The following is a 57,671-nucleotide window of genomic DNA, read 5'->3' as shown; positions in this document are numbered from 1 at the left end:
TGAGCGGCAGCTACCAGAAGCGCAAGGGCGGCTCAGTGCAGGCCACCGAGAATTACTGGAACATCCAGCCGTGGACGGGCACGATGCCGGGCAACCCGCAGGTGACCAACGCCCCGGGCGTGGGCGACCTGTACGCACGCCCCAACGACCTGCGCTATGCGTTCTCCGAGTTCGACCGCGAGCGCATCAACGGCCAGGCCGTGCTGCAGTTCGCGCCCACCGACAGCCTGACCCTGACGCTGGACTACACCTACTCCACCAACGAGATCACCGAAAATCGCGGCGAACAGGGCATGTGGTTGCAGAACAGCGACTACACCCACGTCGAATTCGATACCTCCGGTGCGGTGGCCACGCCGATCTATCTGCGTGAGATCGCCGGCACCAAGGACTTCGGCCTCGAGCAGCAACGCAGCATGCAGAAGTATCGGCTGGGTTCGCTGGGCTTCAACGCGGTCTGGGACGTCAACAGCGATTTCCGGCTGAGTTTCGATGCGCACAACTCCAAGACCGAGAGTCTGCCCAATGATCCGCTCACCGGTGGCGGCTCGATCTTCATGAGCGTGGCGGGCACCAACAACTGCACCACCGGCCCCCATTGCGGCGGCTCCTGGGTGCAGGAGCTGTTCTTCAACAACGGCCTGCCGGTCGGCACCCAGACCTGGTATCCCACCACAGCCGACGCGATCGCCGGAACCAACGGGGTCGTCAATCCCGGCTTTGTCGCTGGCGAGATCGGCTCCCAGGTGCTGCGCGTCAATGCGCAGACCCAGGTCAGCGAGATCGAGCAGGCCCGACTCGACGGCGAATGGGTGTTCGATCAGGGCCGCTTCCAGTTCGGCGTGGATTCGAGCACCGCGAAGACCCATCGCCTGCAAGCGGCCGAGGCGTACTCGACGCTGGGCGACTGGGGCGTGGCCAATGTCGATGGGGATGTGGCAGGCGGCTTGATGGATCTGTTGCAGCCGCTCGATCTCGTGGGTCTGTTCCACGGCCGCAGCATCAGCAGCTGGCCGGCCTGGCGGGGCGATGCCGGCGCGCTCGCCCAATGGCACGGGGGCAGTACGGCGTCGGCCTGGGCGTGAGTCCGCAGAACGCGGCCGACAACCGGGTTGAAGAAAAGACCCGCTCGGCCTATATGCAGGTCTCGCTGGACGGCGAACTGGGCGGCTTCACGACCAATACCCGCATCGGCGTGCGCTACGAGACCACCGATGTCGTCTCCACGTCGATCATCGCCACCCCCGAGGCGATCGAGTGGCAGTCCAACAACGATTTCCGGATCGTGCTGTCCGACCAACTCGAACCCTTCAGCGAATCGAGCAGCTACAGCTACATCCTGCCGAATCTGGATTTCAGCATCGACTTCACCGACCAGCTCAAGGGCCGGGCCTCGTTCGGAAAGAGCATCGCGCGCGCGCCTTACGGCAATCTCTATGCAGGCCCCGGCGCGCAGCAGCCCTTCGGCTCGGTCTTGCTGGACCCGTCCAGCCGGGCCAGCGGTAACGCGCAGAATCCGTCGCTCAAGCCGCTGGAGTCGGACAACCTCGACTTCGCGCTGGAATGGTACTTCGCCGAATCGAGCTACGTCTCGCTGACCTACTGGCACAAGTCGGTGAGCAATTTCGTCGGTAATACGGTGAGCCAGGAATCGCTCTACGGCCTGACCGACCCGACCTCCGGGCCCGACGCCCAGGCCGCGCTGGCGTTCCTGCAGAGTGCGCAGTGCCGCGAGCAGGTGGGGCCGGCCAACGCGGCGGCGTGTTCGGGCAACGACACCTCGCTGTTCACCGCCCTGGCGCTGTTGCGCAACGATCCGGCGGGGCTGGGCGCGTTCAACGGCACCGGCGCCCAGGCGCTGGCGACCGAGGCCGCCTACGATCTGTACGGCACGCCGGACGATCCGCTGTACCTGTTCAACGTCAACCGGCCGATCAACCAGAACCAGTCCAAGCTGCACGGGTGGGAGCTCGGCGGCCAGTACTTCTTCGGCGACAGCGGGTTCGGGATCCTGGCCAACTACACCGTCGTGCAGGGCGATGTCGGCTACGACGATGGCGGTGATCCGGGCATCGACCAGTTCTCGCTGACCGGGCTGAGCGATACCGCCAACGTCATGTTCATGTACGAGAAGTACGGCTGGTCGGTCCGCCTGGCCTGGAACTGGCGCGACGAGTACCTGATCCTCGCCAACCAGGGCGCCAGCCGGAATCCCTATTACGTGGAGGCCTACCAGCAGTGGGATCTGAGCGTGAACTACGCGCTCGACGCGCACTGGTCGTTCGGGCTGGAAGCGATCAATCTGACCAGCGAGGAGGTGCGTTGGCACGCGCGTACCGATCAGCAGATCATGAAGCTGGCCGACCAGCGTCCGCGCTACATGCTGGGGGTGCGCTACAAGTTCTAGAGGCGCGGCGTGGCGTCGCAGGTTTCGATCCCGCACGATGGAGAGGTGATGGCGCGTTACGAACTGCTCAACAACGTGGCGCACAAGGATCTGCGTGTCGCGACCGGCTTCGGCGCGCAGTTCGGCGACGACGTGGGCATGGTGCCGGCGTTCCCCAGCGAGTACGCCGAACTGCAGCGCGAGTACCCGATTTTCTTCCGCAAGGATGCGGACGGGCAGTGGGGCTCGGTGGCGTTGCTGGGATTCGAACAGCGGGAGAACCTGTACCTGCGTGACGGCCGATGGAACGCCGCCTACCTGCCCGGCGCCGCGGCGAAGGGGCCGTTCCTCATCGGTTTCCAGGAGCAGCGCATCGATGGCGAACTGCGCCGCGAGCCGGTGATCCATGTCGACCTCGATCACCCGCGTGTGAGCACGGACGAGGGCGAGCCGGTGTTTCTGCCGCAGGGGGGCAACAGCCCGTACCTCGATCATGTCGCCGGCGTGCTGCGCGGCATCCGCGATGGCGTCGCGTTCGGCGCGGCGATGCTCGCGGCCTTCGATGCGCTGGGGCTGATCCAGCCGGTGACGCTGGCGGTCGACCTGGACGACCGGCATCGGGTGGATGTCGGGGGGCTGTACAGCATCGACCGCGAGGTCCTGTCGGCGCTGGACGGTCCGGCGCTGGCACGGTTGAACCAGGCCGGCTATCTGGAAGGGGCGTATCTGGTGCTGGCGTCGCTGCACAACGTGCGCCGGTTGATGGCCGAGAAGCAGCGCCGCCTGCGCGAGCAGGATGCCGCGACGCCACGCGCGGGCGCCTGAGCGCATGCCGGCGGCCATGCGCGCAATCGAGGTTCGCGACGCGGCCGCGCTGCCGCTCGATACGCTGGTGTCCGAGGGGCAGCCGGTGTTGCTCAAGGGCGTGGCGCGCGACTGGGGGCTGGTGCGTGCGGGCGAGGCGTCCACCACCTCGGCCATGGCGTATCTGCGCGGCTTCGACACCGGCCGGCCGGTCCCCTATTCGTTCGGCGCTCCCGCGATACAGGGGCGCCCGTTCTATACCGAGGACTTCGGCGCTCTGAATATCGAGGTCCGTCGCGGCGGGCTGGGCGAGGTCCTGGATGCGATTGCGACCCATCTCGACGATCCGCAGCCGCCGGCCTACTACGTCGCCTCGTTGTCGGTGGCGGGCGCCTTGCCGGGGTTCAGTCAGGAGAACGACCTGCGTCTGGCCGACCGCGGTGTTCCTGCGGCGCCCGGTATCTGGATCGGCAACCGGGTCGTGGCCTCCTGCCATTACGACGTGCCGGACAACCTGGCCGTCTGCGCGGTGGGGCAGCGGGCGTTCACCGTGTTCCCGCCCGAGCAGATCGACAACCTCTACCCAGGACCGCTCGATCCCACGCCTGGCGGGCAGGTCGTGAGCCTGGTCGACTTCGACCGGCCCGACCCTGCGCGCCATCCGCGCTTTCGTCAGGCATTGGCCCATGCGCAGACCGCGCTGCTGTCGCCGGGCGATGCGATCTTCATTCCCGGCATGTGGTGGCACCACGTGCGCAGCCTCGCGCCGTTCAACGTGCTGGTCAATTACTGGTGGCGCAATGCGCCGGCGTTCCTGCCGCCGCCGGTGTCGGCGCTCTACCACGCGCTGTGGGCAATCCGCGACCTGCCCGAGCGGGACAAGGCGGCCTGGCGACAGGTGTTCGACTACTACGTGTTCGGGCCGAGCGCGCGCGCGGGCGCGCACATCCCCGAACCGGCGCGCGATGTGCTGGGGCCGATCGACGAGACGCGGGCGCGACGCATCCGCGCCTTGTTGCTCGGCCAGTTGAACCGGTGAGCGGATAGAGAGGCGAGGCAATGAACGAGCACCAGGGGCCGCCTGGCCGGATACGCAAGGTGGTGATCGCCGGAGGCGGTACCGCGGGTTGGCTGGCCGCGTGTGCGCTCGCCCACCAGTTCCGGGACCGGTTGGACATCACGCTGGTGGAATCCGAGCAGATCGGCACGGTGGGCGTGGGGGAATCCACTGTGCCGCCGATCCGCACCTTCCACCGCTTCCTGCAGATCGATGAGCAGGCGTTCCTGCGCGCAGTGTCGGGCACGTTCAAGCTCTCGATTTCGTTCGAGCACTGGCGGCGGCCCGGCGATCGCTACATCCACCCCTTTGGTGCCACAGGACAGGGGACGTGGGCCGCGGCCTTCCATCATTTCTGGCTCGACAGCCTGCGCCGGAGGATGCCGTCGGAACTGGGCGACTTCTGCCTGGAGACGCTTGCCTCGCGCGCCGACCGGTTCTCGCTCGACACCGATCCGCAGGTCAACTACGCCTACCATCTCGACGCCGGCCTCTATGCGAAGTTCCTGCGCGCGCAGGCCGAGCGCCATGGCCTGGTGCGCGTCGAGGGCCGGATCGAAACGGTCGTGCGCCATGCGATCAGCGGCCATGTCGAGGCCCTGGTGCTGGATGGGGACCGGCGGGTCGATGGCGACCTGTTCATCGATTGCACCGGCTTTCGCGGTCTGCTGATCGAGCAGACCCTGCAGACCGGGTACGAGGACTGGAGCCAGTGGCTGCCCTGCGACCGGGCGGTCGCGGTCCAGACCGAGCCGATGGGTCCGCCCGTGCCGTACACGCGCGCGATCGCGCATGAGGCGGGCTGGCGATGGCATATCCCGTTGCAGCATCGGGTCGGCTGCGGTCTGGTGTTTTCCAGTCGGTACATGTCCGACGATCAGGCGCAGGCCAAGCTGCTGCGCGATGTCGGCGCGCGGCCGCTGCGCGATCCCTGGGTGGTGCCGTTTCGGACCGGACGTCGGCGCCGGGCCTGGAACGGCAACGTGGTCTCGCTGGGCCTGGCCAGCGGTTTCATCGAACCTCTGGAATCGACCAGCCTGCACTTGACCATCAGTGCGGTCGTGCGGCTGATCCAGCTGTTCCCGTTCGAGGGCATCTCACCGACGCTGGTCGAGCTGTTCAACGCAGTCAGTCGCGCGGAGATGGAACACGTGCGGGATTTCATCATCCTGCATTACCACGCCACCCAGCGCGACGAGCCCCTGTGGGCGGCGTGCCGGGACATGGCGCTGCCGCCATCGCTGGAGGCCCGGCTGCAGGCCTGGCGCGAGCGCGCGCATGCCTGGCAGGGCGCCGATGAGCTCTTCCGGGTCGATTCGTGGACGCATGTGCTGCTGGGGCAGGGCATCGTGCCCCGGCAGCATCATCCTCTGGCGCGTGCGCTGCGCGACGAGGACCTGCGTCATTTGCTGCGCGCGATCCGCGAGCCGGTCGAACGTGCAGTCGAGCAGATGCCCTCCCAGCAGGCCTTCATCGATCGCTACTGTAAGGCGGATGCGGCGGTGTGGGGCACGCGACCCGTGGTGCGGTAGGCGGATCGGCAGAAGAACAGAAAGAACGAAGCCGCGGCTGAGCCGCGGCTTCGTCTTTCATCCATTGCCGGCGTGTCGGCTCAGAAGCGGAAGGTCACACCCGCCATCGGGCCGTGGACCTTCAGGTCGCCGGTCAGCTTGCCTTCGTACGGGTAGGGGCCGGCGGCGACGCCGTCGGGGGCGCGCGCCGTTCCCTTGTACTCGTCGGAAAGCTTCAGGCGGAACCAGTCGTAACCGGCATGGATACCGAAGCGCTCGGTGACCATGTACTCGACGATCAGGCCGCCGCGCTCGAAGTGGCCGCGCTCATCCAGGAAATCACCCCAGCGGGTATCGAGGTACTGGGCTTCCAGGCCGACGGTCCAGCGCTCGGCCGGGATCCAGGTCAGACGGGTGTGCAGGCCCGGCGAAAAGCCGTCGCGCTTCCAGCGGACGGTCTCGAACTGCGGGTCCACAAGGTCGGTGCCTTCGGACGCGCCGTTGGCGAATGCCTCGAGCTCGGCGTAGGTGACGCCCAGACCCAGGCCCCACTGGAAGCTGTCGTTCTTGACCACGCTGTACTCGTAATTGAGGCTGGCAAGGCTGAACGACAGGCGGCCGTCGATGCGGGCCGCGGGGATGTCGATCTGTTCGCCGCTGCCGCCGATCGTGCCGGTGTCGAGTACGGTGCCGCCGTAGTTCCAGGTCTCGTCGCGGCGATAGTCGTAATAGTTGCCGACCAGCGCCTGGCGGTCGCTGATGCGGAAACCGAACGCGCCGCGCGGGCGCCATTCGCGGCCGGTGCTGAAGGTCTCGTTGAAGCCGAAGGTCGCCTCGTCGGTGCCGTCGGTGACGGTGCCGTTGCCCGAGAACCCCAGCTTGGCCTCAGGATTGAATGCGCTCACGCGCAGGACAAAGCGATCATCGCGGCTCTGGGCCTGGGCGGGCATCGCGAGCGTGGCCAGAACCACGGCGGCAGGCAGGGCGGCCAGAGCGAGGGTGCGGAAGGGCGTGGGGGACATCGGCATGCCAAGGTCGTGGAAGAGGAGGCGATGGTCGGTAAGTGAAGGTCTTGCCGGCGTGAAGTGATGACGCGAATAACGAATGGTCCGTTCATCGATGTCCCAGCCCGACGGCGGGGTGTGACCTTGGACTGGCGTCCGGCGCGCTGCGCCGGGCCGGGCCGATTCGTCGATCGGAGCGAGTGCGCGTCCGGGTCAGGGCCCGGTGAGCAGCGATGGCGTGCGCGGCACTACCGCCCATCCATGCGAACGCCACGCGTGCTTCGCGTGGCCGGACCCAAAGCAGCCGTGTTGCGGGAGAGCGGCCGCCGGCCGGCAGGCCGTGGCCCCTTCCAAGCAAAGGCGAAGGCCAAAAAAAGAGCCCCGGCGGCGGGCCAGGGCTCGGGTGGCGATCTGCGGACACGACCGACGAGGAAAGTACGGCAGATCGGGCACGGTAGGTCGGACCCGGCCGACCGGCACAAGTTCCGCGCGGTTGCCAAGAAAATTATGAATGGGGCCGGGCATTTGCCGGCGTTGGTCCCCGGCCGGGAGCGGGACCTTCGCCGGTTGTGGGTCAAATGGCTCCGCTGCTATACTTTTGCGGCTCGACGGGGCCGTTTCGACGCGTTCCGTGTCCCTCAGATGCCCAGGATCCTGATGTGTTGACATCCGTCGCTGTCGGTCGGCGGCTGGCACAGCGCGCACTCGTCTGGCAGGCGGTGGCGGTCGCGGTGACGGCCCTGGCCTTCCTTGCAAAGGGTGGCGCCTGGGCGCTGGCGGCTGTACTGGGCGGCGCGGCGATCGCGATCGGCGGCTGGCTGTCGAGCGTGATTGCGCTGGGGGGCGGGGTCAATCCTTCGGCAGGCGCGCTTGCGCGGCTGCTGGCGGGAATGGCGCTGAAGTGGGTCGTGGTGGTGGCCGTGTTGCTGCTGGGCACAGGGATGGTGGGCTTGCCGCCGGTTCCGATGCTCGCCGGGGTCATCGTCGCGCTCTTCGCGCAATTGCTGGCGATGGCCCGGCCTCCGGCCGGTTCCTGACACTTGGGCACTGAATTTCAAACACAGGCAGGTCTTCGATCTTATGGCGGCTGATTCGGAACTGACCCCAACCAGCTACATCCAGCATCACCTGCAGAACCTCACGGTCTCGACCGGCGAGGGTGGCTTCTGGACGTTGCACCTGGACACGCTGATCACCGCGCTGCTGATGGGCGGCCTGATGGTGCTGATGTTCTGGATGGCCACGCGCAAGGCCACGTCCGGCGTGCCGGGCAAGTGGCAGGCGTTCGTCGAGATCTGCCTGGAGTTCGTCGACAAGCAGGCGCGCGACACGTATCACGGCACCAGCAAGCTGGTGACGCCGATCGCGATCACGCTGTTCTTCTGGATCCTGCTGATGAATCTGCTGAAGATGATTCCGGCAGACTTCATCGCCAAGCCCCTCGAACTGGCTGGCGTGCACTACTGGAAGCCGGTACCGACCGCCGACGTCAATGCGACGCTGGGCCTGTCGATCAGCGTGTTCTTCCTGACGGTCTTCTTCGCGCTGCGGTCCAAGGGCCTGGGCGGGCTGACCAAGGAGTTCCTGACTGCGCCGTTCGGCAAGTGGATGGTGCCGTTCAACCTGATCCTCAACATCGTCGAGTGGCTGAGCAAGCCGATCTCGCTGGCGATGCGACTGTTCGGCAACATGTTCGGCGGCGAGATCGTGTTCCTGCTGATCTGGGTGCTGGGCGGCGCTGGCCTGCTGGGCATGCTCGGTGGCGGCGTGCTGGGCCTGGGCTGGATGCTGTTCCACCTGCTGGTCATCCCGCTGCAGGCCTTCATCTTCATGATGCTGTCGATCGTCTACCTCAGCCTCGCCGAGGACAGCCACTGATCGGCGGGCGGCACCCGGTTTCGTTCCACCATTTGTCTCAATCCCAGTTCCACCCTTAACAAGCAATCCGTTCCGGAGAAAACAATGGAAATCGCACTGACCTCGTTTGCCCAGATCCAGGCTTCGACCGTTCTGGCCGTCGGCATCATGATCGGCCTGGCCGCGCTGGGCGCAGGTCTGGGCCTGGCCATCATGGCCGGCAAGTTCCTCGAGTCGGCCGCGCGTCAGCCCGAGCTGATCCCGGTGCTGCAGGTCCGCATGTTCATCACCGCCGGCCTGATCGACGCCGCGTTCATCATCTCGGTCGCCGTCGGCCTGCTGTTCGCGTTCGCCTCGCCGTTCGTCGGCCCGATCGCCGCCCAGATCGCCGGCTGATCCGGACGAGCGCAGGCGCTTTCCGATGCGGCCGGCCTACGGCCGCATCGGCGATGACAGCGGGCATGCATGCATGCCCGACCCTTCACGACAGGCAGCCACAAGCCCATGAATATCGGTCTGACCCTAATTGCACAGGCGATTGCGTTCGCCGCCCTGATCTGGCTGATCGCGACCAAGATCTGGCCGCCGTTGCTCAATGCCATCGAAGAGCGCCAGAAGAAGATCGCCGAAGGCCTGGCCGCCGCCGACAACAGCCAGCGCGCGCTCGCGCAGGCGCAGGCAACCGCCAACGAGGAACTCAAGGCCGCGCGTGCGAAGGCCAATGAGATCATCGAACAGGCGCACCAGCGCGCCAACCAGATCGTCGATGCCGCCAAGGCCGAAGCCGTGACCGAGGGTCTGCGTCAGAAGGCACTGTTCGACGCCGAGCTCCAGGCATCGGCCACCCGGGCCCGTGAGGATCTGCGTCGCCAGGTATCGCTGCTGGCGGTGACCGGCGCCGAGCGCCTGCTCAAGCGCGAGATCGATGCCGACGCCCACAAGGCGCTGCTCGACGAACTCGCTGCCGAGATCTGAGGCCGACACGATGACGCTGACGATCGCCCGTCCCTATGCCCGCGCCGCGTTCGCGATCGCGCGCGACGCCGGCCGGTTTGCACCGTGGTCGGACGCGCTGGCGTTCTCGGCGCGCATCGCCGCCGATCCGCAGGCCGCCACGGTGCTGGGTCACCCGGCGCTGGCGCATGCCGATGCCGTCGCGCTGCTCGCCCCCGAGGGTGCGGACGAGGCGTTCGCCTCGTTCCTGGCGTTGCTGGCCGAGAACGGCCGGCTGCCGCAGCTGCCCGAGATCGCCGGACTCTACGAGCAACTGCGCGCCGAGGCCGAACACGTGGTGCTGGCCAAGATCACCTCGGCGACCGCGCTGCCCGACACCGAGATCGAGCAGATCCGCAGCGCGCTCAAGCGTCGCTTCGGTCGCGAGGTCCAGGTCGAGACCGCGGTCGACGACACGCTGATCGGCGGCGCGGTGATCGCGGCGGGCGATGTGGTGATCGACGGCTCGCTGAAGGGCAAGCTGGCACGCCTGCAGTCCGCGCTGGCGCACTGACACGAATTTCAATTGCAACGCCGGCGGCGACGCCGACACAAGGGAATCCCCGATGGCTACCACGCACCTCAATCCCTCCGAGATCAGCGAGCTGATCAAGTCCCGCATCGAGAAGGTCAAGCTGTCCGCCGAGTCGCGCAACGAAGGCACGGTCACCAGCGTGTCCGACGGCATCGTGCGTCTGCACGGCCTGGCCGACGTGATGCAGGGCGAGATGATCGAACTGCCCAACGACACCTTCGCGCTGGCGCTCAACCTCGAGCGCGATTCGGTCGGCGCGGTGGTGCTGGGCGACTACGAGCACCTGCGCGAAGGCGACGTGGCCAAGACCACCGGTCGCATCCTCGAAGTGCCGGTCGGTCCGGAGCTGCTGGGCCGCGTGGTCAATGCGCTCGGCGAGCCGATCGACGGCAAGGGCCCGATCGACGCCAAGCTCAGTGCGCCGGTCGAGCGCGTGGCGCCGGGCGTGATCTGGCGCAAGTCGGTCGACCAGCCGGTGCAGACCGGCTACAAGTCGGTCGACGCGATGATCCCGATCGGCCGCGGCCAGCGCGAGCTGGTCATCGGCGACCGTCAGACCGGCAAGACCGCGATGGCGATCGACGCGGTGATCAACCAGAAGAATACCGGCATCAAGTGCGTGTACGTGGCGATCGGCCAGAAGGCCTCGACCGTCGCCAACATCGTGCGTCGCCTCGAAGAGAACGGCGCGCTGGCGCACACCATCGTCGTTGCTGCGACCGCGTCCGAGTCGGCCGCGATGCAGTACATCAGCGCCTATTCGGGCTGCACGATGGGCGAGTACTTCATGGATCGCGGTCAGGACGCGCTGATCGTCTATGACGACCTGTCCAAGCAGGCGGTGGCCTACCGTCAGATTTCGCTGCTGCTCAAGCGTCCGCCGGGCCGTGAAGCGTATCCGGGCGACGTGTTCTACCTGCATTCGCGTCTGCTCGAGCGCGCCGCGCGCGTGTCCGAGGAGTACGTCGAGAAGTTCACCAATGGCGAGGTCAAGGGCCAGACCGGTTCGCTGACCGCGCTGCCGATCATCGAGACCCAGGCCGGCGACGTGTCCGCATTCGTGCCGACCAACGTGATCTCGATCACCGACGGCCAGATCTTCCTGGAAACCGATCTGTTCAACGCCGGCATCCGCCCGGCCGTGAACGCTGGTATTTCGGTCTCGCGCGTCGGCGGCTCGGCGCAGACCAAGATCATCAAGAAGCTTTCGGGCGGCATCCGTATCTCGCTGGCGCAGTACCGCGAGCTGGCGGCATTCGCACAGTTCGCCTCCGATCTCGACGAAGCGACCCGCAAGCAGCTCGAGCGCGGCCAGCGCGTCACCGAGCTGATGAAGCAGAAGCAGTATCGGCCGATGTCGATCGCCCATCAGGCGCTGTCGATCTATGCGGTCAACGAGGGCTACCTCGACGACGTGCCGGTCTCCAAGATCCTCGCGTTCGAAGAAGGCCTGCATGCCCACTTCGACAACACCGACGGCGCGCTGATCGAGAAGATCAACGCCTCGGGCGGCTGGAACGACGAGATCGAGGCGGCGTTCAAGAAGGGCATCAGCGAGTTCAAGGCCACCGGCTCCTTCTGAGCCGGCGGTGGTGATGCGTGATGGGTGATGCGTAACAGCAACAACAGGTGCGTGACGGCGCGCGATTCGCTTCTTCGAATCGCGATGTCCCGATCACGAGTTGCCGCAAGCGGAGCGAGCTAAATGGCTGGTGGACGGGAAATCAAGACCAAGATCAAGAGCGTGCAGAACACCCGCAAGGTGACGCGCGCGCTGGAGATGGTCTCCGCATCGAAGATCCGCAAGGCGCAGGACCGCATGCGGTCCTCGCGCCCGTACGCCAATGCCATGCGACAGCTGATTGGGCATCTGGCACAGGCCAGCTCCGAGTTCCAGCATCCCTACCTGGTCGAGCGCGAGATCAAGCGGGTCGGCTACATCGTCGTCTCTTCGGACCGCGGCCTGGCCGGCGGCCTGAACAACAACCTGTTCCGCAAGCTGCTCGGCGAGATCCGTCAGTGGCAGGACAAGGGGGTGCAGGTCGATGTGGTGACGATCGGCCAGAAGGCGACGGTGTTCTTCCGCCGTCTGAAGGTCGACATGCTCGCCAGCGTGACCCACATCGGTGACACCCCGGAAGTCGAACAACTGGTCGGCATCATCAAGGTGATGCTGGACGGCTACACCGACGGCCGCCTGGATCGGGTGTTCCTGGCCTACAACCATTTCGTCAACACGATGACCCAGAAGGCCAGCTTCGATCAGCTGCTGCCGCTGCCGGCCTCGGAAACGAAGGTCGTCAAGCACGACTGGGATTACATCTACGAGCCGGACGCCGAATCGGTGCTCGGCCACGTCCTTACCCGCTACATCGAATCGCTGGTCTATCAGGCAGTGATGGAGAACGTGGCCTCCGAGCACGCGGCGCGCATGGTGGCGATGAAGGCCGCCAGCGACAACGCGACCAAGCTGATCGACACCCTGAACCTGGTCTACAACAAGGCCCGCCAGGCGGCGATCACGCAGGAAATCTCCGAGATCGTCGGCGGTGCGGCAGCGGTGTAACGCGAGTCCCTTCGCAACAGCCCGCACATCGATGTGCGGACTTTCCAAACAAGCAGCGACGCGTTCGCTCAGAAAATTTCAGAGCTAGAGGTTCTCACCATGAGTCAGGGCAAGATCGTTCAGATCATCGGCGCCGTCGTCGACGTCGAGTTCGCGCGCAACGAGGTACCGAAGGTCTACGACGCACTGAAGGTCGACGGGACCCAGATCACGCTGGAAGTGCAGCAGCAGCTCGGCGACGGCATCGTGCGCGCGATCGCGCTCGGTTCCACCGACGGCCTAAAGCGCAACCTGGTGGCCGTCAACACCGGCCGCGGCATCGCGGTGCCGGTCGGCACCGGCACCCTGGGCCGGATCATGGACGTGCTGGGTCGCCCGATCGACGAAGCCGGCGACGTGCAGGCCTCCGACCACTGGGAAATCCACCGCGCGGCGCCGTCGTACGAAGATCAGGCTTCGACCACCGAGCTGCTCGAGACCGGCATCAAGGTCATCGACCTGATGTGTCCGTTCGCCAAGGGCGGCAAGGTCGGCCTGTTCGGCGGCGCCGGCGTGGGCAAGACCGTCAACATGATGGAACTGATCAACAACATCGCCAAGGCGCACGAAGGCCTGTCGGTGTTCGCCGGCGTCGGCGAGCGGACCCGTGAGGGCAACGACTTCTACCACGAGATGAAGGACTCCAACGTCCTCGACAAGGTGGCGATGGTCTACGGCCAGATGAACGAGCCGCCGGGCAACCGCCTGCGCGTCGCGCTGACCGGCCTGACGATGGCCGAGTACTTCCGCGACGAGAAGGACGAGAGCGGCAAGGGCAAGGACGTGCTGCTGTTCGTCGACAACATCTACCGCTACACGCTGGCCGGTACCGAAGTGTCGGCGCTGCTGGGCCGCATGCCGTCGGCCGTGGGCTACCAGCCCACGCTCGCCGAGGAAATGGGCGTGCTGCAGGAGCGCATCACCTCGACCAAGTCCGGTTCGATCACCTCGATCCAGGCTGTCTACGTGCCCGCGGACGACCTGACCGACCCGTCACCGGCGACGACGTTCGCCCACCTCGACTCGACGGTGACGCTGAGCCGCAACATCGCCTCGCTGGGCATCTACCCGGCGGTCGATCCGCTGGACTCGACCAGCCGTCAGATGGACCCCAACGTCATCGGCAACGAGCACTACGAGACCGCGCAGCGCGTGCAGTCCACGCTGCAGAAGTACAAGGAGCTCAAGGACATCATCGCGATTCTGGGCATGGACGAGCTGTCGGAAGAAGACAAGCAGGCCGTGTCGCGCGCGCGCAAGATCGAGCGCTTCTTCTCGCAGCCGTTCCACGTCGCCGAAGTGTTCACCGGCTCGCCGGGCAAGTACGTTCCGCTCAAGGAAACGATCCGCGGCTTCAAGGGCATCGTCGACGGCGAATACGACCACCTGCCCGAGCAGGCGTTCTACATGGTCGGCAGCATCGACGAGGCCGTCGAGAAGGCGAAGAAGATCGCCGCCTAAGCGGCGATCTTCGGTGAATCGGGGTGGGTGCGCGGCGAGCATTGTTCGCCTTCACCGATCCCGCATCACGAACGTAAGTTGAGCGAGCAAAGCGAGCCAAGCCCATGAGCACCATCCGTTGCGACATCGTCAGTGCAGAGGCCGAGATCTTCCACGGCGAGGCGACCCTGGTCGTCGCGACCGGGGAGCTGGGCGAGCTCGGCATCGCGCCGCGCCACGCGCCGCTGATCACCCGCCTCAAGCCCGGCAAGGTCGTGGTCACCCAGCCCAATGGCGAAGTGCTCGATTTCGCGATCGGCGGCGGCATCCTCGAGGTGCAGCCCCAGGTCGTGACGATCCTGGCCGATACCGCGATCCGCGCCGATGACATCGACGAGGCGGCGGTCAAGGCGGCCAAGGACGAAGCCGAGCGTGTGCTTGCCGGCCGTGGCGAGGCGATGGACGTGGCCGAGGCGCAGCAGAAGCTCGCCGAAGCGGTCGTCCAGCTGCAGGCACTCGAGCGCCTGCGCAAGACGCTCAAGCACTGAGCCGCTTCGCGGGTCATTCGTTCGAAGACGCCGGCCCTCGTGCCGGCGTTTTTCTTTGCGGGCGTGCTTGGGATCCGACGCGCAGCTAGCGCTTGTACACCCACTGCCGGGAGACCACGAAGCCGAGTGCGCCCAGTGCGGCCTCGACCAGCGGCTTGGCCAGCCACGCCCAGTGCCGACCGAGATAGTCGTCGATGTGGCCGATCGCCCAGGTGCTGAGCACCGTCATCACCCCCCACATCACCACGAAGCGCAGCAACTGCGCCCGATTGGGGCCACGGCCATCGGCGCCGAAAGTGAAGCGCCCGTTCAACCAGAACCCCATCAAGGCGCCGCAGATCCGGCCGACCACGTTGGCCTGGCGGACCGGAAGTCCGGCGTGGCTGAGCGCGACCATCACCGCCCAGTCGAGCAACCATTGCAAGCCACCGATCAACAGGTAACTGCCGCCCTGTCGCTTCAAGCCCATCGCATGATCACTCCTGTTCGCGCCGCCACAGCGCGATGCCGTTGAGGCTGCGGACATGGACCGCACCGCTTGCGGCCAGACCGGCGCGCAGTGCCGGGGACGCGTCGGCCTCGGTGACCAGAATCCAGCGCGCATCGGTGTCGGTGAGCAGCCGGCGCCACGCGCCGCCGGATGGATCGGCATCGGCGGCCGGCCGCGCGGCAGCGAGTGTCGGTGCGTGCAGCGACATCAGCCGTCCGCGACCGGCGAGTTCGGCGATGTAGCCGCGCTGGGGATCGGTGGCCAGCACGATGCCGTCGTCGTCGGGGAGCCCGGCAATCAGCGTCCGCTCGGCGACGTAGTGCGGCAGCACCGCCGAGGCATCCCCCGGTGCGCGCAGCGTGCGCTTGAGTGCGGCGCTGTGGTGGGTCCATCCCGCGTTGGCCTGGAACGCGAGGTTCAGCGCGCACAGCGCAACGATGCCCCAGCGCCAGGCCCGGTCGCCGACCTGGGCGCGACTGCCGGGCAGGCAGGCGACGATCAGCAGCGCGATGCCTGGATAGGCATAGCGCGCGTACTGCATCGGCAGCAAAGGCAGCAAGGCGACGCCAGCGACCGCCAGCGCGAACCCCCGCGTCGCACGCCGTCCAAGTGCGAGCAGCCAGGCGCCGGCCAGTCCGATCAGCAGAAAGCCGGCGCCGCCATCCCAGGCTTCGACGTAGCGGCTGCTGGCGAATGTGAGCTGCCAGGGCAGGCCGAGGCCCAGCCCTGCGTGCCAGCGGTCGTCGCCCATGTTCTCCGGGGGATGGAATGGCGATTGGAACACCGCATTGAACAGCGGCAGCACCGGATTGCCGGTATGCCACCAAGCGTTGGCGTAACTCGAGCCGGCGATCAACAGGCCGGCCGCCAGCGCCACCAGCCAGTGCTGCGCGCTGGCGCGCGGCAGGCCACGCATGCTCGCCCACACTAGCAGCGGCAATGCCGAGAGCGCATGGATCGGCTTGAGCGCAGTGAGCGCCGCCAGCAGCAGCGCGGCCGCCATCAGCCGCGGCCCGTCGTCGTCGCGATGGGCAAGCACCGCGCCTAACGCGAACAGCACCGCCATCGCCGGCAGTTCGGTCTGCATGCCGGCGGTCAGCCAGACCAAGGGCGGGAAGCTCGCGAACAGCGCGATTGCCGCGTTGCGCTCCAGTGGCGTTGCGTCCAATGCGCGCGCGCAGCCGCCCAAGGCCACGGCCGCGGCAATGAGCCAGAATGCGTTGAGCGCGCCGCGCGCTTCCTGGCCGGCAATCAGCCACACAATGCCCTGGCCGATATCGCCCAACCACGGTGCGAACGCCCAGACACCATGCTGGGGCGCGGCTTGGTAGTGCGCATGCAAGGCCAACTGCGCGGGCAGGTTGAGATGGTAGGTGAGGTCATCCATCTGCATCGTCGGCAACCATGTGCCTGTCGATGCCAGCCCCAGCAGCATCACGCTCCATGCCAAGGCGCGGGGGGACTCGGCGGCAGCGTCGCGCCACGCGCTCGCGGATGCGCGCAGCTCGGCGACCAAGGCCTTGCGGCCGAGCACGACGAGCGCCGCCAGTGCGACCAGCCACACCGGCGCGTGGTGGATCGGCAGCGCGAGCAGCCAGCCCGTGACGCCGGCGATCGCTGTATAGCCGAGGATCGCCGCGATGGCCGCACGTGCGGGAAGCCGGGCCGGCACCCAGCGCAGCCCGGTCGCCATCGCCGCAAGCGCGAGCAATGCGACTGCGAACACCGGCCTGGGCCCCGCGAACAGGAGCAATGCGCCGCTCCAGACTGCGACCAGGGCCGATGCCCAACGCCAGCGAAGCCAGCGCACGGCCGGCCAAGCCAGGGCGGTGGCCACCAACGCCAGCGCCAGGGCGAGTGCGAAGCGTTCCCAGGGCAGCTGCGCCCACAGCCGGTGGGCCGTGATGCCGATCACGACCAGGACGGGGCCGGCGGCCCAGACCAGGGCCGCCCAACGTTGCGGCCCACCCGCGGTGGCGGGGGCTCGGGAACGGAACATCGCAGGTCCTGGAGGCACGGGCGTCGATTATCATCGAACCCCCGCCAGGTTTCGAACGCCATGACCGCTCCGCTGCACGTCGTCATCCTCGCCGCAGGCGAGGGCAAGCGCATGAAGTCCTCGCTGCCCAAGGTGCTGCAGAAGATCGCCGGCAGGCCGATGCTCTGGCACGTGGTCGCGGCGGCGCGCGAACTTGAGCCCGCGGGCATCCACATCGTGTACGGTCACCGCGGCGATCAGGTGCAGGCGGCCTTCGCCGATCAGGCCGATCTGCAGTGGGCTGAGCAGCGCGAGCAACTGGGCACCGGGCATGCGGTCCGCCAGGCGATGGACGCGGTGCCCGACGGGGCTCAGGTGCTCGTGCTCTACGGCGACGTGCCGCTGCTGCGCGCGCAGACCCTGCGCGGGTTGGTGGCGGTCGAGGGCCGGCTGGCGGTGCTGGCGGCCGAACTCGAGAATCCGACCGGCTACGGCCGCATCGTGCGCGATCCCGAAGGCCACGTTGGCGCGATCGTCGAGCACAAGGACGCCGATGAAGAGCAGCGCCGGATCAGCCTGGTCAATACCGGCATCCTCGCGGCTGAGGCGACCGCACTCAAGTCCTGGCTCGCGCGACTGTCGTCGGACAATGCGCAGGGCGAGTACTACCTCACCGATGTGTTCGCGATGGCCGCCGACGAGTACAGTGCCGCGCAGATCGTGATGGTCGAAGACCCGCTCGAGGCCGAAGGCGCCAATGATCCCTGGCAGCTGGCCCAGCTCGAGCGCGCGTGGCAGCTGCGTGCGGTGCGGGCGCTGTGCCAGCAAGGCGCCCGGTTTGCCGATCCTGCACGCGTGGATATCCGCGGCGAGGTGATCGTCGCGCCCGATGTCGAGATCGATGTCGACGTGGTGTTCGAGGGCCGCGTCGAACTGGGCGAGGGGGTGCGTATCGGGCCGTTCTGCCGGCTGCGCGACGTTGGCCTGGCCGAAGGCACCGAGGTCCGCGCGCATTGCGACCTGGACGGTGTGCGTGCCGAGGGCGCCGTTACGATCGGTCCATTCGCACGGCTCCGCCCGGGCACCGTGCTCGCCGACGGCGTGCACGTGGGCAACTTCGTCGAGACCAAGAACGCGACCCTTGGCGTCGGCAGCAAGGCCAATCATCTGACCTACCTGGGCGACGCCGAGGTCGGGGCCGGCAGCAACATCGGGGCCGGCACGATCACCTGCAACTACGACGGCGCGAACAAGTCCAAGACCGTCATCGGCGACCGTGCGTTCATTGGCTCCAACGCCGCGCTGGTCGCGCCGGTGCGCATCGGCCATGACGCCACGACCGCCGCCGGCTCGGTGATCACCGCCGATGTACCCGACGGCAAGCTCGCTGTTGCGCGGGCACGGCAAAGCCTGATCGAAGGCTGGGCGCGCCCGGTCAAGCGCCCACGCTGATCCGGTGCACGGCCGCCCGCGTGGCGCGGCGGCCGCGCGGGCGCGATCGGCGCCGCCATTTGCAGTGCTGCAACGGTGCTGCGATCGATATCGTTCGAGCGTCGGAGCCCGCCGATCGAGGCCGCATGGCCGCTTGCCGCGGCTCCCTGCTCAGCGATGTGAGTTTTCCGTGAAATAAATGGTGAGCAAGCGTGCGTGTATCCCCGCGCGCCTTGCCGTCTAATGCCGGCCGTTGTCCAGGGGTGCGCCGCGTGCGGCGCCAAACAACCGTGCGATCTGCCGCCGACATCGCGGCGGAAGGCCTGCGCCTTCCGTTCGTGCATGTCGGCGCATCAGCGCGCGCCTGGCAGCGACGAGACCGCGGGTTGCGGTCGCGGACCGAACGAAGAGCGAAGGGGCAGGGCATGAGCCAGCAAGATGGGCAGACGAACAACCGGATCGTGGCGGGGATCCGCCGCGTGTTGACGGGGCGGGCACGATGGCTGATGGCCATCTGCGTCCTGCTGCTCGCGCAAGGCGTGGCACAGGCGCAGCTCAACGAGCGGCACAGCTTCAATGCGCGCGGCGACGTCGAGATGATCGGCAACGCGCTGTTGACCTGCGCCAGCTGCGACCAGTCCAACAGCGGCCTCAACAACGGCTCCAACATGGCGATGCAGTTCGTCAACGTTGAGGGCAATCGGTTGCCCGCCGGCGTGCCGCAGAACTCCTCGACCGCGACCCTGAGCCTGCCCAGCGGCGCGCGCGTGCTTTCGGCCGGCCTCTACTGGGGCGGCCGATCGGCCGAGAACAACACGGCCCGCGGCACGCTGCAGTTCCGGACTCCTTCCGGCAACTATCAGGCGATCACGGCCAGCGACCTCAACACCTTCCCCAGCCAGGGCGACGCGGGTAGCCGTCCTTACACGGCCTACCGCGATGTCACCGCGCTGGTCGCGTCCGCGGGCGCCGGCACCTATGCTGCGGGCGGACTGACCTCGGACATCGGCCGCATCGGGAACGTCAACAACGGCGGGAGCCTGGGCCAATACGGTGGTTGGGCGCTGATCGTGCTCTACGAGCACGACAGCAAGCCCTATCGGCGCCTGATGGTGTTCGACGGCGATGCTGGCTACGTCAATGGCAGCAACTCGCAGTCGGTCACGGTCACCGGCCTGTTGACTCCGCAAAGCGGCGAGTTCACCGCCTACATGGGCGCGCTTGTGTGGGAAGGCGACGGCGGCATCGTCGGCGACCAATTCAGGCTCACTGGCACGGACGTGCTCAATGGCGGCGCGCTCAGCGATGCGCAGAGCGAGGCCAATAACTTCTGGAACAGTGGCATCAGCCGCCTGGGCCAGCGCTTCACTGCCAAGAATCCCGACTACGTCAATCAGTTCGCAGTCGACCTGAAACTGGTCGATATCTCCAATAACGCCGCCAATGCCAACCGCCCGCGTCTGCGCAACGGCGCCACCGGCGCGACGCTGCAGTTCACCAGCACCGGAGACGCCTACTTCCCGCATGCGCTGGTTTTTGCGACCGACATCTTCTTTCCTGACCTCGTCACCTCGCTGACCAAGCAGGCCCGTCGCGTGCCTTCGGGCGAGGTGCTCGGGCCGACCAGCGAAGTCCGCCAGGGCGAAGAGGTCGAGTACATCGTCTCGTTCACCAACAACGGCCAGGACGGCGCGACCAACGTGGTCGTCACTGACCCGATTCCGGCCAACACCACTTATGTGCCGGGTTCGTTGCGGGTGCTCACCAATGCGGCCGATGCGACCACCGGCAGCATGTCCGATGCGGTGGGCGACGACATCGCCGAGTTCGATGCCGTCAACAATCGCGTCGTGTTCCGGATCGGTACCGGCGCCACCGGCTCGGCGGGCGGCATGCTCTCGCCTGCCCAATCGGCACAGATGTCGTTCCGCGTGCGCGTCAATACCGCGGCGCCGACTGGCGAGTCCATCCGCAACGTCGTTTCGGTGCGCCACAACGCCCAGACCGTGCCCTTGCCGCAGGATGTCGAGGGCGAGGCAGACGCCAATGTGATCGGTCCGGTCGTCCCGTCAGCCGAGGAGATCGGGTTCTGCCCGACAGATGGCGGTTTCTTCAACATCGTCAACGGCGTCGGCATCTATCAGTACTCGCCGGGATCGGCCGCCGACACCCGTGTTGCTGGTCTGGACTTCGCGGTCTCCGGTGACCTCAATGCGCTGATGGTCGATCCGACCGGTCGGACCCGTCTGCTGTTCCACCAGGCGGGCGGCAACACGATCTGGGCCTATGACCCGACGCATCCCACCAGCCCCGGCTGGTATCGCACTGGTGTGACGATCAACGCCAATCTGCCGCGTGCGGGCATGACCCAGGCCGGCGTGGGCTATCTGATTACGGCCGCGACCCGCGCAGGCGCTGGGGCGACGGCGCAGATGTACCGTATCGAGCGCGACGGCGACTACGGCTATCGGCTCGGCGGGCAGAGCACCCTGACCTACGACGTGGCGCCGAGCGACTTCGGCTCGGGCGACATCGCGTTCGACAATGCGGGCGTGGGCTGGCTGGTGGCCGGCAACGACCTGTATCGCGTCGATGTCGACGCGGGCACCGCGACCCGCCAGCAGACCTTCACCGGCGCACCGTCGGGTGTGAACTACGCAGGCGCGGCGTTCGGCGCAGACGGTCTGCTCTACGTGGTCGTCAACACCACCGGCGCCTACTACGCAATGGATCTGACCAACGGCACGATGTCGCAAGTCGGCGCATCGGCCAGCGGGGCAGGTCGCGACCTTGCCTCGTGCAGCTTCCCGACCATCGCGCCTGCACAGCTGCAGGTCACCAAGACGCTGGCCTCGATCACCCGCAACGGCCTGCCCGTGGCTGCGGGCGAATCGGCCGCGCCGGGCGACCTGCTGGGCTATGCGATCGAGGTCCGCCACGTCGGCGGCACCCAGGCCGCGACCGTGTTCGCGGGCGACGTCGTCGAGACCGTGCCGGCCGACACCCTGCATGGCGCGACGGCGGACGACTTCACCTGCACCGGCGCCAACTGCGTCAACACCGAGTCGCGCAATGTGCTGCCGGGTCAAAGCACCGTGTTCTCGTTCGTGGTGCAGATCGATGTCGGCACGCCGGCCACGGTCAACCAGATCGTCAACTCGGTCACGGTCAATGGCATCGACTGCGCCGCGGCCGGTAACGACTGCGACGAAACCACGCTGATCGACGTCGAGCCGGCGGTCACCTCGACCAAGGCATTGACGGCAGTCAATGGTGCGACGCCGGCCGGCCCGGTGGCCGTGGGCGATGTGCTGACCTACACCGTGACGGTCACCAACAGTGGCAACGTCACGCTGCCCACCGTGACGGTGGCCGACGCGCGCATCACGCCGGACAGCATCACCTGCGCACCGCTGACGGTGGGTGACAGCTGCGCCCTGGTGGGCACCTACACGGTGACCCAGGCCGATGCGGATGCAGGCACGATCCGCAATACCGCGATCGTCACCACGCCCGACACGCCCCAGGTCTGTCCGGCCGGTTCGACCGCCGCCGCCTGCCAGCCGACGATCGAGATTCCTACCGAGACGCCCGATCCGTCGCTGACGGTGGTCAAGACCGCGAGCACGCCGAGCGGCAACACCGCCGGCAGCACGATTGCGTACGCGTTCCTGGTGACCAACACCGGCAACGTGACGATTGCCAATATCGCGATCGACGACGACAAGCTCGACGCCGCGGCCGTGTGCCCGGTGACGACGCTGGCGCCGGGTGCGAGCACGACCTGCACCGGCACGCACACGATCACGCAGGCGGAAGTCGATGCGGGCGAAGTGCTCAACACCGCGACCGCGACCGGCACGACGCCGGGCGGCGGCACGACGACGAGCCCGCCGGACGAAGAGGACGTGACGCTCGAGACCACGCCGTCGCTGACGGTGGTCAAGACCGCGAGCACGCCGAGCGGCAACACCGCCGGCAGCACGATTGCGTACGCGTTCCTGGTGACCAACACCGGCAACGTGACCATCGCCAACATCGCGATCGATGACGCGCAGCTCGACGCCGCGGCCGTGTGCCCGGTGACGACGCTGGCGCCGGGTGCGAGCACGACCTGCACCGGCACGCACACGATCACGCAGGCGGAAGTCGACGCTGGCGAAGTGCTCAACACCGCGACCGCGACCGGCACGACGCCGGGTGGCGGCACGACGACGAGCCCGCCGGACGAAGAGGACGTGACGCTCGAGACCACGCCGTCGCTGACGGTGGTCAAGACCGCGAGCACGCCGAGCGGCAACACCGCCGGCAGCACGATTGCGTACGCGTTCCTGGTGACCAACACCGGCAACGTGACGATTGCCAATATCGCGATCGACGATGACAAGCTCGACGCCGCGGCCGTGTGCCCGGTGACGACGCTGGCCCCGGGTGCGAGCACGACCTGCACCGGCACGCACACGATCACGCAGGCGGAAGTCGACGCGGGCGAAGTGCTCAACACCGCGACCGCGACCGGCACGACGCCGGGCGGCGGCACGACGACGAGCCCGCCGGACGAAGAGGACGTGACGCTCGAGACCACGCCGTCGCTGACGGTGGTCAAGACCGCGAGCACGCCGAGCGGCAACACCGCCGGCAGCACGATTGCGTACGCGTTCCTGGTGACCAACACCGGCAACGTGACCATCGCCAACATCGCGATCGATGACGCGCAGCTCGACGCCGCGGCCGTGTGCCCGGTGACGACGCTGGCCCCGGGTGCGAACACGACCTGCACCGGCACGCACACGATCACGCAGGCGGAAGTCGACGCGGGCGAAGTGCTCAACACCGCGACCGCGACCGGCACGACGCCGGGTGGCGGCACGACGACGAGCCCGCCGGACGAAGAAGACGTGACGCTCGAGACCACGCCGTCGCTGACGGTGGTCAAGACCGCAGGTACGCCGAGCGGCAACACCGCCGGCAGCACGATTGCGTATTCGTTCCTGGTGACCAACACCGGCAACGTGACCATCGCCAACATCGCGATCGATGACGACAAGCTCGACGCCGCGGCCGTGTGCCCGGTGACGACGCTGGCCCCGGGTGCGAGCACGACCTGCACCGGCACGCACACGATCACTCAGGCGGAAGTCGACGCGGGCGAAGTGCTCAACACCGCGACCGCGACCGGCACGACGCCGGGCGGCGGCACGACGACGAGCCCGCCGGACGAAGAGGACGTGACGCTCGAGACCACGCCGTCGCTGGCGGTGGTCAAGACCGCGAGCACGCCGAGCGGCAACACCGCCGGCAGCACGATTGCGTACGCGTTCCTGGTGACCAACACCGGCAACGTGACGATTGCCAATATCGCGATCGACGATGACAAGCTCGACGCCGCGGCCGTGTGCCCGGTGACGACGCTGGCGCCGGGTGCGAGCACGACCTGCACCGGCACGCACACGATCACGCAGGCGGAAGTCGACGCGGGCGAAGTGCTCAACACCGCGACCGCGACCGGCACGACGCCGGGCGGCGGCACGACGACGAGCCCGCCGGACGAGGAAGACGTCACCATCGAGCGCAACCCCGGCATGGCGACCAACAAGGCGCTGGCCGGCAACGCCGACGAGGATGGCAGCGGCACCGTCACCCTCGGCGACACGCTGACCTACACCATCACCGCGACCAATACCGGCACGGTGAGCCTGGGTAATGTGGAGGTGCGGGACGACCGCATCACGCCGTCGAGCCTGGTCTGCGCCAGCCTGGCCCCAGGTGCGAGCTGCGTGCTGACGGGCACCTACGTGGTGACCCAGGCCGACGTGAATGCCGGCCAGGTGGTCAACACCGCCGTCATCACCACCGATGAGCCGGCGGTCTGCCCGGCCGGCGATACGTCCGCCGCCTGTCAGCCGTCGGTCACCATCGACGTGACGCCGTACGAGATCGTGGCCAACGACGACAGCTATGGCCCGGTCAACGGCGCCACCGGCAACCCGTCGGTCGGCACCATTCTGGACAACGACACGCTCAATGGCGTGCCGGCAACACCGGACACGGTGACGATCACGCTTGGCACGCTGCCCACGGGCATCGTGGTAGATCCGTCGACGGGTGTGGTCGGCGTTGCGCCGGGCACCCCGGCAGGCAGCTACACCTTCGACTACACGATCTGCGAGGTGCTCAACCCGGCCAACTGCGACACCGCGACGGTGACGGTGGTGGTCGAGGCGGCCGAGATCGTGGCCAACGACGACAGCTATGGCCCGGTCAACGGTGCGACGGGTGACCCGTCGGTGGGCAACCTCCTGGACAACGACACGCTCAACGGCGTGCCGGCGACCATCGACACGGTGACGATCACGGTCGGCACGCTGCCCACGGGCATCGTGGTGGATCCGTCGACGGGTGTGGTCGGCGTTTCGCCGGGCACCCCGGCGGGTAGCTACACCTTCGACTACACGATCTGCGAAGTGCTCAATCCGTCCAACTGCGACACCGCGACGGTGACGGTGGTGGTCGAGGCGGCCGAGATCGTGGCCAACGACGACAGCTACGGCCCGGTCAACGGTGCCACCGGCAATCCGTCGGTCGGCACCATCCTGGACAACGACACGCTCAACGGCGTGCCGGCGACCATCGACACGGTGAAGATCACGGTCGGCGAGCTGCGTGTGGGCGTCGTGGTGGATCCGTCGACGGGTGTGGTCGGCGTTTCGCCGGGCACCCCGGCAGGCACGTACACCTTCGAGTACACCATCTGCGAGTTGCTCAACCCCGACAACTGCGACACCGCGACGGTGACCGTGGTGGTCGAAGCGGCCGAGATCGTGGCCACCGACGACAACTTCGGCCCGGTCAACGGTGCCACCGGCAATCCGTCGGTCGGCAACGTGCTGGACAACGACACGCTCAACGGCGTGCCCGCGACGCCGGACACGGTGACGATTACGGTCGGCACGTTGCCCCCGGGCATCGTGGTGGATCCGTCGACGGGTGTGGTCGGCGTTTCGCCGGGCACCCCGGCGGGCAGCTACACCTTTGAATACACGATCTGTGAGGTCCTCAACCCCGACAACTGCGACACCGCGACGGTGACGGTGGAAGTCGAGGCGGCCGAGATCGTGGCCAACGACGACAACTACGGCCCGGTCAACGGTGCCACGGGCGATCCGTCGGTCGGCAACCTGCTGGACAACGACACGCTCAACGGCGTGCCCGCGACGCCGGACACGGTGACGATCACGGTCGGCACGTTGCCCACGGGCATCGTGGTGGATCCGTCGACGGGTGTGGTCGGCGTCGCGCCGGGCACCCCGGCGGGCAGCTACACCTTTGAATACACGATCTGTGAGGTCCTCAACCCCGACAACTGCGACACCGCGACGGTGACGGTGGAAGTCGAGGCGGCCGAGATCGTGGCCACCGACGACAACTACGGCCCGGTCAACGGTGCCACGGGCGATCCGTCGGTCGGCAACGTGCTGGACAACGACACGCTCAACGGCGTGCCCGCGACGCCGGACACGGTGACGATCACGGTCGGCACGTTGCCCCCGGGCATCGTGGTGGATCCGTCGACGGGTGTGGTCGGCGTTTCGCCGGGCACCCCGGCGGGCAGCTACACCTTTGAATACACGATCTGTGAGGTCCTCAACCCCGACAACTGCGACACCGCGACGGTGACGGTGGAAGTCGAGGCGGCCGAGATCGTGGCCAACGACGACAACTACGGCCCGGTCAACGGTGCCACGGGCGATCCGTCGGTCGGCAACCTGCTGGACAACGACACGCTCAACGGCGTGCCCGCGACGCCGGACACGGTGACGATCACGGTCGGCACGCTGCCCCCGGGCATCGTGGTGGATCCGTCGACGGGTGTGGTCGGTGTCACGCCGGGGACCCCGGCAGGCAGCTACAGCTTCGAGTACACGATCTGTGAGGTGCTCAATCCCGAAAACTGCGATACCGCCAGCGTCACGGTGGTGATCGAGGCGCCGGAGATCACGGCTGCCGACGACAGCACGACGACCGATCAGAACACGCCGGTCACGATCCCGGTGCTCGACAACGACACCCTCAACGGGGTGCCGGTCGATGCCGACGACGTCACGGTCGTGGAGCTCACGCCGCCTGCGAACGGCAGCATCGTGATCCAGCCCGACGGGACAGTGGTCTACACGCCCAACCCCGGCTTCTCGGGCGACGACAGCTTCGAGTACCGGATCTGCGAGATCACCAACCCGGAGAACTGCGCGACGGCCACGGTGACGGTCACGGTGCGTCCGAACATCGTCGAGGCGATCGATGACGATGCCGGGACTGCGGAGCCGGGTGTGCCGACGCCGGTGGTGGTGGTCGACAACGACACCAGCACGGGGGCGCCGCTCGATCCGGGCTCGGTGACCATCCTGACCCCGCCGCAGCACGGCCAGGTGAGCTGTGCGAACGGCACCTGCAGCTACACGCCGGCATTCGGCTACAACGGTGAGGACAGCTTCGTGTACCGCGTCTGCGACACCTCCTACCCGGCGCCGGTGTGCGACACCGCGACGGTGACGGTGAAGGTCCAGGGCGAGGCCCCGCTGCGCATCACCAAGTCGGTGGCCGTGCGCGAGGTCAAGGTCGGCGATCTGGTGCGTTACACGCTGACGGTGGAGAACGTGAGCAACGCGATGGTGACCGGGGCGCATGTCCTCGATACGCCGCCGCAGGGCTTCAGCTACGTCGACGGTTCGCTGTCGAGTGGCGACGGCCGGGCGCTGGCGGTGTCGGGTCACAACCCGATCCGCATCTCCAGCCTCGACCTTGCGCCGGGCGACACCATGAGCATCAGCTACCTGCTGCGTGTGGGCGCAGGCATCCGTGCCGGTTCCCACATCAACCAGGCCGTGGCGCAGAGCGAGAGCGGCGTGCCGCTGTCGAACATCGCCACCGCCCAGGTCGGGACCGCGTTCGATCCGCTGCTCGACGACAGCCTGGTGTTCGGCACGGTGTTCGACGATCGCAATGGCGATGGCTGGCAGGCGAGTGCCGTGCTAACCGATGTTCGGGTGCAAGGCGGGTTCGCGCCGGAGGCCTATGTTGCCGGCTCGACCACGATCGACCGCGGCGAAGGACCGCAGCCGGTCGCCGACGCCAGCGCGCCGCTGCTGCACGGGATGGCGCTGGGCACGATCACGGGCCGGCAGTCGGTCGGTGATCCGGTCGAGGCGCACCAGGTGGTCATTCGTCAGCGTTTGCGCTCGGCGACGTTCGCCGGGGACTTCGTGCTCACCAGCGCCCAGGGCGTGACCGTGCGCATGGCGGCCGACGGCAGCACGCAGGTGGAACGCGAGGGCGAGGCGGCCAAGGGCCTGTCCGCGGCCGAGCCGACCGTTACGCGACGTGTGATGCAGGAGGCAGATGGCTTGGTGGTCGAGTACGTGATCGCCAACAGCGGGATCGATGAGCGCGGCATCCCGGGCGTGCGGATTGCGTCGGTGGAAGGTCTGCTGATCGAGACCGACCAGTACGGCCGCTATCACCTGGTGGACGTGCCGGGCGGCAACGCGATGCACGGGCGCAACTTCATCCTGAAGGTGGATCCGTCCACGCTGCCGCCGGGCGCCGAGTTCACGACCGCCAATCCGCTGGTGCGGCGCGTGACGCCGGGTCTGCCGGTGCGCTTCGACTTCGGCGTCAAGTTGCCGGTGATCGAGTTGCAGGGTGGCCGCGAGGCGGTGGAGCTGGAACTGGGCGAAGTGTTCTTCGCCCCGGACAGCAGCGAACTGCGCGAGGCGTATCTGCCGGCGATCGAGGCGATGGCCGGGCAGATCGACCGCTACCGCGGTGGCCGGGTGGTCGTCACCGGTGAGGGCGAGCACGAAGCGCTCGCCTTCGCCCGGGCGGCGGCGGTCCGCGACGCACTGCAGTCGCGGGTCGCACCGGACGCGGCAGCTGCGCTGACCGTCGAAATGCGGACGCGGGTCGAAGATCCGCACGCGATGGTGGCCGGCGTCGGTAACGGCGGTGTGTTGCTGGGCACCGTGTTGTTCGACACCGACAAGGCGGCCATCCGGCCGGAGTTCGAAGCGCTGCTCGACGCAGTCGCCCAGCGCCTCGAAGCGCTGGGTGGCGGGACGGTCGGCATCGTGGGCCATACCGACGTGCGCGGTTCGCACGCCTACAACGTCGACCTGGGCCTGCGCCGCGCGCAGTCGGTGTTCGATGCGCTCTCGGGACGTCTGAGCCCGCAGGTCCGGGCCAAGACCCGGGTGGAAGCAAGCAGGGATCCGGCCGCTCCTGTCGGGGAGGCGCGGAAGTGAAAGGGGACCGGATCATGAAGAGGAAGCTGCTCGACGCAGCGCTGCTGGCCGCACTGGCCGGCATGGCATCGACGACCGCAGCGGCGCAGAGCGCCCCCGCGGCGCCGACCGCCGATGACGGCGCCGCTGGCGCCGCGACCATGGACTGCGACGCCGACGGCTGCCGCAGCGACGGCGACCTGCTGTTCCGGCTGCGCACACGCAGCTACGACCAGCCGGTCACCCGCGGCACCAGCGAGGCGTCCTCGTCTCAGGCGCTGCAGCCCGATCGCCGCGTCAGCGTCGCGCTGGAGCAGCCGGGTCGCGCGACCGCGGTGGGGCAGTTCTCGGTGCAGTTGCCCGGTGGCGGCGCCATCTGGGCGACCGAGGACCCCAATCTCGGCCAGCCGGAGCTGTCGGTGTCGGCGCCGACGATGGTGCCGTTCGAGAATGGCCGCATCATCAAGCCGGTGCGCTTCTTCGCGCGCAGCAACTACATCGACTTCGTCGAGCGGCTGGAGCTGACGCTCTACCGCGCCGCCGATGCCGATCTGATCGAGCCGATCGCGCAGTTCGAACTGCCGCGCTCGGCGGTCGCCGATGCCGAGTGGGACGGCACACTGCCCGCAGGCCGCCAGTACCGGACCGGCGACGAGCTGGTGTACGTGCTGCGCGCCTATGACGCGGCCGGCAACTTCGACGAGACCTTCGTCCAGCGCCTGCAACTGGTGACACCGGCCGAAGCCGAACGCGGCGCACAGATCCTGCGCCAGAGCACCGAGCGCGGCCTGGGCATGTCGCTGGGCGCCGATCAGGCGGCCGCGCAGGCGCTGGTCGACAACGTGTTCTCGGGCAATGGCCTGCGCCAGCAGAACATCCCGGTCTACGGCTCGCGCGTGCGCATCACCGGCCGCAATCTGCCCGAAGGGCAGACGCTGCTGATAAATGGCGAGAACTACCCGGTCGATCTGGAGCGCAAGTTCGTCGCCGAGTATCTGATGCCGGTCGGCCAGCACCGCTTCGATATCGGGCTGCGTGGCCGCGATGGCGAAGTGTCGGAGCACGCGCTCGATGTCGACGTCAGCGGACGCTACTTCTTCGGCGTCGGTATCGCCGACGTCACCGTCTACCAGAACAAGGCCAGCGGTCCCGGTCGCGAGTTGGCGATGGCGGGCCGCGAAGACGACATCCTCAGCGACGGGCGTCTGGCGTTCTACGGCAAGGGCAAGATCGGCGGCAAGTATCTGATCACCGCCCAGGCCGACACCCAGAACCGGCCGCTGAGCGATCTGTTCGATGGCTTCACCTCGGCCGACCCGCAGGACGTGTTCCGGCGCGTCGATCCCGACCTGTACTACCCGACCTACGGCGACGACTCGACGACCTATCGCGACGTCGACACCATGGGCCGCTTCTACGTGCGCATGGATTGGGACAAGAACCAGGCGCTGTGGGGCAATTTCTCAACCGGCTTCACCGGCACCGAGTACGGGCAGTACCAGCGTGCGCTCTATGGCGCCGCGCTGGCCTGGCGCTCGCGCATGGCCAATGCCTGGGGCGATCCGGGGACCGAACTGCGTGCGTTCGTGTCCGAGGCGCAGACCGCGCCGGGTCACAGCGAGTTCTCCGGCACCGGCGGCAGCCTGTACTACCTGCGCCACACCGACGTGCTGCCCGGCTCGGAGCAGGTCGTGGTCGAGGTCCGTGATCCGACCACGGGCCGTGTCGAGGCACGGACGGTGCTGCTGCGCGGCGCCGACTACGAGATCAACGAGTTGCAGGGCCGCATCATGCTGACTCGCCCGCTCTCGCAGGTCAGCCGCGAAAACCTGCCCACGATCATCCGCGACCAGCCGCTCGACGGTTTCGATGTGCGCATGCTCGTCGACTACGAGTGGGTGCCCAGCGGCTTCGACCCCGACGAGATCACCGCCGGCCTGCGCGGCAAGCACTGGTTCGGCAATCACGTCGGCGTCGGTGCGACCTGGGTCGATGAGAGCCGGGCGGGCGAAGACTACACGCTGATGTCGGCCGACCTCACGCTGCAGGCCGGCAAGGGCACCTACCTCAAGATCGAGCACAGCCGCACCGAGGCGACCAGTGCCCCGGTGTTCTTCTCCAGCGACGGCGGCCTGACGTTCGGGCAGCTCAATCCGGTCGGCCCGCGCGAAGGCGAAGCCACCGCGGTCGAAGCCCGCGCGAACTTCCGCGAGCTCGGCTGGACCACCAGCGATTGGAGCACCGGTGCGTGGTGGCGTCGCGTGGATGCAGGCTTCTCGGTCGCGCGCTTCGACATCGGCGCCGATGTCGAAGAGTACGGCGCCGAGGTGCTGGGCGAGTTCGGTCGCGACGTCGGCTTCTACGCGCGCTACAGCCGTGCCGAGCGCGGCGCCGAGACCCTGACCCAGGCCCAGGCGGTCACCGAGTGGCGCTTGTCGGATGTCAACGCGCTTGCCGCCGAGATCCGCCGTGTCGAGGAAGGCCGCCTTGGCGGCGATGCGACCGGTGTGCTCGGTGCGCTGCGCTACACGCACCGCTTCGGCACCGCGCTGGATGTCTACGGCACCGCGCAGCTGACGCTCGACGACGACGGCGGCTACGCCGACAACGATGCCTACACCCTGGGCGGCCGCTACAACTTCGCCAACCTGTCGAACGTGGGCGCCGAAGTCACGACCGGCGATCGCGGCGACGCGGCGCAGATCAACGGCGAGTACCGTCTGACCCCGCAGCACAGCTTCTACGGCGCGTATACCTACTCGACCGATACCACCGAGTACGACCCGTTGTTCAACCGTTCGCAGCAGAACGGCTGGACGCTGGGCCAGCGCTGGCGGCTGTCGAACCAGGTCAATCTGTTCAACGAGAGTCAGTTCCTCAAATCCCGCTACGAGTCCGGCCTGGCGCATACCTACGGCATGGATTTCTACCCGGCGATCGGCTGGAACCTCGGCCTGACGTTGTCGGACGGCGATCTGACCAACCGCGATGGCGGCCAGATCGATCGGCGCGCGATCAGCGTGTCGGGCGGGCGGACCTCGTCGAGGACCGATTGGCAGAGCAAGATCGAGTGGCGCGAGGACAGCGGCGTGGAGCGGCGGACCCAGTGGATCACGACCAACCGTGTGCAGCATCGCCTCAACGAAAGCTGGCGCGTGGCCGCCCGCTTCAACTACGCCGATACCCAGGACGATCTGAACCCGGCGGCCAGCGCAAAGTTCATCGAGAGCAATCTCGGCTTCGCCTATCGCCCGTGGGACAGCTCGCGCTGGGGTCTGTTCGGCCGTTACACCTACCTGTACGACCTGGCGACGCTGGGTCAGATCGGCGGTGCGCAGGTCGACCAGAAGTCGCAGGTGCTGTCGCTCGAAGGCGTCTACCGCCTGGACGACCACTGGGAAGTGGCCGGCAAGCTGGCGCGGCGCGAAGGCGAGGCACGGTACGGTCGCGGCACCGGCGCGTGGTTCGACTCGGCCACGACGTTCGCGGCCACCCAGGTGCGCTACGAGTTGCTGCAGCGTTGGCACGCACTGGCCGAGTACCGCTGGCTCGACGTCGACGATGGCGGTACGCGTCAGGGCTGGATGGTCGGTGTGGACCGCGATATCGGTCGCAACTTCCGGATCGGTGTGGGCTACAACTTCACCGATTTCAGCGACGACCTGACCGACTTCGACTACGACCACCGCGGGGTCTACATCAACTTCGTCGGCAGCTACTGAGCCCCGGGGAACCGGCGACCGGCGCCAGTCGCCGGTCGTCGTGGGGCATCAGCGGGGCGTCTTCGCGGCGGGCAGCGATCAGGTCCCGGGCAGCAGCAGGTTCTCGAACGGGCGCGTGTCCTTCCAGCGATAGCCTGCGAAGTCGCGCAGGTCGGTGGACAGGATGCGCCCTTCCTGCAGTTGCTCGGCAAGGATCACCAGCGACGCGTCGGCGAGGTCCATGGGGAGGTCGTGATACCGGCGCATCAGGTGCGCAGCACGGCCCAGGGCGTCCTCGGGCGGTGGCGGCACGACGCAGGCGCCTTGTGAAACGGAATCGACGAAGGCCAGCGCCTGTTGCACCCCGACACGGGCAACCAGCAGGTGCGTCACTTCGGTCAGGACTGGCCAGGTGGTGGCGAAGCCTTCGCCTGCCCATCGCTCGACCGCTGTGCGCGCGACGGCATGGTGGCGGTCGCGGCGATTGCCCAGCGCGATCCAGAAGCCGCTGTCAGTCAGGATCATGTCTGTCCTGCACGCGCAGCGGCAGCTTCTCCTCCAAAGCGTCCGCCAAGTAGGTCTTGTATCCGGCCGACAGGTCCTCAGGCCCGTCCCCGGCACCGATGTAGCCGGCCAGCAGATCGAGCGGGTCGCGTCGCGGCTGGACGTGCGTGGCGTGGTACTCGCGCAACGCATCGCGCAGCAAGTCGGATGCGGACCTGCCGCTACGATCGAGCAACTCGCGGAACCGGGCGGCATCCGGCCCGCTCAGGCGGGCGTTGATGCGGACGTCGGAAGAGGGGGCGGTCATGGCTGGTCTCCAAGAAATTTTCGGAGCTCCGGAAATCGTCATAAACGTATGACAGCCAGTGTGGCGTGTCAACCCGGCTCAGGCCGGCGGCTCCGGCAGCTGCAGCGTCACTCGCAGTCCGCCCGCATCTCGGTTCTGCAAGGCGATCCGCCCGCCATGGGCTTCGGCGATCTCGCGTGCCAGCGCCAGCCCAAGGCCAGTGCCGTTGCGCTTGGTGGAGTAGAACGGCAGCAGCGCGTTGGCGAGCACCGCCTCATTCATGCCGTCACCGCGATCGAGAACATCGATACGCCAGCCATCGGGCAGCCGTCGCAGCCGCAGGCGCACCTGGTCGGCCGGCGAGCCGGATTCGTGCGCGTTGCGCAGCAGGTTGATCAGGCATTGCGCCATCTGCGCGACGTCGACACGCACCTGGCCGCCGTCGTCGCCTTCCAGCGTGAACGGCACCTGGTCGCGCAGGCGCGCGAGGAATGTGCGCCAGGGTACCGTTTCGGTGCGCGGCGCCGGGAGTTTCGCAAAGCGCGCGTAGTCGCGGATGAAGCCCTCGAGATGGCGCGCGCGTTCTTCGATGGTCGCCAGGGCGTCGGGCAGGCGCTCGAGTTGGCCGCGTCGCAGCAGTTCGGCGCCCGAATGCGCGAGCGAGGCGATCGGCGCCAGCGAGTTGTTGAGCTCGTGGCTGATGACACGGATGACCTTCTTCCAGGTCTGCACTTCCTGCCGACGCAGCTCGGTCGTCAGCCTGCGCAGCAGCACCAGTTCGTGGCGGCGGCCGTTGAGGCGAAACGAGCGCCGCGACAGATGATAGATGTCCTCCTGATCCTCCTCGCCGACGCTCAGCAGGCCGTCGCCGCCGCGCAGCAAGGCCTCGCGCAGCGCCGGCGGGGCTTGCGCCGCCAGTGCCTCGAAACCCTGGCCCTCCAGCCGGCGCCCGTCGCCGAGCAGCTGGCGTGCGGCAACATTGCCGAGCACCACGCGCTGCTGCGGATCGAATAGCACCATCGCCACCGGCGTGTTCTGCACCATCGTGTCGAGCAGCAGCTCGCGTTGCACCAGCGCATGGCGTTGCTCGCGCAGCACGTCGCCGAGACGGTTGTGCGCGGCGACCAGTTCGCCGAGTTCGCCACCGCCGTCCCAGCGGATGCCGAAGCCATAGTCGCCATCGCGATAGGAGGTGACCGCGCCGGCCAGCGCGCGGAACAGCGCACGGACCGGGCCGAGCATCCGCTGCGCCGCCCACAGTAGGGCGGGCAGGCACAGTGCGGACGCGGTCAGGACCGCCGACCAGGCCGGCAGCCAGCGTGTGAGCCAGGCGGCCAGCAGTGCGACGGCGATTGCGAACAGCGACGCCAGGGCGCCCAGACGGATCGTCAGTGGCAACTGGCGTGCGGGCATCAGTCGCGCCGCAGACCCAGGCGGTCCATGCGCCGGTACAGCGCCTGTCGCGAGAGCCCGAGGTCGGTGGCCGCCTGGGCCAGCACGCCGCCGGCCCGCGCCAGGGCGGCCTCGATCGCCGCGCGGTCCGGCTCGGACGCAGCGGACGCCGGCATGGCGGCTTGCGGCAGGCCCAGCGCGTCGGCGGCGATCGCCGCCTCTTGCGACAACAGTGCGGCACGCTGCACCGCATTGCGTAGCTCGCGCACGTTGCCCGGCCAGCGGTGCGCGAGCAGGGCGCGCTCGGCGGGGCGCGACAGCGACCGGCCGGCGGGCAGGAAGTGCCGTGCCAGCGGCAGGATGTCATCCGGACGATCGGCCAGCGCCGGCACTTTGAGTTCGATTGCGTTGAGCCGGTAGTAGAGATCTTCGCGGAAGCGGCCGTCGGCGATCGCGGCAGGCAGATCGGCATTGGTCGCGCTGACCACGCGCACGCGCACCTGGCGTTCGCGATTGGAGCCCAGTCGCTCGAATCGCCCGGTCTCGAGCACCCGCAGCAGCTTCATCTGCCCGGCCAGCGGCAGGTTGCCGATCTCGTCGAGGAACAGCGTGCCGCCATCGGCGGCCTCGAACTTGCCTTCGCGCGCTCGGTTGGCGCCGGTGTAGGCGCCGGCATCGGCGCCGAACAGCTCGGCCTCGATCAGGTCGGCCGGCAGCGCACCGCAGTTGAGCGCGACGAACGGACCGTCGCGGACCGCAGAGTTGGCGTGGATGATCTCGGCGATCTTCTCCTTGCCTGCGCCGTTGGGCCCGGTGACCAGCACCGGCAGTTCCGAGCGCGCGACCTGAACGGCCAGACTGAGCACGCGCTCGCTCGCGGCGTCGTCGAAGACCGTGCCGCGCAGATCGTACGCGTCCTCGAGCGCGTGCCGGTCACGCTGCTCGCGGCTGCGGCGGCGCTCGAGTTCGCGCCGGCTGGCCGACAGTTCCAGCAGATTGGCGACCGTCGCCATCAGCTTGTGGTCGTCCCAGGGTTTGGCCAGGTAGTCGGCCGCGCCGGCCTTCACCAGTCCGACCGCGGACTCGAGGTGCGTCCACGCGGTCAGCAGCACCACCGGCAGGTCGGGGTGGCGTGCGTGGATGGCCTCGAACAGCGTTGCGCCTTCGTCGCCGGACGTGGTGTCGGCGCGGAAGTTCATGTCCTGGATCACCAGGTCGACCGGCTCGCGCGCGAGCGCGGCCAGGCCGGCTTCGGGCGACTCGGCATACACCGTGTCGACGTCGTGCAGCGAGAACAGCACGTCGAGCGCGGTGGCGACCGCGGGATTGTCGTCGATGATCAGGACGGTGGGCATGGAGGAGCGTTGGGGCCTGTTCGCGAGGGATGCGTCCGGGGGGCCATTCTGGCACCGCCCGGCGCGGTGGAGGTCGGTTCGGGCATTGCCTCACGCACTGCGCGTGGCGACCGCCGGCGGCACCGCCGCCGCTCGCCGCGCCGGGCCGAGGACGGCGAGCTGGCCCAGCAGCCACAGCAGCGCCGCGCCGATCGGCAGGTAGGCCAGCGGCAGACGCGCCATCGCGTAGTGCTGCATCAGCCACTGATTGATCGCGTATGCGGCGAGCATGCCCGGGACCAGGCCGGCCGCGACGATGAGTGCGTTCTCGGCCAGGAAGTGCCGCAGCACATCGCCGCGGGTCGCGCCAAGTGCGCGGCGAATGCCGATCTGACGGATCCGCTGCTCGATCCAGTAGCCGGTCAGGCTGGCGATGCCGATCAACGTGATCAGTGTGACGACCAGGCAGACGGTGCCCAGCAGCCACACCGCCGCGCGCCGGGTCTTGAACGCATCCGAGCGCTGGGACTCGTAGTCGACGATGATCGGTGCGATGCCGGTCATCAGCTGGGGGCCATCCTGGCGCGCGAAAACCGCCTGGATCTGCGCCCGCACCGCCTCGCGCGCGTCCGGTTCGGTGCGGACTGCGAACGCCAGAATCGGCAGGTCTTCGAAGACCCGGTTGGGAATCAGCATCGAGTACTCGGCCTGACCATCGTCGAGCTCGGAGAGTTGGTAGCGCAGCAGGCGGCGGACGGTGCCGACCACGACATAGCGCGGCTTGCCGGCATCGCTGAGCACGCCGCCGATCGCGTCGCCATCCGGGAACAGCGTGCGTGCCAGCGCCTCGGTCAGGATCACCGGCACGATGCCGCGGCGCGCGTCGTCACCGAACAGGGGGCCGTTGCTGGTGTAGTCGCCATCCTCGAAATCGCGGCCACGCACCAGCTCCAACCCGAGCGCGGGCACCAGACCCTCGCCGGCGAACCCGGTCGCGGTGACGCTGACGTCGGCCGGGCTGTCGAGCGTGAGAGTGAACGTCATTGTCTGGCGCATCGGGATGCCGAGGGTCGGTGCCACCGCACGCACGCCGGGAATCGCCTGCAGCGCCTGCTGCAGCGACTGGACCTCCGCGGTGGTCCAGCGCCCCTGCGCCTGGATCAACTGATCGACCAGCAGCAGCTGCCCGCGCACAATGCCGTCGGGAATCAGCATCGGGGCCAGCTGGCGCTGCAGCAGGAACAGCGCATTGGTCAGGATCGCGCAGGCCAGGGCGATCTGCGCGATGACCAGCAGCGGCATCAGCCGTTGGCGGTGCAGCACGGAGAGAATCGGCCGCAAGGGCGGCAGCGTTGCCGATCGGATCATCGAGGGCTCCATCAAAGGCTCTTGACCTGCAGCGCGGGTTCGATCCGCGCCGCGCGCCAGGCGGGGAGCAGCCCGACCAGCAGGCCCACCGCAACGGCGAGGCTGAGCAGCACGGCGAACAGCTCCGGGTGCAGCACGGCCTGCTCGGTGTAGCCACGGTCCTGCAAGCGCACCACCCACAGCCCGAACAGGGTCAGTGGCAGCGCCAGCAGGCCGCCGGCCAGGCCCGCCGCCCCCGCTTCGACCAGGCATTGGACGACGACCGTCCGGCGGCTCGCGCCCAGCACCCGGCGCACGCCCAATTCGCCGCCGCGGCGCAGGAAACGTGCAGCCAGCAAGCCGGCGACGTTGACCATGCACAGGCTGAGCAGCCCGAGCGACAGCCAGAGGTTCAATCGCACGCTGTCGGGCACCACGCGGTTGGCCGTCAGCCATGCCCGCACGCTGTACAGCTGCGCCTGCGGTGGGCGCTCGAACGCGCCGGTGTCGTGGCGCTGCCGGGCGTACCGCTCGAGGGCGGCGCGGAACCCGTCGACCGCCTGCGGTGTCGGCAACTCAGCCCAGAGTTGCAGGAAGCGGCAGGCGCCGATATCGAGCTCGTTGAAGCGGAAGCCCCCGGTCCCGCCGCGATCGCACTCCTGCTCGCTGATCGGCGTCACGCCGACTGCGAGCGCGCTGTCCAGCGGCAGGAACGCGCGGATCGCCAGCGCCTCACCCCAACCCGAATCCGACTCCTGCAGCGCGTAGAAGCCCGGCTGCGGGTTCCATTCGGCGCTGATGCCCACGACCCGCACCTGCCCCTGGCCGATGCGGAGCAACTGGCCGGTGCCATCGGTGCGGCCGAACAGCCGCAGGCTGGTGCGTGCGTCGATGATCGCAACCGGCGCACGATCGCGCGCTTCCTGCTCGGTCCAACCGCGGCCATGCAGGAGCGGCACGCCGAACATCGAGGGCAGGGGACCGGTCGCGAGCAACGCACGCACCGATTCGCGTCGCGCGTTCTCGCCTTCCAGGGTCAGCGAGGTCGGCACCAGCGCGGTCTGCCGGACGCCGGGCTGGGCGTTGGCGATGGCCTGGACGTCGGCAAGCTTCAACAGCCGGGGCGGGGCGCCGACGTCGTCGGACGCACGCGCGCCCGCGGCCGGGGCCTGGCGCGAATCGACCCAACCCAGGTACAGGTGCTGACTCAGGCCGGGCAGGGGATCGGCCGACAGCATCGACAGCAGGGTCAGCATCGTCATCGTGGCCGCCAGCCCCATCGCCAGCGTCGCGACCGCCAGTCCCATCGTGCGCGGATGCCGCAGCAGGCCACGCAGTCCCAGCTCGAACGCATACAGCATCCCCATCCTCCTTGATGACCTCAAGTGCTGCGGGTGGCGACCGCCGGCGGCACCGAAGCGGCGCGCCGTGCCGGCCAGTACACGGCGATCTGCCCGAGTGCCCACAACACCACGGCGCCGGCCGGCAGATACATCAGCGGCAGCCGGCCCAGTTCGTAGCGCGCCATCAGCAACTGGTTGAGGCCGTAGGCCAGCAGCATGCCCAGCGCGATGCCCATCGTCGCCAGCAGGAAGTTCTCCACCTGGAAATAGCGCAGGATCTGGCCGCGGGTCGCGCCGAGCGCGCGACGGATACCGATCTGCTTGGCGCGCTGCTGCACCCAGAAGCTGGCCAGGCCGATGATGCCCAGCGCGGTGACCACGAGCAGAGCGATGCACACCACGACCAGCAGCGTCGCCATCGCCCGGTCCTGCCGGTAGTACTTTTCCCGCAGTTCGCTGATGAGGTGCTTATTGACCGTCACCCGGTTGGGATCGATCCGCTTGAGCGCGGCCTCGGCCGCTTCCAGTACCTCGCGGCGCTGCGCGGGATCGGTCCGGATCAGGTAGTTGAGATTGGGCGAGGCCACGCGGACTGGCAGCAGCATCGTCGCATCGCCGGGGCCGCTGTTGTCGTTCGGACGCGCCAGCGTCTCGACGACCCCTACGATCGGCATCGGCGCGCTGCCCCAGCTGTAGATGTGCTTGCCGACCGCGTCTTCGCCCGGGAACAGCGCCTGCGCCATCGCGCGGTTGACGATCACCGCGGGCACCTTCGCGTCCTCGCCGCCGGCATCGATGCGCGCCATGTCGACGTACTCCTCGGCATTGAAGCCGCGGCCGGCGATCAGGCGCAGCCCGAGCGTCTCGAGCAGATCCTCGCTGCCCAGGTACGGCGAGGCGATCAGCGTGTTGTTCACCTGGTCGTCGCTGAGCCGTACGCCGCTGCTCGAGCTGCTGTTGCCGTATGGGATCTGGGTGGCGGCCGCCACGTGCCGCACCCCCGGCACTGCGCGCAGCGCAGCGAGGTCGCGCGCGACGTAGGCATTGAGATCGAGTGTGTCGTCGCGACTCACGCGCGGCATCTGCAACTGGACCAGCTCGTTCTCCACCGCCCCGCTGGGGCGCGCCATGCGGTCGATGCGACGGTCGATCAGGTAGATGGCGTTGCAGATGATCGCGCAGGCGAGCGCGATCTCCATCACGATCAGGGCGGCCGCGGTCTTGTGGCGGCGCAAGGTGGAGAAGATGGGGCGGATGTCCATGCGGGTGTCCGTCGGTTGGGCCGGGGTCAATTGGATTTGAGCTGGATCGCGGGCATGACCTGGGTCGCCCGCCAGGCGGGGAGCAGGCCGGCCAGCAGGGTCGCGACGATCGACAGCACGAACGTGGTCAGCAGCATGGTCGGGTCGAGCCGGGCGAGCTCGGCGTAGGTGCTTGGCGCCTGACGCACAGCCCACAGGCCGCAGAGCGCGACCGCGAGCCCGGCGATGCCGCCGGCGACCCCGATCGTGCCGGCCTCGACCAGGAACTGCGCGAAGATCGCCTTGCGCGAGGCGCCCAGCGAGCGTCGCACCCCGATCTCCGACGCGCGGCGCAGGCTCTTGGCCAGCAGCAGGCCCACCGTGTTGACCAGGCACACCAGCAGGAAGCCGAACGCCAGCCAGACCTGCAGGCGCACGTCGCCGGGCACGATCTGGGCATGGTCGAGATGCGCGCGCACATCGCGCAGGCGCACGTTCGCAGGCCGCACGAAGCGCCCGGCCTGACGTTGCTGTTCGGAGTACGCGAGCAGGTAGTCGCGATACGCCGCGGCATCGCCCGGCGTATCGAGCTCCACCCAGTACTGCAGCCAGGCGCACGGCGCGTTGCGGGCGTTGGAATCGATGCCGCTCGAATCGCCCCAGCAGCTCATGCTGCCCATGCGCGAGAGCTTGGCGTCCATCGCGGCCGAGAACGGTACGAACACCGATTCCAAGGGCTCGAACCCGTCGAGATTGAGGTCCCAGAACCGCGGCGTCGGCCGCCAGGGTGCCAGCACGCCGATGACCTGGAATGCGTTGCCGTCGATGCGCAGCGTCTTGCCGGTGCTGTCGCCGCCGCCGAACACCTTCTGGTTGGTCTCGGCCGAGATCACCGCCACGCGCGCAGCGTCCGCATCGTCCTGTGCGCTCCAGCCACGCCCGAACGCCATCGGCGCATCGAACATCGGGAAGAACTCGCCGGTGGTGTAGCGCGCGTCGGTGAAGTAGGGCGACGCGCCTTCGGGCTCCAGCGCCACGAACCCGCCGGTCATGAAGGCCTGGCGTTTGCCCCGGGCTTCGTGCAGCAGCGTCTCGGAGTCGAAACGGGTCATATTCCGCGACGGTTCGCCGCCGGCCATGTAGCCGGTCATCGGTTCGGGATCGAGCTGGACATGGAACAGCCGGTCGCTCTTGTCCGGGATCGGGTCGCCCGACAGCACGTGGAACACGGTCAGCGTGGTCATGCTGGCGCCGATGCCCAGCGCGATCGCCAGCACCATCAGCGCGGTCAACATGCGATTGCGCCGGAAGCTGCGCACCGCGAGATTGCAGTAGTAACCCAACATGTCGGAAGTCCTCAGGCGGCGCGGGTGGCGATGGCGGGGGAAATGGCGGCGGCACGGAGCGCCGGCCACAGCACGGCGGCCTGTCCGAGCGCCCACAGCAGCAGCGCGCTGATCGGCAGGTAGGCCAGCGGCAGGCGCGGCAGTTCGTAGCGGCCCATCATCAGCTGGTTGAGCGCATAGGCCAGGGCCATGCCCAAGACGATGCCGATGCTGGTGAGCAGGAAGTTCTCGGCCTGGAAGTGGCGCAGGATCTGCGCTCGGGTCGCCCCCAGCGCGCGGCGCACGCCGATCTGGCGCGTGCGCTGTTGCACCCAGAAGCTCGCCAGACCGACGATGCCGAATGCGGTCACCACCAGCAGCACGATCGAGACAGTCGACAACAGGCCGATCATCTCGCGATCGTTGCGGAAGTAGTCTGCGCGGATGGCCTCGTAGGAACTGCGGGCAAGGATCAGCCGATTGGGATCGACCGCCTCGAGGGCAGCGACCGCGGCCGCGAGCACCGCGTCGCGGCGTGCCGGATCGGCCACGCGGATGAGATACGAGCCGCCGTTGTTGTAGTGCAGGCGGATCGGCACGAGAAACGAGAACGTGCCCTCACCGTCGCTCGGCGAGGGCCGGGCCAGGGATTTGACAACGCCCACAATGACCAGGGGCATCGGCCCGAGGTACATCGTGCGTCCAACCGCCTGTTCGCCGGGAAACAGCCGCTCGGCCATCGAGGCGGTGACGATGGTTGCGCCGCGCACACCTTCGCTGCCATCGAGCGCTTCCACCTCGGCAACGTCCATGTATTCGTCAGGCAGGAAGTCGCGACCCGCAACCAGGCGGATGCCCAGCGTCGCGATGGTGGTCTCGTCGGCGTGGTAGCGCGCTGCGTGCAGTGTCGGCTGCGCTTGGTCGGCGGTCAGCGATACCCCGGAGTTGCTGGACGAAAACCGGTAGAACGGCAACTGGTTGGTGACCGTCGCACCGGCAACGCCGGGCACGGCGCGCAGCGCTGCCAGATCCTCACGCGTCCGCGCGCCGGCGTCGGCCTGCGGCCCGATGCCGCTGAGCCGGATCTGTAGCAGTTCGTGTTCGGCGATGCCGCTGGGGCGGCGGACCGCATCGATGCGCTCGCCGATCAGGAACAAGGCGTTGCAGACGATCGCGCAGGTCAGCGCGATCTCCAGCACGATCAGCAGCGCTGCGGTCCGGTGGCGGCGCAGTGACGAGATGATGGGGGGACGTGCATGGTGGCGACCTGTGGATGCGCGATAGGGGGAGCGGGCAAGCGCGTGTCACTGCGACTTGAGCTGGATCGCCGGTGCGATCTGCATCGCTCGCCAGGCCGGCAGCAGGCCGGCGGCGATGCTGGCGCCGAGCGCGAGCACGAAGGTGAGCAGCAGCATCGCGCCATCGAGATGGGCGAGCGCGGCGTAGTCGGTCGGGCGCTGGCGCACCGCCCACAGCCCGGCCTGCGCGAGCCCCAGCCCAAGCAGGCCGCCAGCGATCCCGACCGCGCCACTTTCGACGATCGCCTGCACGAACACGTCGCGGCGCGAGGCGCCGAGCGCGCGACGCACGCCGATCTCGCCGCCGCGACGCAGGAACTTGGCCAGCAGCAGGCCCACGGTGTTGACCAGGCAGACCAGCAGAAAGCCCAGCGCCAGCCACAGCTGCAGGCGCACGTCGCCGGGCACGACCTTGCGGTGGTCGAGCCAGTCCATCACGCTGCGCAGCCGCACGTTGGCCGGCCGCTCGAACCGCCCCGCCGCCTTTTGTTGCGCGGAATAGTTGGCCAGGTACGCCCTGAAGCCATCGGCCTGCGCCGGGTCCTCGAGTTCCACCCAGTACTGGATCCACGTGCAGGGCGCGTTGACCGCCCGGCTGTCGTTGGTCGGCGCGTTGCCGAAACAGTTGCTGCTGCCCGAGGTGCCCATCTCGAGTTCGACCGCCGTCGAGAACGGCAGGAACAGATGCTCCTGGCCATCGAAGCGGCCAGTGTTGAGGTCGTAGAACTTGGGCCGCGGCAACCAGTCGTCGATCACGCCGACGATCCGCAGCGCATTGCCGTCGACGCGGATCTGCCGACCGACGCTGTCGGCGCCGCCGAACAGCTTGTCGTTGAGCGTGCGGCCGATCACCGCGACGCGGCCGCGTCCGGCATCGTCCTGCGCGGTCCACCCCTGGCCGTAGAGGAAGGGCACATCGAACATCGCGAAGAAGTCGGCCGAGGTGTAGCGCATAGACTCGAGGAACGGCCGCACTGCGCTGTCCTCGGCCTCGATGATGCCACCACCCCCGGTCATCATCGCCTGCCGCGTGGCGTGCTGGTCGGCCAGCAAGGCCTCGGCATCGAAGCGGGTCAACTGGCTATCGGGTTCGGCGCCCGGCACGTAGGTCGCCAGCGGCTCGGGATCGAGCTGGACGTGGAACAGCCGATCGCTCTTGCCCGGAATCGGGTCGCCCGACAGCACGTGGAACACCGTCAGCGTGGTCATGCACGCACCGATGCCCAGTGCGAGCGTGATCACCATCAGGGCGGTCAGCACGCGGTTGCGGCGGAAGCTGCGCAGGGCGAGGGTCAGGTAGTAACCGAGCATGGTGGGTCCGTACGTCAGGCGCTGCGGGTGGCGATGGCGGGAGAGATGGCGGCGGCGCGCAGGGCCGGACCCAGAACGGCCAGCTGACCGAGCAGCCACAACAGCGCAGCGCCCAGCGGCAGGTACGCCAGCGGCAGGCGCGCAAGCTCGAAATGACGCATCAGCAGCAGGTTGCCGCCGTAGGCCAGCCCCATGCCCAATGCGATGCCCAGACCAGCGAGCAGGAAGTTCTCGAGCTGGAAGTAGCGCAGGATGTCGCCGCGAGTCGCACCGAGCGCGCGACGAATGCCGATCTGCCGGGTGCGCTGCTGGACCCAGAAGCTCGCCAGTCCGACGATTCCCAAGGCCGTCACCAGCAACATCGCGGCGATCACGCCGAGCAGCAGCCAGGCCATCGCACGATCGCGTTCGAAGTAGCGCTCGCGCAGGTCCGACAGCGGGCGGCTCTGGTCGAGGTCGATCACCGCCTCGGGCACGGCCGCGGCCACCGCGTCGCGTGCGGCGATCGCCAAGCGCGGGAGGTCGAGCGGATCGGCACGCAGTGCGTAGATGCCCGACTGCGCCTCGTCGAGAACTGGCACGATCACCGACCACTGTGCGCCGGCGACGCCGTTCTCGCTGCGCCCCGGGTTCGGACGCGCGAACTGCGGCACCAGCCCGGCGACACGGAAGTGGTACTCGCCCATCCAGAACTCGCGACCGACCGCGGGCTCGCCGGGCCACAGATGGGCGGCGAAGGCCTCGGTGATCCAGACCTCGGCGTCGAGCGGCAGGAAGTTGTCGATCGGCTGGAAATCGGTCGGCTGGAAGCTGCGCCCCTGCGACGGCCGCAGGCCGAGCGTGTCGATCGCGGCGGGTCCGAAGGCGTAGAAATGCGGCACGCCGCCGAAGTGCCGGCCCTCGGCGTCCAGCGTCACCCCGGCGTCGCCGGCGCGGATGCCGAACGGCGTGGCGTTGACCACGCCGGCCGCCTGCACACCCGGCAGGCCGCGGATCGCCGCCAGCGCGCGGGCGTTGACGTCGGCATCGACGCAGCCGTCGCAGCCACGCAGCGCCACGACCGCCAGCGACGACGCATCGATGCCGCTGTCGATGCGCATCAGCGCCAGGCGCCCGGCGATCAGGAAGCAGGCATTGCACAGCACCGCGCAGGCGAGTGCGATCTCGAGCACGATCAGGCTCGTGGCGATGCGGTGCCGGCGCAGGGCGGCGACGATCGGTCGGATGTCCATCACCGGGGTCCTCACAGCGACTTGAGTTGCATGGCCGGTGCGATCCGGCTGGCGCGCAGGGCGGGGAACAGGCCGGCGAGCAGGCTTGCGACGAGCGCCAGCGCGAAGGTCGCCGCAAACATCGGCAGGTCCAGGCGCGCCAGGTCGGCGTATTCGACCGGCTGGCGGCGGATCGCCCACAGCCCGAGCATCGTCAGTCCCCAACCCAGTCCGCCGCCGGCCAGTCCGACCATGCCGGCTTCGACCAGGCACTGCACAAAGATCGCCCGGCGCGAGGCGCCAAGCGCCCGGCGTACGCCGATCTCGCCGCCGCGGCGCAGGAACTTGGCCAGCAGCAGGCCGACCGTGTTGAACAGGCAGATCGCCAGGAACGCCAGCGCCAGCCAGGTTTGCAGCCTCACGTCGCGCGGAACGACGTGGTTGTAGTCCAGCCAGTCCATCAGCCCGAGCACGCGCGCGTTGTCCGCGTGCTGGATCCGGCCCTGCGCCTGCTGCTGCCGTGCGTAGGTAGTGACGAAGTCGCGATAGCCGGCGACCTTGTCCGGGCTGTCGAGCTGCACCCACAACTGCAGCCACACGCAGTCGCTCCCCTGCAGGTGACCCGGGACTTCGGGCAGCCGCCAGCAGGTGAACTGCCGGAAGTGACCGTCGTTGATCTCCAGGCCCGTGGGAAACGGCACGAAGACGTCCTGTGGCGCGCCGTAGAAGCTCGCGGTGTCGCCCTGCGCGAAGTTGCCGCCGGCAACGCGATAGAACAGCGGCGACGGCCGCCAGGGCGCAAGCACGCCGACGATGCGCACATCGGTGTCGCGGATGCGCAGCGTCCGGCCGACGCTGTCGCCCCCGCCGAACAGCGTGCGGTTGAGGTCGGCCGAGATCACCGCCACGCGGGCGTGGCCGGTGTCGTCGGCGGTGCTCCAGCCGGCGCCGTAGGCGAACGGGACGTCGAACATCGGGAAGAAATCGGCATGCGTGGACAGCATCTGGGTCATCAGCGGCGGTCGCCCGACCTCGGGCGCCTGCAGCCGGATCTCGCTCTCGACCACCAGGGCCTGCCGGTCCGCACGGCCGGCGCGCCACAGGTCCATCGCCGTGGTGTGGTCGAGCATGTCCGGTGGGTTGGGACGCATGCGTTCGCCGGGCCTCGGGTCGACCTGCGGGTAGAAGAGCGTGCCGCTGCGGCCGGGCAGCGGATCGCCCGACAGCAGGTGCATCACGGTCATCGTGGTCATTGCCGCGCCGATGCCGACCGCGATCGACAGCACCATCAACGCCGTCAAGACCTGGTTGCGGCCGAAGCTGCGCAGCGCGAGCCGGGCGTAGTAGGCGAACATCGGGCGCGCGTTCCTCAGGCCGCGGCGGTCGCGGATTCGCGGCGCAGATCGGTCGCCAGGCCGTCGACGATGTGCACATTGCGCTGGGCGCGCGCGGCGAGCTCGGGATCATGGGTGACCATGACGATCGTCGTGCCCTGCGCATGGATCTCTTCGAGCAGTTCCAACACGCTGCGCGCCATCTGCGAGTCGAGGTTGCCGGTCGGTTCGTCGGCCAGCAGCAGGCGCGGACTGCCGGCCAGCGCGCGGGCGATCGCCACGCGCTGCTGCTGGCCGCCCGACAGCTCGGCCGGGTAATGCTTCATGCGCGAGGCCAGGCCGACCAGGCCCAGCGCTTCCTCGATCCGCAGGCGGCGTTCGGAGGCCGGCATGCCGCGATAGCGCAACGGCACGTCGACGTTGTCGAACAGGTTGAGGTCGGGGATCAGGTTGAAGCCCTGGAAGATGAAGCCGATCTTCTCGTTGCGCAGGCGCGAGCGCTGGTTGTCGTTGAGCCCCTGCACATCGACGCCGTCGAGCTTGTATGTCCCGCTGGTGAAGGTTTCCAGCAGGCCGGCGATGTTGAGGAACGTCGTCTTGCCCGAGCCCGAGGGCCCGGTGACGGCGACGAACTCGCCTTCGCGCACGTGCAGGTCGAGCGCGCGCAGCGCATGGGTTTCGACGAGCTCGGTGCGGTAGACCTTGCCGACCTGGTTCATCTGCAACATGGGGCGATCCTTATCTTGGACATGGAAGAAGCGGGCCCGCGGGGGCCCGGGGGAAATCTCAGCGGCTGATACGGACCCGTTCGGCCTCGCCGAACAGGTCGCTGCCCGACACGACGATGCGCTCGCCGGCCTGCAGGCCCGACACGATCTCGACTGCGCCCAGGCTGCTGGCGCCGGCCTGGATCGGACGGCGCACCGCGCTGTTGCCATCGACGACATAGGCGTAGCGGCCACCGGACTGCTCGACGAACGGGCCGCGCTCGACCATCAGCACGTCGCGCCGGGTGTCGAGCAGGATCCGCGCCGACAGCCGCTGGTTCTGGCGCAGACCAGCCGGTTGGCGTTCGGAGAAGCGCACGCGCGCGGCGACTTCGCCGGCGACGACTTCGGGCGAGACCGCCGAGACCTCGGCCGGGAACACTTCATTGGCGCTGCGGATCTCGGCCGGCATGCCGATCGCCAGGTCGCGCGCGAAGCTCTCGGGCACCTTGATCTCGACCTCGAACACCGACAGATCGACCACCCCCAGCACCGGCGCGTTGGCGGCCACGTTGGTGAACTGGGCCACCTGCACCTGGCCGACCTGGCCATCGAAGGGCGCGCGCAACGTCAGCGCCTGGACCTGGCGGCGCGCCTCGGCGACGACGGCGCCCTGGCGATCGGCCAGCAATTGCTTGTTGCGCGCGTCCAGCCCGGCGCCCTGGCCCTGCAGGTTCGCGTCCTCGCGGGCCGAGGCCAGACCGATGTCGGTCTTCTTCAGCGCGTCCTCCGACTTCGCCAGGTCGACCTGGGCGACGACACCGGCTTCGAAGGCGCGCTGATAGCGTTGCAGATCACGCTCGGCCGCAGTGCGTTCGATCTGCGCCTGGTCGAGCAGCTTGCGTGCCTCGGCGCGGGCGATCCGTGCATCGAGCGTCGCGCGTTCGGCCTCGGCCTGCAGGCTAGCCAAGGTCGACTCCTCCTGGACCAGTTTGCTGCGCAGTTCCGGACTGTCGATCTCGGCCAGCACCTGGCCCTTCTCGACGCGGTCGCCTGCGACCACCTTCAGGGTCACCGTGCCCGGTGCGATCGCGTACAGCGTGGGACTGTTGGCCGAGATCACGCGTCCCTCGGCGGCGATATCGCGCACCAGGTCGCCGCGGGTGACTTCGGCGATCCGCAGCCGGGCCGCGTCGATCGACGTGGCGCCTGACGCCCAGCCAGCCACCAGCCAGGCGAGCGCTGCGATCACCGCGATCGCGGCCGCGGCGATCGCCAGCCAGCGACGTCGGCGCGCAGGGCGCGCGATATGGACCGTGTCCTGCGCGGAGGTATCGCGGATGCCGCGGCGGACGGGAGACGGGGAGGCGGGTACGGACATGGACGGGGCACGTTCGGGATCTGTCAGTAACAAAGCAGGGATCGTGCCAAATATAAGAATCTGATTTTATTGAGAATTTCAGAAGTGTTCGGGTGTCCGCAGCCGTGTCCGGACGTCCGCGGCGCGGACACGCGCGCCACATCCTTCAGCACATATGAGAAAATGCGAATCATTCGCATCATGGAGTCGTCAGCGTCATGTTGACGTGCCCGGGACCGGCCGCAGCCGGAACGGCCCGATCCCGATCGTTACGCTGCGTGGACCGCGGCGTCCGCATCCAGCGCGCAGGTGCCGCATTGGGTGCCGTCGTGGCGCACGCCGTGGTCGTGCTGCTGGTATTGGGGCCGGGCCAGGGGCCGCCCCGCCACCGATGGCCGACGCGGTGATCGAAGTGAGTTTTCTGCTCGCCGCCGCGCCGCCGGTTCCGGTCGAGCCGAGGCGCGCGCCCGCACCGGTGTCCGAGGCGCGCCGGAAGCCCGCGCCCGCCCAAGCGCCGCGAACGCCGCAGCCGCAGCCGCAGCCGCTCACGGCGCCGTCCGACCCGCTGCCGGTGCTGGCGGATATTGCGCGTCCGGAGCACGCCGCTGCCTCGACCGCCACGGAGGTGTCTATGGACCCGCCAGCGCCGCACGACCGGCAGGCTGCCGCCCCGCAGAGTCCGCCCGCGCCGTCCACCGAGGTTCTGGCAGGTCGTCGCGACAATCGCTGGGAAGCGCGGGTGATGGCGCGACTGGCACAGTACCGGCATTACCCGAGCGCGGCGCGGACGCGCGGCGAGGAGGGGGTGGCGATCGTGCGCCTGCGCATGGACCGGGCCGGTCGCGTGCTGTCGGCCGCGCTCGCACGCTCGTCGGGATCGACCCGGCTCGATGCCGCGGCGATCGAGACGTTTCATCGCGCCGCGCCGCTGCCGGCGATTCCCGCCGATCTGCCGGCCCCGATCGAGATCGCGGTCCCGGTCGAGTTCTTCATGCACTGAATGGTGGCGTGTGGGGGCCTCTGCGCCGGGACCTGGCCGGCCGCTAGAATGGCGCATTGACTGGCAGGAGTGGGCGGTATGTGCGGAATCGTCGGTGCGATCGCGGATCGCGATGTGGTCCCGGTCCTGGTCGAAGGCCTCAAGCGGCTCGAGTACCGCGGCTACGATTCGGCCGGCATCGCCGTGCTCGACGGCGACAGGGTGCGGCGCGTGCGCCGGACCGGCCGCGTCGCCGAGATGGCCGCCGCCGCGCAGGTCGAGGGGCTGCACGCGTCCTTAGGGATCGGCCACACGCGCTGGGCGACCCACGGCGGCGTGACCGAGCACAACGCGCATCCGCACATCAGCCACGACACGCTGGCGCTGGTGCACAACGGCATCATCGAGAACCACGAGACGCAGCGCGAGCGCCTGACCGCACTGGGCTACGTCTTCGAATCGCAGACCGACACCGAGGTCATCGCCCACCTGATCCACCATCACCAGACCCAGGGGCTGGATCTGCTGGCCGCGCTGCAGGCCACGGTCAATGAGCTTGATGGCGCCTACGCGCTGGCGGTGATCGACCGGCGCGACCCCGGTCGCCTGGTCGCGGCGCGGATGGGCTGCCCGTTGCTGGTCGGTCTGGGCGAGGGCGAACAGTTCGTCGCCTCCGATGTCTCGGCGATCCTCCAGGCCACCCGCCGGGTGATCTTCCTCGAAGAAGGCGACACCGCCGAGCTCACCCGCAATGCGGTGCGGATCTTCGACGGCACCGGGGCCGAGGTGACGCGCCCCGAACACCTGTCCGACGTCTCGCTGGCGTCGCTGGAGCTCGGGCCGTACCGGCACTTCATGCAGAAGGAGATCCACGAACAGCCGCGCGCGCTGGGCGACACGCTCGAGGCGATCATCGATGCAGCCGCCTTCGCGCCGGCGCTGTTCGGCGATGCCGACGGCCAGGTGCTGGGCGAGATCGAGGGCGTGCAGATCCTCGCCTGCGGCACCAGCTTCTATGCCGGCTCGGTCGCACGCTACTGGATCGAGTCGATCGCCGGGCTGCCGTGCTCGGTCGAGATCGCCAGCGAGTATCGCTATCGCGAGGCGGTGGCCAACCCCAAGCACCTGATCGTGACCATCTCCCAGTCGGGCGAAACGCTCGACACGATGGAGGCGCTCAAGTACGCCAAGTCGCTCGGCCACCGGCACACGCTGTCGATCTGCAACGTGCCCGAGAGTGCGATCCCGCGCGCCAGCAGCCTGGTGTTCTATACCCGCGCCGGCGCCGAGATCGGTGTCGCCTCGACCAAGGCGTTCACGACCCAGCTCGTCGGCCTGTTCGCGCTGGCCGCCACGCTCGGGAAATTGAACGGCCGCGTCGATGCCGCGCAGGAGGCCGACTACGTCGAGGCCCTGCGCCATCTGCCGGGCAGCGTGCAGCACGCGCTCAACCTCGAGCCGCAGATCGCCTCGTGGGCCGAGCGCTTTGCACCCAAGCAGCATGCGCTGTTCCTGGGCCGCGGCGTGCATTACCCGATCGCACTCGAAGGCGCGCTCAAGCTCAAGGAGATCTCCTACATCCACGCCGAGGCCTATCCGGCGGGCGAGCTCAAGCACGGCCCGCTGGCGTTGGTCGATGCCGACATGCCGGTCGTTGTGATCGCGCCCAAGGACGGCTTGCTGGAGAAGGTCAAGTCCAACATGCAAGAGGTGCGCGCGCGCGGTGGCGAGCTGTTCGTCTTCACCGATGCCGACAGCAACTTCGGCCCGTCCGAGGGCGTGCACGTGATCCGCACCCCGCGCCATGTCGGCGTGCTGAGCCCGATCGTGCACACGATCCCGGTGCAGCTGCTGGCCTACCACACCGCACTGGCGCGCGGCACCGACGTCGACAAGCCGCGCAATCTCGCCAAGTCGGTCACCGTCGAGTAGGCCGGCGGGCGCCGCCGCCCGGCCGTTGCCGGACGCGGCGGCACACCCACGCCGGCCACGCGATCTGTGAAAATGCCGCGGTGAAGACGACGTACCGCCCGCACGGACGCGACGCTCGATGAGCGATCCGACTCCGCCCTCGCTGTTCTCGGTCGTGCCAGCCGGCGTGTTCGGCCCGCTGGCCTCGGCCAACCGCGAGCATTACTGGCTGCTGCTGCACCGTTTGTTCGATGAATTCTTCGGCCCCGATGCGCCGATGCCGCCTAGTCACGGCTTGCCGCGTCGCGAGATCACCGCCGCGATCGAGCGCTATCTGGTCGCCGACGATCCCTGGGAGGACGAGGACGGGCAGGGCCCGGACACGCCGCCGGGCATCCGCGCCCATGGCATCTACGAGCGGTTCCGCAACGCCGGCTGGCTGCGCCAGGAGCGCATCGGCGCGCGCGAGATGGTCGCCATGCCGCCGGCGGTTTCGCAGCTGCTGTCGACGCTGGTCGAGTTCGCCGAACACGGGCCGACGTTCGTTTCGGCCAAGGTGCGCTCGATCGAAATGCAGATGCAGCAGGTCGTCGACGGCGCCGGCGCCGGCGCCGGCGACGCCCTCGACGAAGCGGCCGACCAGGCCCGCCGTCTGCTGGTCTCGCTGGCGTCGATGAGCCTGCAGGTGCGCGACCTGATGCCCGAGCTCAGCCGCGCCGAGACCACCGCGCAGTTCGCGCGGCAATGGTTCGAGCAGTACGTCTCGCGCTTCTTCATCGGCGACTACGCCGGCCTGCACCGTGCCGACCACCCGCTGGCGCGCCGCAGTTCGATCCTGGCGATGGTGCAGCAGGTCGAGACCGGCCCGCGGCACGAGGCGCTGCGGGCCTGGTACCGCGAGCACCTGGCCGGCGGCGATGATGCCCGCGCGGCGCTGCGGCTCGGGCGCAGCCTGCGCCGCCTGCGCGAGCTCGAGCGCATCGACGAGTACCTCGGTCGGCTCGATGACGACATTCGCCAGGCCAACCGTCGCGCGCTGGCCTTCCTCGACTATCGGCTGCGCGCGCCCGACCGGCTCGACATCCTGCTGCGTCGTGCCTGTCGTGGTGTGCTGACCGCGCCGGCCGAGGCGCTGCGCTTGCCGGTCGCGCCCGGCGCGCTGATGGATGAGACCCGCCTGCGGCCGCCGCGGACCCGGCCGCAGCCGATCCCACGCAGTGCCAACGCCGCGCAGGTGCCGACGCCCGAGCAGCTCGCGCGACTGAGCCTGTTGCGGCGCATGAAGCGCGCGCGGCTGGTCACCGCCGAGGACATGGCCCGCTATGTCGGCCGCCATCTGGGCGAGGCCGATCGCGTCGAGTCGGCCCAGATGCACGTGGCCTCGATCGAGGACCTGCGCGCCTACCAGACCCTGCTCACGCTCGCGCTGCGCAGCCAGCGGATCGGCGGCCTGCGTCGCGACGACCCGCTCAGCCGGCTGCTGCGCGGATTCCGTGTCGAACTCCTCGATTCCGCCGAGCCGCTGGACAACGGCGTACTGCGCGCACCGCGCTTCGTCGTCCGCCGGCTTGCGCCCGCTTCCCGGACCCCCGCATGAAACGCAGCTGGAACACCTTGAGCCAACAGTCCAATGGCCTGTACGCCGTGCAGGACTTCGAACGCGCCGCGTATCGCCTGGTCACCGAGCAGGTGCTCTACGCCGCCGATCGCACCGCGCGCGTGGCCTACCACTTGGTCGAGGATCATTTCGACGATTTCGTCGGCGCGCTCGCGCCGCTGGGCATCCGGCTGGCGCGCAATCCGCACTACCGCTATCTGGTCGCGCTGCCCGCGCATGGCGAAGGGGTCGCGGTCACGCTCGACGAAACCTTGCTGCTGCTGGTGCTGCGCCAACGCTACGACGAAGCGATGCGCCAGGGACAGATCGAGGAACACGGCGAAGTCGTCGTCGAACTGCCGGAACTGCAGGAGGCCTACCAGGCGCTGGCCGGCCGTCCGATGCCCGACGTCGGCACCTTGCGCACGCTCGCGCGAACCTTGCGCCGCTGGGGCCTGGCGCGGCTGGTGGACTCGGACCGCGACGATCCGCAGCCGTTCCACCTGGTGGTGCGTCCGGCGATCGTGGAGATCGTCGGCGAACTGTGGCTGCAGCGCCTCGACCAGCACAATCGCGACGACGACGGTGCTCAGGACGACGACGCCCGGGACGAGGCGGAGGACGACGATGCAGCTGCTTGAACGCGTCCACCTGGTGCAGTTCTTCCTGTTCGAGGCGCAGACCCTCGAACTGGACGCGACCAGTGCGATCATCGCGCCCAACGGCGCCGGCAAGAGTGCACTGCTCGACGCGCTGCAGATCGTGCTGCTGGGCGGCGACCGCAGCCGCATCCGCTTCAACGCCCAGGCCGGCGGCAGCGCACGGGCGCGCACCATCCGCGATTACTGCCTGGGCGTGTACCGCAGTGGCGACGATGGCCGCAAGCGCCGCACCGCGACCACCTATATCAGCCTGGTGTTCCGCGACCAGGAGACCGGTCAGGCGCTGACGGCCGGCATCGCGCTGGGCGCCTCTGTCGACGAGCCCGAGCACCGGCTGCACGGCCTGTACCTGCTGCCCGGCGTCGCGCTCGAACGCGACGACCACCTGGAGCGCATCAAAGGCCGCGAACTGCCGCTGGCCTGGCCGACATTCCGCGAACTGGCTGCCCGCCGCTGCCGCGAGGCGGGCGAGAAGGTCGAACTGCACACCACCAGCGAGCGCTTCGTCCGTGACCTGTTGTTCCGGCTGCGCGCCGCGCCGGGCGTCCAGCCCGACCTCAACGCCTATCGCAAGGCGTTCCAGAACGCGCTGAACCTGCAGCGGGTGGAGGACGTCGACCTGTTCGTGCGCACGCTGGTCGCCGAGGACCGGCCGACCGACATCGCCCGCTTCCGCGCGCTGCTCGAGAGCTTCCGCCAGATCCGCGACAAGATCGAGCAGGTCCGCCAGCGCATCGAGTCGGCCGAAGAGGTCGAACGTCAGTACGGCAAGATCGCCGCACAGGCAGTGCGCGCCGCTTCCTACCGTGCGCTCGCGGCCGAGTACCGCCGCGATCTGCTCGGCGAACAGGTCGAGCAGGCCGAACAGGCGGGCGACGCGGCCCGTCAGGCGCTGGCGGCGGCCCGCGTGCAGTTGCAGGACGCGCGCAGCGAGCGCGAGAGCCTCAAGCACGAACTCGAGCTCGCCCAGCAACAGCTCCAGGGCAGCCGCGGCTACGGCGAGCAGGCCTCGTTCGACGAGCTGGCCGAGCGCGACCGCGAGGAGCTGGTCCGTCTCAAGCGTGAACTGGGCACCCAGTTCGCCTATGTGCGCGATCAGTTGCAGGCGGTGCATGGCCTGGCCGTCCCGAGCTCGACGCGGCCCGGATCGACGCTGCCGTCGCGCCCTGGCATGACTGGGCCAGCGCGCTGGCCGATCTCGCGCCGGATGCCGCCATCGCGCTGGCGCCTGATCGCTTCCATGCCCAGGCCCTGGAAGCACTCGCGGCCGCCGCGCCGTTGCGCGCAGCCGTCGCCACACGCGCCCGCGCCGCGCACGAGACGTGGCAGGCGGCGCGCAGCCGTCGCGACGCGCTCAAGGGCAATCAGCAACGCTTGAGCGTCGGCAAGGCCGGTCTGCGCGACGACGTCATGCGATTGATGAACTATCTGCATGACGCCGGAATCGAGGCGCAGCCGGTCTGCGACCTGGTGCGGGTGCGCGATGCGGCCTGGCAGCCGGCCATCGAAGCCTATCTGCGCAGCCACGTCGAAGCGCTGCTGGTGCCGGCCGGTCAGGAAGAGCAGGCGGTGCGCGTGTACCGCGCGCTGCAGGGCACGCGCGCGGTCTACGGCGTCAAGCTCGCGCTGCCCGGTGCGGCGCGCGGACAGCGCGGCGAGCGTCCCGCGGCCGACAGCGTCGCAGCGCTGATCGAGGGTGACGACGCGGATGCGGTCGCTTATCTGCGTCGGCAGCTCGGCGATCTGCGCTGCGTGGAGACCGAAGCCGAGGTCGTGCGCAGCCGCCAGGGCCTGACCCGCGACGGCCTGGTGGCCAAGGGCGGTGGCATCGAGCGGCGCCGGCTGCCCGCCGGCTCGGAACTGCGGATCGGCGCGAACGACGGACGCGAACGCCTTCGGGTGTTGCGCGAAGAACTCGAGGCCGTCGAGCGCGACCTGCGCGAGCGCGAACCCCAGGCGCGACGCCTCGACGCGCTGCAGCAGGCGTTCGCGCGCTTCGCCGACGCCAGTGAGACCGCCGACGCCCTGCATGCGCAGTTGCTGCAGCATCGCCAGATCGAATCACGTTACCGCGCGCGCGTACGCAGCCAGGCCGACGCGGTCGATCCCGACCTGCTGCGCCTGGCCGAGCAGGTGCGGGCGTTGCGCGAGCGCCACGACGAGAACGAGCGCCGGATCGAGGCCCTGATCGGCACCGAAGCCTTGTCGCGCAACGGCGTCGATCAGGCGCAGCGGGTGCTCGAAGGTCTGCAGGCGCAGGAAGCGCTCGTCGCCCAGGCCGCGGTCGATGCCTTCCGCGACGGCGATGTCGACCCGAACCGCGTCGAGCGCCAGCGCGAGGAACTCGACGCCAAATGGCCCTCGCTCGAGGAGCGCAGCCGGCGGTGCGACGAGCGTGCCCGCGACAGCGACAGCCAGCTCGGCCGCTTGCTGCCCGAGGCATGGAGCGCCTTGGCGCAGTACGCCCGCGACCATGGCCTGAACCTGGAGTTCGACGCCAGCGCCTGGCGTCCGGCGCGCAGCCTGCTGCAGCGCGAACTCGCGCAACTGCGCGACACCGACCTGGTGCGTTACCAGGGCGAGGCCGAACAGGCCTACGCCACTGCGGTCGAGACCTTCCGCGCCAGCGTCGCGTCGGCGCTGTACGACAACTTCAATCGCCTCAAGCAGCAGATCTCCACGCTCAACCGGACCTTGCGCAGCAGCCCGGCGTTCTCCAACAACGAGCGCTATCAGTTCCATTACGAGGTGGTGCCCGAGTTCCGCGATCTGGAGCGCTTCATCCGCCGGGCCGCGGATGTCGGCGGCGAAGACGGCCTGTTCGGCAGCGCCGGCGAAGTGCCGGTCGCGTTCCGCGAACTGATCGAAGACGGCGCCGCCGCGCGCAGCGCGCATTCGCCGCTCGACGACTACCGGCGGTTCTTCCGCTTCGAGGTGCAGATCCGCCAGGACGATCGCGTGATCGGCTCGCTGAGCGAGCGCATGCGCTCGGGCTCGGGCGGCGAGCATCGCGCGCCGCTGTACGTCATCGCGGGCGCTGCGCTCGCCGCGGCCTATGGCAAGAGCGATGTCCACCCCGGAGGCATGGGCCTGATCCTGCTGGATGAGTTCGGCGACAAGATCGACGCCCAGAATGCGCGGGCGACGACCAACTATCTGCGCTCGCTCGGCCTGCAGCTCGTGCTCGCCGCCCCCGATACCGCGCAGGGCACGCTCAGCGGCGTGCTCGACAGCTACATCGAACTGTTCCGCGATGGCGATCTGCTGCAGGTCGAACGAATCGAGGTCAAGGCGGCTGCCCGCGCGCTGCTGCTCAGCGACCAGTTCGACCTGCATCCCGAGCTGCTGGCCGAGGAGACCGCCCGCATTGCGAGCGAGCGCGGCGCGACGTGAGCGCCGCCCGGCGCGTGCTCGAACGGCTGCTGCGCAAGGGCGAGCGGGCACGCCTGCGCGGCCAGTCCGCGCCTGCATCGCTGCCGATGACGGGCGCGAGCGCGGCCGAGTACCTCGCGCTGTCCACCCTCGCCGAGCAGGAAGACTTCCACGCGCAGATCCGTCTGGCCGAGCGCGACGGCGCGATCTCGGCCCAGCGCGACCGGCATCGAGACGACGGGCAACGCTTGCTGCGGCTGATGGTGTGCGATCTCGACGCGTTGGCGCAGCACCTGGGGATCGCATTGCTGGACACGCGCATGGCTGAGGCCAGGGCCCGGCTGGACGGGTGGCTGCCACGCTTTCCGATCATTGCCGAGGTGCTCGACGCCTGGGCGCAGGGCAAGGGGCCAGGCCACGGCCCCGAATCGGCGGCCGATCTGGCCGACGCGGCCCGGGTCGTCGAGGCGCGCCATGCCGATGTTGGCGCCGAACGCATGCTGCGGCGCGAGAGCATTCGCCTGCTGGGCGACAGCAAGC

At 68.6% G+C, this 57,671-nt stretch carries 36 protein-coding genes and 3 pseudogenes (2 of these 39 cut by a window edge); 22 read left to right on the top strand and 17 right to left on the bottom strand.

The annotated features are described in order from the left end of the window. From BEN78_04130 to BEN78_04115, 4 genes and pseudogenes are all read left to right on the top strand, one after another. Positions 1 to 2,407 (top strand): annotated as a pseudogene (locus BEN78_04130) (TonB-dependent receptor) (it extends 735 nt beyond the left edge of the window). A 48-nt stretch (positions 2,408 to 2,455) separates the two neighbouring features. After that, the gene (locus BEN78_04125; GenBank protein ASR42701.1) at positions 2,456 to 3,211 is read left to right on the top strand and encodes a peptide ABC transporter permease; all 756 of its coding nucleotides are present in this window, start codon (positions 2,456 to 2,458) and stop codon (positions 3,209 to 3,211) included. Between the two features lie 4 nt (positions 3,212 to 3,215). Continuing rightward, positions 3,216 to 4,229 (top strand): cupin, encoded by a 1,014-nt coding sequence (locus BEN78_04120; protein ASR44892.1) that lies wholly within the window; start codon positions 3,216 to 3,218, stop codon positions 4,227 to 4,229. A gap of 20 nt (positions 4,230 to 4,249) precedes the next feature. Then, positions 4,250 to 5,779, top strand: a complete 1,530-nt coding sequence (locus tag BEN78_04115; GenBank protein ID ASR42700.1) for a tryptophan halogenase — start codon at positions 4,250 to 4,252, stop codon at positions 5,777 to 5,779. An 80-nt stretch (positions 5,780 to 5,859) separates the two neighbouring features. On the opposite strand, the gene BEN78_04110 is transcribed toward BEN78_04115, so the two are convergent. Continuing rightward, on the bottom strand, positions 5,860 to 6,786 hold the full coding sequence (locus BEN78_04110; GenBank protein ASR42699.1) for a hypothetical protein: 927 nt from the start codon (positions 6,784 to 6,786) through the stop codon (positions 5,860 to 5,862). A 635-nt stretch (positions 6,787 to 7,421) separates the two neighbouring features. Between BEN78_04110 and BEN78_04105 the strand changes: the two genes are divergently transcribed. The 9 genes from BEN78_04105 (at position 7,422) to BEN78_04065 (ending at position 14,740) form a co-directional block, all read left to right on the top strand. After that, the gene (locus BEN78_04105) at positions 7,422 to 7,799 is read left to right on the top strand and encodes a hypothetical protein (protein ASR42698.1); all 378 of its coding nucleotides are present in this window, start codon (positions 7,422 to 7,424) and stop codon (positions 7,797 to 7,799) included. A gap of 43 nt (positions 7,800 to 7,842) precedes the next feature. Continuing rightward, entirely contained in the window at positions 7,843 to 8,640 is a 798-nt protein-coding gene (locus tag BEN78_04100; protein ASR42697.1) for a F0F1 ATP synthase subunit A, read from the top strand. 84 nt (positions 8,641 to 8,724) lie between these two features. Beyond that, positions 8,725 to 9,015, top strand: coding sequence for an ATP F0F1 synthase subunit C (locus BEN78_04095; protein ID ASR42696.1), 291 nt, complete (start codon positions 8,725 to 8,727; stop codon positions 9,013 to 9,015). Between the two features lie 108 nt (positions 9,016 to 9,123). After that, positions 9,124 to 9,594, top strand: coding sequence for a F0F1 ATP synthase subunit B (locus BEN78_04090; GenBank protein ASR42695.1), 471 nt, complete (start codon positions 9,124 to 9,126; stop codon positions 9,592 to 9,594). 10 nt (positions 9,595 to 9,604) lie between these two features. Then, positions 9,605 to 10,126, top strand: coding sequence for a F0F1 ATP synthase subunit delta (locus BEN78_04085; GenBank protein ASR42694.1), 522 nt, complete (start codon positions 9,605 to 9,607; stop codon positions 10,124 to 10,126). A 52-nt stretch (positions 10,127 to 10,178) separates the two neighbouring features. Beyond that, entirely contained in the window at positions 10,179 to 11,729 is a 1,551-nt protein-coding gene (locus BEN78_04080) for a F0F1 ATP synthase subunit alpha (GenBank protein ASR42693.1), read from the top strand. A gap of 123 nt (positions 11,730 to 11,852) precedes the next feature. Then, positions 11,853 to 12,713: a F0F1 ATP synthase subunit gamma gene (locus BEN78_04075; GenBank protein ID ASR42692.1), complete on the top strand. Its 861-nt coding sequence runs from the start codon at positions 11,853 to 11,855 to the stop codon at positions 12,711 to 12,713. A 99-nt stretch (positions 12,714 to 12,812) separates the two neighbouring features. Continuing rightward, the gene (locus tag BEN78_04070; GenBank protein ASR42691.1) at positions 12,813 to 14,213 is read left to right on the top strand and encodes a F0F1 ATP synthase subunit beta; all 1,401 of its coding nucleotides are present in this window, start codon (positions 12,813 to 12,815) and stop codon (positions 14,211 to 14,213) included. A gap of 104 nt (positions 14,214 to 14,317) precedes the next feature. Further along, on the top strand, positions 14,318 to 14,740 hold the full coding sequence (locus BEN78_04065; GenBank protein ASR42690.1) for a F0F1 ATP synthase subunit epsilon: 423 nt from the start codon (positions 14,318 to 14,320) through the stop codon (positions 14,738 to 14,740). Positions 14,741 to 14,825: 85 nt separating this feature from the next. Here the strand turns inward: BEN78_04065 and BEN78_04060 are convergent, their stop codons facing one another. Continuing rightward, the gene (locus BEN78_04060; protein ASR42689.1) at positions 14,826 to 15,209 is read right to left on the bottom strand and encodes a hypothetical protein; all 384 of its coding nucleotides are present in this window, start codon (positions 15,207 to 15,209) and stop codon (positions 14,826 to 14,828) included. Positions 15,210 to 15,216: 7 nt separating this feature from the next. Next, positions 15,217 to 17,229: a hypothetical protein gene (locus tag BEN78_04055; GenBank protein ID ASR42688.1), complete on the bottom strand. Its 2,013-nt coding sequence runs from the start codon at positions 17,227 to 17,229 to the stop codon at positions 15,217 to 15,219. 60 nt (positions 17,230 to 17,289) lie between these two features. Here BEN78_04055 and BEN78_04050 point away from each other — a divergent pair, with 60 nt between their 5' ends. The 3 genes from BEN78_04050 (at position 17,290) to BEN78_04040 (ending at position 32,638) form a co-directional block, all read left to right on the top strand. Further along, positions 17,290 to 18,660 (top strand): UDP-N-acetylglucosamine diphosphorylase/glucosamine-1-phosphate N-acetyltransferase, encoded by a 1,371-nt coding sequence (locus BEN78_04050; GenBank protein ASR42687.1) that lies wholly within the window; start codon positions 17,290 to 17,292, stop codon positions 18,658 to 18,660. 404 nt (positions 18,661 to 19,064) lie between these two features. Further along, on the top strand, positions 19,065 to 28,937 hold the full coding sequence (locus BEN78_04045; protein ID ASR42686.1) for a hypothetical protein: 9,873 nt from the start codon (positions 19,065 to 19,067) through the stop codon (positions 28,935 to 28,937). 14 nt (positions 28,938 to 28,951) lie between these two features. Then, positions 28,952 to 32,638, top strand: a complete 3,687-nt coding sequence (locus tag BEN78_04040) for a hypothetical protein (protein ID ASR42685.1) — start codon at positions 28,952 to 28,954, stop codon at positions 32,636 to 32,638. A 78-nt stretch (positions 32,639 to 32,716) separates the two neighbouring features. Here BEN78_04040 and BEN78_04035 read toward each other — a convergent pair whose 3' ends face one another. The 14 genes from BEN78_04035 to BEN78_03970 all read right to left on the bottom strand — a co-directional run bounded on the left by BEN78_04035 (position 32,717) and on the right by BEN78_03970 (position 48,631). After that, positions 32,717 to 33,142, bottom strand: coding sequence for a hypothetical protein (locus tag BEN78_04035; protein ASR42684.1), 426 nt, complete (start codon positions 33,140 to 33,142; stop codon positions 32,717 to 32,719). Further along, entirely contained in the window at positions 33,129 to 33,428 is a 300-nt protein-coding gene (locus BEN78_04030; GenBank protein ID ASR42683.1) for a hypothetical protein, read from the bottom strand. Before BEN78_04030 ends, BEN78_04035 begins: the two co-directional genes overlap by 14 nt. A 78-nt stretch (positions 33,429 to 33,506) precedes the next feature. Continuing rightward, positions 33,507 to 34,820, bottom strand: a complete 1,314-nt coding sequence (locus BEN78_04025; protein ID ASR42682.1) for a histidine kinase — start codon at positions 34,818 to 34,820, stop codon at positions 33,507 to 33,509. Further along, a complete protein-coding gene (locus tag BEN78_04020; GenBank protein ASR42681.1) occupies positions 34,820 to 36,154 on the bottom strand; it encodes a sigma-54-dependent Fis family transcriptional regulator in 1,335 nt (444 codons plus the stop codon). Before BEN78_04020 ends, BEN78_04025 begins: the two co-directional genes overlap by 1 nt. 90 nt (positions 36,155 to 36,244) lie before the next feature. Then, positions 36,245 to 37,435 carry an ABC transporter gene (locus BEN78_04015; GenBank protein ID ASR44891.1) on the bottom strand — a complete coding sequence of 397 codons (1,191 nt, stop codon included), beginning with the start codon at positions 37,433 to 37,435 and terminating at the stop codon, positions 36,245 to 36,247. 77 nt (positions 37,436 to 37,512) lie between these two features. Then, a complete protein-coding gene (locus BEN78_04010; GenBank protein ID ASR42680.1) occupies positions 37,513 to 38,841 on the bottom strand; it encodes an ABC transporter in 1,329 nt (442 codons plus the stop codon). Between the two features lie 20 nt (positions 38,842 to 38,861). Further along, positions 38,862 to 40,085: an ABC transporter permease gene (locus BEN78_04005; GenBank protein ID ASR42679.1), complete on the bottom strand. Its 1,224-nt coding sequence runs from the start codon at positions 40,083 to 40,085 to the stop codon at positions 38,862 to 38,864. Positions 40,086 to 40,111: 26 nt separating this feature from the next. After that, the gene (locus tag BEN78_04000) at positions 40,112 to 41,410 is read right to left on the bottom strand and encodes an ABC transporter ATP-binding protein (GenBank protein ASR42678.1); all 1,299 of its coding nucleotides are present in this window, start codon (positions 41,408 to 41,410) and stop codon (positions 40,112 to 40,114) included. A gap of 11 nt (positions 41,411 to 41,421) precedes the next feature. After that, the gene (locus BEN78_03995; GenBank protein ID ASR42677.1) at positions 41,422 to 42,633 is read right to left on the bottom strand and encodes an ABC transporter permease; all 1,212 of its coding nucleotides are present in this window, start codon (positions 42,631 to 42,633) and stop codon (positions 41,422 to 41,424) included. A gap of 60 nt (positions 42,634 to 42,693) precedes the next feature. Then, on the bottom strand, positions 42,694 to 43,998 hold the full coding sequence (locus BEN78_03990; protein ASR42676.1) for an ABC transporter ATP-binding protein: 1,305 nt from the start codon (positions 43,996 to 43,998) through the stop codon (positions 42,694 to 42,696). Positions 43,999 to 44,012: 14 nt separating this feature from the next. Then, entirely contained in the window at positions 44,013 to 45,230 is a 1,218-nt protein-coding gene (locus BEN78_03985; protein ID ASR42675.1) for a hypothetical protein, read from the bottom strand. Positions 45,231 to 45,241: 11 nt separating this feature from the next. Further along, on the bottom strand, positions 45,242 to 46,564 hold the full coding sequence (locus BEN78_03980) for an ABC transporter ATP-binding protein (protein ID ASR42674.1): 1,323 nt from the start codon (positions 46,562 to 46,564) through the stop codon (positions 45,242 to 45,244). Positions 46,565 to 46,578: 14 nt separating this feature from the next. After that, the gene (locus tag BEN78_03975; protein ASR42673.1) at positions 46,579 to 47,271 is read right to left on the bottom strand and encodes an ABC transporter ATP-binding protein; all 693 of its coding nucleotides are present in this window, start codon (positions 47,269 to 47,271) and stop codon (positions 46,579 to 46,581) included. 58 nt (positions 47,272 to 47,329) lie between these two features. After that, a complete protein-coding gene (locus BEN78_03970) occupies positions 47,330 to 48,631 on the bottom strand; it encodes an efflux transporter periplasmic adaptor subunit (GenBank protein ID ASR42672.1) in 1,302 nt (433 codons plus the stop codon). Between the two features lie 275 nt (positions 48,632 to 48,906). On the opposite strand from BEN78_03970, the pseudogene BEN78_03965 reads away from it, so the two are divergent. From BEN78_03965 to BEN78_03940, 6 genes and pseudogenes are all read left to right on the top strand, one after another. After that, a pseudogene (locus BEN78_03965) lies at positions 48,907 to 49,610 on the top strand (hypothetical protein). A gap of 78 nt (positions 49,611 to 49,688) precedes the next feature. Then, positions 49,689 to 51,521, top strand: a complete 1,833-nt coding sequence (locus BEN78_03960) for a glutamine--fructose-6-phosphate aminotransferase (GenBank protein ID ASR42671.1) — start codon at positions 49,689 to 49,691, stop codon at positions 51,519 to 51,521. Between the two features lie 118 nt (positions 51,522 to 51,639). After that, positions 51,640 to 53,097 (top strand): hypothetical protein, encoded by a 1,458-nt coding sequence (locus tag BEN78_03955; GenBank protein ID ASR42670.1) that lies wholly within the window; start codon positions 51,640 to 51,642, stop codon positions 53,095 to 53,097. Continuing rightward, on the top strand, positions 53,094 to 53,738 hold the full coding sequence (locus BEN78_03950) for a hypothetical protein (protein ID ASR42669.1): 645 nt from the start codon (positions 53,094 to 53,096) through the stop codon (positions 53,736 to 53,738). Before BEN78_03955 ends, BEN78_03950 begins: the two co-directional genes overlap by 4 nt. Next, positions 53,725 to 57,152, top strand: a pseudogene (locus BEN78_03945) (hypothetical protein). Before BEN78_03950 ends, BEN78_03945 begins: the two are co-directional and overlap by 14 nt. Beyond that, positions 57,149 to 57,671, top strand: partial view of a hypothetical protein gene (locus BEN78_03940; GenBank protein ASR42668.1) — the 5' end (the start) only. The gene runs 728 nt beyond the window's last position; only the first 523 of its 1,251 coding nucleotides appear in the window; its start codon is at positions 57,149 to 57,151; its stop codon lies beyond the right edge, outside the window. The pseudogene BEN78_03945 and the gene BEN78_03940 overlap by 4 nt, the downstream one beginning before the upstream one ends.

Source organism: Xanthomonas citri pv. mangiferaeindicae (assembly GCA_002240395.1).
Taxonomy (GTDB): Bacteria; Pseudomonadota; Gammaproteobacteria; order Xanthomonadales; family Xanthomonadaceae; genus Luteimonas; species Luteimonas citri_A.
This window is presented reverse-complemented; position numbering and strand designations above follow the sequence as displayed.

Bases quoted from the DNA above. Each gene is read 5' to 3' on its own strand.
- BEN78_04125 (ASR42701.1), top strand. From the start codon at position 2,456: ATGGCGCGTTACGAACTGCTCAACAACGTGGCGCACAAGGATCTGCGT.
- BEN78_04120 (ASR44892.1), top strand. From the start codon at position 3,216: ATGCCGGCGGCCATGCGCGCAATCGAGGTTCGCGACGCGGCCGCGCTG.
- BEN78_04115 (ASR42700.1), top strand. From the start codon at position 4,250: ATGAACGAGCACCAGGGGCCGCCTGGCCGGATACGCAAGGTGGTGATC.
- BEN78_04110 (ASR42699.1), bottom strand. From the start codon at position 6,786: ATGCCGATGTCCCCCACGCCCTTCCGCACCCTCGCTCTGGCCGCCCTG.
- BEN78_04100 (ASR42697.1), top strand. From the start codon at position 7,843: ATGGCGGCTGATTCGGAACTGACCCCAACCAGCTACATCCAGCATCAC.
- BEN78_04095 (ASR42696.1), top strand. From the start codon at position 8,725: ATGGAAATCGCACTGACCTCGTTTGCCCAGATCCAGGCTTCGACCGTT.
- BEN78_04090 (ASR42695.1), top strand. From the start codon at position 9,124: ATGAATATCGGTCTGACCCTAATTGCACAGGCGATTGCGTTCGCCGCC.
- BEN78_04085 (ASR42694.1), top strand. From the start codon at position 9,605: ATGACGCTGACGATCGCCCGTCCCTATGCCCGCGCCGCGTTCGCGATC.
- BEN78_04080 (ASR42693.1), top strand. From the start codon at position 10,179: ATGGCTACCACGCACCTCAATCCCTCCGAGATCAGCGAGCTGATCAAG.
- BEN78_04075 (ASR42692.1), top strand. From the start codon at position 11,853: ATGGCTGGTGGACGGGAAATCAAGACCAAGATCAAGAGCGTGCAGAAC.
- BEN78_04070 (ASR42691.1), top strand. From the start codon at position 12,813: ATGAGTCAGGGCAAGATCGTTCAGATCATCGGCGCCGTCGTCGACGTC.
- BEN78_04065 (ASR42690.1), top strand. From the start codon at position 14,318: ATGAGCACCATCCGTTGCGACATCGTCAGTGCAGAGGCCGAGATCTTC.
- BEN78_04060 (ASR42689.1), bottom strand. From the start codon at position 15,209: ATGGGCTTGAAGCGACAGGGCGGCAGTTACCTGTTGATCGGTGGCTTG.
- BEN78_04055 (ASR42688.1), bottom strand. From the start codon at position 17,229: ATGTTCCGTTCCCGAGCCCCCGCCACCGCGGGTGGGCCGCAACGTTGG.
- BEN78_04050 (ASR42687.1), top strand. From the start codon at position 17,290: ATGACCGCTCCGCTGCACGTCGTCATCCTCGCCGCAGGCGAGGGCAAG.
- BEN78_04045 (ASR42686.1), top strand. From the start codon at position 19,065: ATGAGCCAGCAAGATGGGCAGACGAACAACCGGATCGTGGCGGGGATC.
- BEN78_04040 (ASR42685.1), top strand. From the start codon at position 28,952: ATGAAGAGGAAGCTGCTCGACGCAGCGCTGCTGGCCGCACTGGCCGGC.
- BEN78_04035 (ASR42684.1), bottom strand. From the start codon at position 33,142: ATGATCCTGACTGACAGCGGCTTCTGGATCGCGCTGGGCAATCGCCGC.
- BEN78_04030 (ASR42683.1), bottom strand. From the start codon at position 33,428: ATGACCGCCCCCTCTTCCGACGTCCGCATCAACGCCCGCCTGAGCGGG.
- BEN78_04025 (ASR42682.1), bottom strand. From the start codon at position 34,820: ATGCCCGCACGCCAGTTGCCACTGACGATCCGTCTGGGCGCCCTGGCG.
- BEN78_04020 (ASR42681.1), bottom strand. From the start codon at position 36,154: ATGCCCACCGTCCTGATCATCGACGACAATCCCGCGGTCGCCACCGCG.
- BEN78_04015 (ASR44891.1), bottom strand. From the start codon at position 37,435: ATGCCGCTGCTGGTCATCGCGCAGATCGCCCTGGCCTGCGCGATCCTG.
- BEN78_04010 (ASR42680.1), bottom strand. From the start codon at position 38,841: ATGCTGTATGCGTTCGAGCTGGGACTGCGTGGCCTGCTGCGGCATCCG.
- BEN78_04005 (ASR42679.1), bottom strand. From the start codon at position 40,085: ATGGACATCCGCCCCATCTTCTCCACCTTGCGCCGCCACAAGACCGCG.
- BEN78_04000 (ASR42678.1), bottom strand. From the start codon at position 41,410: ATGTTGGGTTACTACTGCAATCTCGCGGTGCGCAGCTTCCGGCGCAAT.
- BEN78_03990 (ASR42676.1), bottom strand. From the start codon at position 43,998: ATGCTCGGTTACTACCTGACCCTCGCCCTGCGCAGCTTCCGCCGCAAC.
- BEN78_03985 (ASR42675.1), bottom strand. From the start codon at position 45,230: ATGGACATCCGACCGATCGTCGCCGCCCTGCGCCGGCACCGCATCGCC.
- BEN78_03980 (ASR42674.1), bottom strand. From the start codon at position 46,564: ATGTTCGCCTACTACGCCCGGCTCGCGCTGCGCAGCTTCGGCCGCAAC.
- BEN78_03975 (ASR42673.1), bottom strand. From the start codon at position 47,271: ATGTTGCAGATGAACCAGGTCGGCAAGGTCTACCGCACCGAGCTCGTC.
- BEN78_03970 (ASR42672.1), bottom strand. From the start codon at position 48,631: ATGTCCGTACCCGCCTCCCCGTCTCCCGTCCGCCGCGGCATCCGCGAT.
- BEN78_03960 (ASR42671.1), top strand. From the start codon at position 49,689: ATGTGCGGAATCGTCGGTGCGATCGCGGATCGCGATGTGGTCCCGGTC.
- BEN78_03955 (ASR42670.1), top strand. From the start codon at position 51,640: ATGAGCGATCCGACTCCGCCCTCGCTGTTCTCGGTCGTGCCAGCCGGC.
- BEN78_03950 (ASR42669.1), top strand. From the start codon at position 53,094: ATGAAACGCAGCTGGAACACCTTGAGCCAACAGTCCAATGGCCTGTAC.